A 57,325-nucleotide genomic window follows, 5' to 3' on the forward strand; every position below is an offset into this window, starting at 1 on the left:
CCATTTTCACCTTCTGGTTTTGGCTCGACTGTCGGTTTACCATTTTCGCCTTCTGGTTTTGGTTCTTCTGTTTTACACGTTCCGAACTTATCTAACGTTTCTTTCAATGTTTCCTGGCTTATATTGCTCCAGTCTGAAACAAAACGAAAGACAACAACGTCTCCAGATTTTAATTTATAACTATCTGCTCCGACTTCTGCAGACTGATCATTTACATCATACAGCCAAGCACTTGTAGCCCCGGCCATTAAACCATCGATGCCTTTTACATATGTTCCAAACGACATCGTTTCAGATTCTACCTTGTCCCCCATGACCTTTTGCAGCAAACTTAAAGCTGTTTCTCCATCTTTAATTTGCTCTTCTTTCGGACATAACATAATGCCTTTTTGTGATTCCCCAATAATTGCAAGTTTTGCTGTATTTCCTTCAGCAAACGTAATATGTACTGTATTCGCAAAAGAAACAAATACAAGTGTCACTGCCATTAATGATGTAAGCAGCCATTTTTTCAACATTGCCATCCCAAAATTTCCTCCCTTACTACCATTTACACAAAAAAAGGCCCTTCAAGGGCGTGCGATTGACACTCTCTTTTTGTAAGTGTCGAACAAAAATGTACAACACCTCCTACCCGCATCATTCGCGGCTATATTTGTATAGGAAAAATAATTTTGTTTATGAACGTATCATTGTGATAACATTCACTTTTCTTGGCACAACTTACTCCCATTTAAGTTATCGTAAAACGATAAACCTATACATTCTGTAAATTTTAAATTTCTGTATTATTTTACTATTGACAAAGAATTTTGTCCATGCTTTATCGGATTTATTTTCTAAGAATAATAACTTATTAACTCTTAACTATGTAAACTCTTTTCACTAATAATGACGCCATCTTCATCCGCATAGACATATTCATTTGGATTCCATTCTACTTGTCCAAAGTGCAATGAAATATTTCGTTCTCCTTTTCCTTCTTTCACACTTCTATTTGGCATCGTTCCTAACGCTAAAATACCAATATTAATATTCTTTAGTTCACTAGAATCACGAACATACCCATTCACAATAATTCCTGCTAGCTTTCTTTCTTCCGCAATAGCTGCCAAATTATCACCGAGTAAAGCACAATTCGTAGACGCTCCGCCATCAACAACTAATACTGTTCCTTCTGGTAATGTTTGCAATCCTTCCTTCACTAGTACATTATCATCTTTCACTTTTACAGTTGCAATTTTCCCGTGGAATTGTTCTTTCTTCCCAAAAGACCGAAAAGACTGGCGACATATTTGTAATTCCTTTTCAAATTCATCACATAGATCAGTAGTTTTCCACATCTTGTTCCCTCTTTTCCTTTTTCTTTCTACATAACATATTCTTGGCTTATTATCGTTTCCCTGTCTAATATTGCAATAATTTGTATGTACGGGAAAGGATACAAAAACTATTGCCTTAAGAAGCTACCTTTATTATAATCTATTTCACGGATTAAATTCAGAATATTTAAAATTAACAAAGTGAAGAAGGAGGGATTTTATGCAAATACAAACTGAGGCAAAAAAACAACCTAGTAAACCAAAGTTTAAAATGCCTGATGCGTACGTACTACTATTTTTTATTGCCTTACTTTGCGCCATTGCTACGTACTTCGTTCCTGCTGGAGAATTTAAAAGGGTTACAAACGGGACCGTTACAACGACAATACCAGGTAGCTACCATTCTGTTCCGCAATCACCCGTAGGATTTGTTTCTTTTTTTACCGCTATTGAAAAAGGAATGACACTTGCTGCTCCTATTATCTTTCTAATTTTATTTACAGGTGGAGCCATTGCAATTCTTGAAAAAACAGGTGCTCTTGACGGTTTAATCTATCATGTTATTAACAAATTTCGTAATCAGCAATTACTTTTCATTTGTATAGTTGCTGCGCTTTTTTCTATTCTTGGAACGACTGGTATTATCGTTAACTCAGTTATCGGTTTTATCCCCATCGGCATCATCGTTGCACGCACGTTAAAATGGGACGCTATCGTCGGTGTAGCAATTATTTATTTAGGTACTTATGCTGGTTTTAATGCTACTATTTTATCTCCCTCACCTTTAGGCATTTCACAAAAGATCGCAGAACTTCCGATGTTTTCCGGGATTGGTTTACGCACCGCAATCTATATATCTTTTTTACTTGCCACTATCCTTTATATAAATTGGTATGTAAAACGCTTGAAAAAATCAAATAAAGGAAGCATCCTTGGCGACAACTGGTTTCCCAGTAACGCTCTTTCAAGCGAAAAAGAAACAGAGAAAAAAGAAGTCCCTTGGACGATACGTCATAAATTAATTTTACTCGTTTCAGCTTTATCATTAATTGCATTTTTAATAGGCGCTTTTCGTCTACATTGGACGGACGCAGAAATGACCGCTACTTTTATTTTCATTGCAATTACAGCAGGAATAATAGGTGGCATGAAAGCAAACGATATCGCATCCACTTTTCTAACTGGCTGCCAAAATCTTATCTACGGTGCTTTAATCGTCGGAATGGCTCGCTGTATTTCAGTCATTTTAGAACAAGGCAAATTACTTGATACAATCGTTAACCAACTCGCACAAGCTCTCGAAGGACAAAGCCCTGTATTTGGTGTTATCGGCATGTATGTGAGTAGTGCCGCATTACATTTCCTCATTTCATCCGGGACAGGAGAATCGGTTATTTTCATTCCGATATTAGCTCCATTAGCTGATTTCATGCACATTACACGCCAAGTTACAGTACAAGCTGTTATGCTTGGAGAAGGTGTAGTAAACTGCTTAAATCCGACTTCTGGTGTTTTAATGGGCGTTCTCGCAGCGAGCGGGATTTCTTATGGAAAATGGATTCGTTTCATGGCTCCACTTGCACTCATTTGGTTTATCATTGGACTTGTTTTTCTTATTGTTGGGGTGAATATTGAGTGGGGACCTTACTAAATACTTAACTAGATAAATAAGTACTATCGTTCCATATAAATATCTATTCTATTTCCCTCACTAGTCCTATTAAAATCATTTATTCTAGTAAAAATATAAGAAGGGATTGATCATAATGATCAATCCCTTTTATCAAACTATAATACCTTTAAAAATCTTAGTTCCAAATTTTATTTACCCATTCAGGATGATCAATAAAAGGATTGCGGTTATGTTGATATTTTGTAAAAATCACTTCATTACGCTTTCGCTCTAAATCATCGACCGGGTCTTGTTCATTCCATTTTAATAAAACCGATAGTTTCCCCATGTATGGATCTTTATTGTTATTCACTTTTTCATTTAGTTCTAAATCTATTTCGCCGTTGTCCCCCTCGTAACGAACAGCCATATAAAACAGCATTCTAGCAATATCTCCTTTTACACTATCACGAGGTTCCCAAGAATCACTATCATATTTACATTCTGTCGCTTCAGAATGATTCACACCACCATTATCAAAATCTAAATTCCCTCGTGAACTATTTACAGATACATCCGTCGCTCTTAAATGATGTAGATCTGTTCCAGGTCCTGCAGTCGTTCCAAAGTCACCGTGAGATTTTGCCCAAACATGCTCACGGTTCCAGTTATTTACTCCTGATCCATTCGTAAGCTTCCCTTGCGAACGACCAGTATATAAGAGTATCACATTATTTTTATTATTTGGATCTTCATCAGTATCTCTTAGTGCTTCCCAAACCGCACTGTATGATAACTTTGTATGATTATCAATAATATTATGCAGTTCCTTCTTTAATTCTAAGCCCGTTTTTCCTATTACGTTATTATAATATGTATCGTCATAACTTTTTACAATAATCTCTTGTGCTGATGCAGAAGCTACTTCACCGTGTATAGTATCTGTGAATGATAGAGATGCAGAACCTAAAATAAAAAATGAAGATAGTGTAATCATAGCAATCTTTGTATTTCGAAACTTCATATACCCATTCCCCTTTAAAATATAATTTGAAGCTACTAACTAAAAAATGCTTTCTCCCCCAAAACTTTTAGAAACCCATACCCACCCTTTTCTTTTTATTTAATACAAAACTCTATTGAGTTTATATCATTTCCAAACTTTTTGTTTATCTACTTTCCAAACAATTTTACTTTTCACAAGAAATATCCTTCTCCCGTAAAGATTATTAAAATATTCTTTACAATTAAAAAGTAGTTTAATATTAACTTATAAATTTAAATTAATTTATGCAATAATGCATATTTGATAAATACTTAAAAAAACAGTTTGAATAAAAAGCATTCAAAGAAAACCGTGCCACAAAACAGATACGGTCTAAGACAGAAATAATAAAAATCAAGATGATAGCTCGACTTTTCCTTTTTCCATAACTGTCTTTATTTTTGTGTAAAACCTTTCTTTCTCTGAATAATACGTACAAAAATAGATTGGATACCATGTAGGCACCAATCTATTTTAATTAAAGAAACTGTGTCAATTCTGAGTTCACAATACGTTGTGCAGTAATGATAACACTGTCAGCTGTTAGTCCATAAACACTATATAGTCCACCAGGTTGATTAGGAACAATTTGAACTTCATATTCAAATGCTTGTCCAAGAGCAGGATGAACTAAACTTAGAGTTGCAAAAGTAGAAGCATTAGAATTCACATTGAAGTTTACCTGTTCAATTAATACTAATGAACCGTCAAGTCTAAAAACTCTAGCTACTCCAGTAAGCGGGCCCGCAGTACGGTTAAGGATCTTCACCCTAACTCTATTTGCATTAGCAGGTTGATTTCCTACGTTTTCAATTGGTCCTGTAGTAAGAGCCATATAACATCACCTCCATTATATTATTATGATATTCAACGTTATATATTGATGTTATAGTTTAATTACCCAATTTATTTTAAATAAAAAAGCTTGTTTCTTATATTTTCTATAAGAAACAAGCTTTTCTTTTTCAACTACCATTCCTAAGACAAGTTTATCCGTCTCGAAAACATTTACAGTTACAGTTACTTGACGTTTATGCTGGAACAGAACTACTACTATTTACTTTGCATTGAATCTATATATTTTTTAACTACTTCATATACATATTCTTGATTTGCCGCTGCTGTATTTGGGTTATATTTCCCACCGTTTGTTTTATTATTAGATAATACTCGAATCCCTAAAAACGGGACGTCATAAGCTTTTGCGATTTGAGCTGCAGCAGCTCCTTCCATTTCTTCTACAGATGTACCGTATTTTGTATGGAACCACTTAATTCTATCAACTTCGTTATTCCAAACGTCTGCTGAACCAATCGTACCTTCAACTACTTTACCTTTTGTATATTTATCTTTCACTGCATGAGCCGCTGCAAGTAATTCCTTATCTCCTTCGTAGTATCGGATTTTCTCAGCATTTGGATCTTCTCCTGCACTTCCTTCAGAAGCCATTAAGTCCATAGATATCCATTTTGTCGGCTCAATTCCTTGGTTCTCATCCATATTTGTTGTTTTTAATGAACCTATATTTGCAACTTGTTTTCCTAACACAATATCAAATACATTTAAATTTGGATCATGTCCACCTGATGTTCCTTGGTTAATAATTGCTGTAGGTTTATATTTTTCAATAGCCACCGCTGTAGCAGCTGCTGTATTCTCCATTCCTTTACCTGTTTTCGCAACGATTACAGGATAATTGTCGACAGTTCCTTTATAAAATACAAAAGTTCCAGACTTTTCTTCTTTCACATTTTTTAGCCTTTTCGCAAACTTTTCTGCTTCTATCGGCATTGGCCCTTGAATTAAGATTGGTTTTTGATTGCTTTTTGCCTCAACTTGTTTCGGACTCGCATCACATCCCGCAAGTATCGAGAATGACAATGCAACAGTAGTTACTAGGGTAGCACATTTTTTCAACGTATTCTTCTTCATAAATAATCTCCTCTTTCTCTTGTTGTTTTCTATACTCGATGCTTTTGGTCCAAACAAAAAAGTTCTAGAAATTGTAGAAGATTCTCTACTTTCTAGAACTACGGTAGTCAAAGTTAATTAAGCACATGCAAAATTATAAATCGGTAGCGCACATTACATAGAGCGCCCGAATACTTTAACCCGTAGTCCAGTTCTTTCATTGGGAACTAGGTAGAAACGCTCGGACCATATTACCGAGTATATACGAGTGATGTTATTCAAAATTATTATATGGATAATATAACAAACTACTAGTATATGCGCAAGAAAAAAGTGAACATTTTCGATTGAACAACTTAAAATGTTCGTTTTTAAATGAAAATTAGATAAAAAAACCTATCTCTTAACAGATTTTTTTATTAAAAACTTTTATATACTAAACTAGATTCCCACTCAACAACCAATCTTTTACAAGCAGTTTCTTTCTTTCCCAACTTCCTCACCTAATTTTGATGTAAAAGCTTTACTGCCCGGGATAAAATGTGCTTCCATCCAATTCACAATTATTTCTTCCAACTCTGGATGAAGTGGCTTTCCTGCCCCTTCTTCATAATTCTTTTTAAACTCTAATGCTTTAAGTTCACCTTCAAAACTTTTTAAACTATGATCCATATTTTTTACTACACGTACTTCAGAATCACCCTTCACATACTCACCGATCCGCTTCGCTCTTTCAGGGTCAGCCTGAATATCTTTATCACCAGCAATAGCTAGTACTGGACATGTTACTTGTTGTAAGTCTTTATAGATGTCATGCTGAAAATGCTCTCTAAACCACTTTGCATTCATCGGTTTAAAACCAACTTTAATCGTATCTTTTTCTGTGTTCATCATTTTCTCTTTTATTTTTTCCATCTGTTTTTCTCCGCGTTTCTCTACATTAAGAAGACGCATTAGTTTTCCTTTTATTCCTTTCTGCTCTTTTAGTTCTTTATAAGCAATTTCTCTTTGTCTTTTTGTAGCTTCTTCTAATGATTCTGCAGCTCCTGTAATAAGTATGAGTCCATTAACTGGTGTTCTTGCGTTTACTACAGTGGCTAACATACACCCTTCACTATGACCAGCTAAAATGATATTTTCTGGATCAACAAATGGTTGTTCTTTTAAATACGTTATCATGGCCTCTATATCACTAACTAAATCCCACATTCCAGTCTTCAGAATTTCTCCGTTACTCTTTCCTACTCCGCGCTTATCGAAACGGAGCGTCACTACTCCAAGTTGCGCCATTACATGTGCTAAATCTTTATATATGTTCGACTCAAGCTTTAGCGGTACTATCGTTCCATCACGATCAACTTCTCCAGATCCAGCGATAATTACAACAGCAGCATACTTCCCACCAGCTTTTGGCTTTGTAATCGTACCTTGCAAAGTTAATTCACTTTTTACCGCTACTTCATATTCATCAAAGATCATTATATTAATCCTCCTTCTATTCCGTTATATCTAATTTGAATTTCAAACTCGCTATTATATTTTTGTACTCTCTTACATCTTTCATCGGAACGAAAACCGGGTTCTCTGCAATGCTTTGTAGCATGCTTCGCTTTATAATCTCTTCATTTCTAACTGTTTTAGCACCAAGTGGAAATTCTGCAAACCATCCATCAATCGCATCAAAATAGGAATCGCCGTGTAAATGCAGGCTATTTACTGTGAAGCTATTCGTACAAACCGCTGCATATTTCCGTAGCATTTCTAATGAACCTTCAAAATTCCCTTGCATGCAATATACTTGTGCAGCAGCATAGTATACTTTTAAAGTCATATTGGGATGTAACGTTTCTAATTCATATATATCTATTAATATAAAAGCTCTATTTAAAATTACCTCTACTTTTTCAGCGCTTGAAGCATTTACTACTACATAATTCGGTATTGTCCCAACGAGTTGTATTAAATGTTGATACATACTAATTTGCATCACTTCATTTGCCTTCTCAGCATTTCCAAGCATTTGATACGCCTGTGCGATTAGATCTCCCTCTGGAAAGTTAGGACGTATCGTTTCGCCAAGTAATTGAAGCACCTCATTTGGTCTATTAAGTATAAGATAGCAAGTTGCTTGAAACGATGCCGCCTCTTTCACAAGAGAAACATCGTCACTTTCTTCCTGCACTCTGCTAAAGAGATTCATTGCCTCTTCTAAAATTTCAATTCCTCTATCCGTGTCCTCTGTTAACATGTGATGATTAATAAAAAGTATTCCTATTTGAAGTAATAATGGAAAACAAGAATAATATTTTTTGATTATTCCCCTGCACTCCATTATTACTTCATCAAACGGTTCTTCACTAAAAGCTTCGGCTAGTCGATGATATAAATTTTTAATATCTTCCTGCTCCATTTGTGGTGTATAACTAATTAGTTCATCAATACTTATGTTAAAGTACGATGCTAATAGTGGTAAAAATGTAATATCCGGATAACTCTGCCCCGTCTCCCATTTGGAAACAGATGCCTTCGTAATACCGATATACGCCGCTAACTCTTCCTGCGTAATTCCCTTTTCTTTTCTCTTATTCGCAATGATTTTATGAATATGAATCTCTCTCACTGTATCACCTCATACTTTTATTATATGTTTTATATTTCACACAAAATATGGATTTAAATTCGACTTTCATTTACAAAATCAACTGTTAGGAAACATCTGTCTAAAATCAAAGGCAGGAACATATTTGATATGTTCCTGCCTTTTTAATGTCGGTACCGCTACATAGCCATCTAGCTAAGATTTTGAAGTGCTTCAAAATCAAACATTTCATCTCATCACAGTTTTCTATGGGAATCCAGTGAACAGCTTATTTACATAATTTTCGATATTGGAAGTAAATTTAAGTTGTTTTTAAAGTAGGTATACCTAGTAAAAATTGTTGAATTGTGCCCGTTTGTTAAAGTTTAATTTTCATTATACTTTTTGTACTGAGTCCAGTGCTTTTTTTAATTCATCTGATTTTTGAGTGCCGATTACTACTGTGTTATATTGCAACTTTAACTCTATACCTTTATTTCCATTCATGTTATAGGCTTTTTCATTCTTAAGGTTAAAACGAATTCCCCATCCTCCAAATCGTTTTATTGGACTGTAAGTAATGCATTCATAATGATGTATATCTTTGAAAAGGTACTGCTTATATTGAAAATGAAAAGGAACAAAGCGGACATAAAGACCTTTTTCACGGACCTCAATGATCAGTTTCAATACTCCAAGCATTAATACAGGAAAGGCAATCCCGAACAACCACATAACAATTAAGACACCATTAGAAGCTGGTTTATCTCCAAACGGGATATCAAGAATAATTTGTTGAATAAATCCATACCACATCAGCATGGAGATCCCTAATATGAGTATCCATACCCAAATTGGGGATCGCTGAACCTCACGAAAGATAACTTGTTCTTGTTGTTTCATTAATGATTATAACCTCCTAAAAGGTTTATTTTTTCTCACTCATTTTAAGCCGTTTTGCACTTCCAAAAAATGCGCTCCCAATTATGAATATAACGGAAGAAAGATACATTGTTATCCCTGAGTATTTATTATCAAAAATTGTGAAATTAAGTAAATTAATGAACATCATCAATATAAGTGCTATGTACAATCCATTAATATATTTCATTTATCCCCCCCCTTTACTTTTTTGAAAACCCCTATGTGATAAATAGTGGTTTCTAAAGGTATTATTCAGAATGCCCTTTTCCCTATTTTACCATTTTATAGAGTTGATATGTTGTTTGTTTTCGGTTGAATATTGTATAAACACTCGGTTAACATAACGTCTCATGATCAGTAGCAAGAAAAAAGGATAATCCGTCCTCATAATGGACTAATTATCCTATAAATCTTTATCTAAATTTAATAAAACAAGAACTTCTTTTCCTATGTATCATTACTTCGTTACCTCACCAAACTGCGCTCTCGTCACTTTCGCCAAGTCATCTACTTTAAGCTCAATTTGTATACCGATTTTCCCTCCACTTACAATCATCGTTTCAAGTGATTGGGCACTTTCATCAATACATGTAGAAAATAGCTTTTTCATTCCAACTGGTGAACAACCGCCGCGAATGTATCCTGACACTTTCGTAATATCTTTAACAGGAATCATTTCAATTTTCTTTTCACTTACTACTTTTGCGGCAGCTTTTAAATTTAGTTCCTCATCTACCGGAATAATAAACACATGATAATTTTTACTATTCCCTTGAGCGATTAACGTTTTATATACTTCTCTCACTTCTCGTCCAATTTTCTCGGCTACTGATACGCCATCAATTTTCCCATCGTCTGGATCATATGACATCATCGAATATTCAATTTTTTCTTTATCTAATATTCGCATCGCATTTGTTTTATCTTTTTTCATAACGTTCTCCTTAAAACTTTATTTCATATCATTAAGTTTTCCTTTATTATACACCCTTTTCCATTTCTCCTACATAACTTCACGTATTTTTCAAAACTAAAAATATTGATAATTCAAAAATCATCTGATATAATTTGGAAAAACTTACGTTAAGGAGAGATTTGCAATGCGAAATGTTAATACTTCTTTCCAACTTCATCATCAAACGTAACGCCGTGTATCCGAAGAAAAATTTTTCTTCGTGGGTACAGGGCTTTTCCTGTTGACCCACGAAGCGTTCATAAAGCTATGTGGGTATTTTTATACCTGCATAGCTTTTTTTAATTTGAAAAAGGAGTGATTATGATGGAAATGAGAAATGTAAAAGGAACGAAAGACTATTTACCAGAGGAGCAAGTGCTGCGAAATAAAATTAAAAGGGCTTGTGAAGATACGTTTGAACGATACGGATGCAAACCGTTAGAGACACCGACGTTAAATATGTATGAGCTTATGTCTTACAAGTACGGCGGTGGCGATGAAATTTTAAAAGAAATATATACACTTGAGGATCAGGGAAAACGTGAGCTTGCCTTACGATACGATTTAACTATTCCATTCGCAAAAGTTGTGGCAATGAATCCGAATATTCGCCTCCCTTTTAAACGTTATGAAATTGGGAAAGTATTTCGAGATGGGCCAATTAAACAAGGAAGATTTCGTGAATTTATACAATGCGACGTTGATATAGTCGGTGTAGAATCAGTCATGGCAGAAGCAGAACTCATGAGCATGGCGTTTGAGCTGTTCCAAACATTAAACTTAGAGATAACGATCCAATATAATAACCGAAAATTGTTAAATGGTATTCTTCAGGCCATTAACATCCCTACTGAATTAACAAGTGACGTCATTTTATCATTAGACAAAATCGAAAAGATTGGGATTGATGGTGTACGAAAAGATGTATTAGAGCGCGGCATTTCTGAAGAAATGGCTGATACAATATGTAATACTGTATTATCTTGTCTAAAGCTTACAATTGTTGACTTTAAAGAAGCTTTCAATAACCAACTCGTTGCCGATGGAGTAAACGAATTGCAACAATTACAGCAATATTTAATCGCTCTCGGAATAAATGAAAATACGATATTCAATCCGTTTTTAGCAAGAGGACTCACAATGTATACAGGGACTGTATATGAAATCTTCCTAAAAGATGGCTCAATTACATCTAGCATAGGTAGTGGCGGCCGTTACGATAACATTATCGGAGCATTCCGTGGTGATAATATGAACTATCCAACAGTCGGCATTTCATTCGGTTTAGACGTTATTTATACAGCACTTTCGCAGAAAGAAACATTATCATCTACAGCGGATCTATTTATCATCCCACTCGGAACAGAATTACAATGCTTACAAATTGCCCAGCAATTACGTTCTATCACTTCCTTAAAAGTTGAACTTGAACTAACAGGACGCAAATTAAAACGTGCCCTTAATTATGCCAATAAAGAGAATATCCCTTATGTGCTTATTATTGGTGAAGAAGAACTTAGTACAGAAACCGTTATGCTAAGAAATATGAAAGAAGGTAGTGAAGTGAAGGTCTCCCTTTCTTCTTTAAGTAGTTATTTATAATACGAACCACCCTCGTTTGGGTGGCTTTTCTATTTTATAGATAATCAACAATTAGTTTACATAAAATAATTACAAGCTACCTAAAACTAAAAATATATAATATCCAATTACCTGTTATTTTTAGTAATATATAGATGTATATTGTTTTAGGAGGATTCACTTTGAAAACCTACATACAAGCACTAAAGTGGACTACAGGGATCTATCATCTTTTATTACTTCCTTGTTATTATGTATTTCCAAGTCTTGTTAACCTATATGGGATACCTTTACTTCTATTGATTGTGTTACATATCACTACTATTTTATTAGCTAAAAAAGTAGACATGAATACGTACCCTCATTATATCGGCATTATCGTTACTCTAGTTGCCTTCTTTCCTTATATAGTAATCGTTCTACATATGATAGCAGCCATTTTTCTTTTATTAGATGCTGTTTCTATGAATGCAAAAGAAGTGTATGATTCATAGATGGATAAAATGAAACTTTAATCCATAGAGTTTTGAGATAGGTTGGCAAAAAGGATTTACTTTTTAAGTAAACCTTTTTTTCATTTTTAATTACTTTCCTTACTCAAGACTAATAAAAGAATATTCTGTTTAATTTTTATAAATTTCTAAATATTTATAATATATTCAAATTAACATACATTTTAGTTATGTAAAAAATCTAAGTTTTAAGGAGATGAATCCATGCTGAAAAAGTTGGTAGCAGGTGCATTATTAACTGTTTTGTCGTTAACTGGAGGACTGGGATCAGTATCAGCTAGTACCGAAAAAGATTATACGATTTCCTCTTTCGAATATGTAACTGTAGATGAAAAGACTGTTGATTCGTTTAACAAATTGAGTGCTCCATTAAAGGAAGACGTAAAAATAACGTTAGTTCTACCGAAACAAAATCAAAATGGAGACTGGTTATCTTATGGATTTTCGAGCAAAGAAAGTTTAGAGTCTTTTATTGAAAAAGATAAACAAAGGTTGAATAATTCAATCACTCCCCTTGGTGTTGGAGGAAGCGGACCTGGTAGTACAGACTTCTATAAACTCACAAATCAAGGTAGCGAGTATTTTTCTCTAAGTAGCGGTTATAAAAACTTGTCTGCTGGTTGGCAAAATCAAATTGTTTCTGTACGTACAGCATCCCCTACCGCTAGCTATTCAACAACACTATGGGAACGTACTTCAACTGAAGGATATGGAAAAGGTGTTGTTTTTAAACATGCTGATTGGTATGGTCAAATTGCAAACTTAAATAACTTTCCAACTTCAGCAGTTGAAGTTAAAAAGTAAAAATATAGAAATAAAAGGTGTTTTCACGTATGGAAACACCTTTTATTTCTACAACTATTTCACATATCTCGTCTATACCAATTTCAACTCTTAATTATTATCTTTCGTATTCCTACTCTCCAAAACCTTCTCCATATTATGAGTTGCCCATTCCATCATTAATAGAATCATTGGACGAAGAGATTCACCAAGATCAGTTAATGAATATTCTACTTTTGGCGGCACTTCACGGTATACTTCGCGATGTATGATGCCATCTGCTTCAAGTTCTCTCAGCTGCAGTGTTAACATTCTTTGTGTGATATTTGGTTTTAATCTTTTTAATTCATTAAACCGCTTTGTACCATCTAATAAATGATACAAAATTACCCCTTTCCATTTCCCTCCAATCACCTCAACCATAGCTTCAACTGGACAAGAATATTTATTTAAAAATGGGTAATTTATATTATTTTCGTTTGGACAATCCATAATAAATCCCTTCCCTTAACATTAGTATCTTTTTTGATACTATACCACATAAATGTGCGTACTTGTATCTATGTTACTTTAAAAATATAATTTACTTACAAAAATAAATTCATGAAAAGAGGAACTTTTATGACAAATACAAAAGAAATTACAAAAGAAAAAATTATGGAGGCTTTTCATTTCAGACATGCATGTAAAGAATTCGATCCTATGCACAAAATTTCAGAAGAGGATTTCAAATTCATTTTAGAAACAGGCAGATTATCTCCTTCTTCTTTTGGATATGAGCCTTGGAAATTTATTGTCGTACAAAATAAAGAATTAAGAGAAAAACTACAACCGTATTCATGGGGCGCTGGTGGGCAACTTGCAACAGCTAGTCATTTTGTTATTGTTCTTTCAAGAAACATTAAAGATATGCATTATGATGCAGAGTATATTAAATATATGATGAACGATATTATTGGATTGCCTGAAGACACTCAAAAAATTAGATATGAATTCTTCAAAAAGTTCCAGGAAACAGATTTTAACTTATTACAATCCGATCGTGCTGTATTTGATTGGGCATCCAAGCAATCTTATATCGCTTTAGGTAATATGATGACGAGCGCAGCTCAAATCGGTATTGATTCTTGTCCAATAGAAGGATTTGATAAAGAGGAAGTAGATTCTTTACTTCGTCAAGAAGGCATTATACAAGGCGATAATCTTGAAGTATCAGTTATGGTTGCCTTTGGTTACCGTAAAGAAGAGCCAAAGCGTGATAAAACAAGACAGACTATGGATACAATTGTTGAATGGATTAAGTAATATAGCACAGACAAATAATGCTCCTAATAGCTGTATACTCATACTAAAGAAGAATCAATTGTTTTCTTACGTATGAATTTGGTTTTTCATGGAAAGATATGTTAGTATGTATACAGTTTGAGTGCTCTATTTTTAGAGTCGAACAGGAGGAGAATGAATATGTCTGATATTGAAGTTGGCGAAGTGTTTACTCTTAGTGATGAGAATAACGAAGAGCAAGAAGTAGAAGTACTTGGAGCGATGGATGTCGAAGGCGCAGAGTATATTGCAGTTGCCTTTGTTGAAGATATCCAAACAGAAACTGAGGAAGACATTGATATTTTCTTTTTAAAAGTAGAAGAAGATAATGAGTTTTCATACATTGAAAATGATGAAGAGTTTGATAAAGTATCTGCTGCTTTTGATAAGATTTTAGATGAACAAGAACAAGAGTAAACACGAGGGGGATGCATATCCACCCTCTTTTTTTATTCATCACTCATTCAGTGATTTATGCAGTAACTCCAGTACATCTTTCATCGCAAAAGGTCCATCTTTTTTAACATGCTCCGCAAATTCTGAAACGAGACGTAATGTTCTCACACTTTCGATTGGATGTTCTCCTGATGCACTTTCAGCTGAAAGCATAACTGCATTCGTCCCGTCCAGTACAGCTTGAAACACATCAGTCACCTCTGCTCTTGTTGGAATAGAATGATCTACCATAGATTGAAGCATTTGTGTTGCTGTAATGACATATGTATTCGTTCGATTACATTCCTGAATCATCATTTTCTGTAAAAGCGGAATGCATTGATACGGTAACTCTACTCCTAAATCGCCCCTTGCAATCATAATTCCATCTGCTTCTTTACATATATCTTGAAAATTCTCGATTGCTTCCATCGTTTCTATTTTTGCAATTAAATTAGGTGACGTTTCTTTATACTGTTGTATAAAATCTCGTATTTCTTTTATATGACTAGGTTTTCTTACGAAAGAACATGCGATAAAATCAACATTCTCCTCTAAAAGAAACTGAATATCTTTTTTATCTTTCTCTGTAATAGCTGGTAAACGAACAGCCGCATCTGGTAAATTAACTCCTTTATGAGATGAGATATTGCCACCTGTTTTTACCTTCGTTTCTATTTTGTCCGTACTTATCTTTTCAACAATTAATTCAACTTCTCCATCATTAATTAAAATTCTACTGCCTACTTTCACATCATTCGTAATTCCTTCATAATCAACACTCGCTTCTGTATTACTCCCTGTAACTGGTTGTGTATGTAAAATAAAAGAATCTCCTGCCTGAAGTGTAATTTGCCCTCCTTTCACTTCACCTAATCTTATTTTAGGTCCTTGTACATCACCCAAAAATTTAATAGAGTCATCTAATGATTTCACTAAACGAATGATGTCTTTATGACTTTCATGCGTGCCATGCGATAAATTCAGTCGAACAATTTTCATACCATTCTTTATTAACTGTGCTAATGTTTCTTTATTATTACTTGCGGGTCCAATTGTACAAATTCGATCGATTGTCATTTTTGTCACCATCCTTTTTTTAATAAGTTTCCCATATGAACTTAAAAATAACAGAGATTCTGACATGAATAGATTTAAATTTACATGAATTTCATAAAATTAAACCTGTATCCCTTGCTAGCTAAGCATTAGAAGATATATTCGCTTTTTTGCAAATGAAAACATGTTGAATCGAAAGTAAAAGAAAAGTTAAGTATGGGATAAACCATTGAGAGTTTCGAAATTTTCATATATTGTATGAATTGAGTTCGAACTCAAAAATTTAAAAAGGTGGGAAAATTAGTGAATATGAAAAAATCTTTATCGGTGACAACTTTAGGGTTAGCGGTTTTAGGTTTTGGTTTTACTAATAACGCAAGTGCTTCAGAGGTCGATACTGTAGACAGGCAGCCCGTTTTAGTTGACTTTGATACAATTCAATCAACAAAAACATCTAGTGTTCCTAGTTTGACTGTTGCAGCTGCACCTAAGAATGACTCTAACATTAGCGTATATACTCCCTTTTTTGGTAACCCATATGCAGTTGCTAAATCGAAATCAACTACGACCGAGGACTATGTTTATGCAAAAGCAAGAACTTTCAATGGCGATGGCTCATTAGTAAATACGAAAAGTAATAGTGCATTGTCAGTGCTACAGCGACCAACACAAGCGTTTATTATGGAGATGATTACGCTATCGGTAATCATACCTATAAATTAAGTGGTTATAATGATGTGAATCACGAAACAAAAGCCTTCTGGTAAGAAAGAGAAAAAAGATATGCATCTTGCATATCTTTTTTCTCTAATACTTTACATATATTGAGGTGCTATTTATGAAACAAATATATATTATTATCGGTGTTTTACTCATTTCATTACTTACAATTTATATTTTGTTCAATACTTCAATCATACAACCTCATCCACCTTCTAAAGAAAATAAGAGAGAGCAACAAACCAATACTATTTCTTACGGATTGAAGGATAATCAAGGCCAACATATTAACAACGGTAGCACAATTACTAGTGAGGATAATAAAATTAATGTATCATTATCATTCGTACATACTATTAACGAAAACCGAAAATATGGATTAATTGTTCTAGAAGATTACGAACAAAAACCTTTTAAAATAGAAGATACTACTAATGAAATATCACACTATTTTTTTGATATGAAACCAAACAGCTCAATGACTACGAAAATCTCTTTACACACTTCTCCTAATGCAAGTGAATTAACCTTTTTAATAATTAAAAAACCTGAATACAAATTAAAAGATAATAACTTAAATAAAGCAGCTATTTTAGAAGATATTCTAAGTATGCGATACTCAATGCATCCTCCTCAGAAAGAAAGCGAAAAAATAAAACTCTCCCTTATAGATCCAGATGCTATTTTAAAAGATGGTCTTTACGAACCATTATTTGTTACGAACCGTGAAGAGAACTTACAAACTGTCTTCTTTGAAAAGGAAGGCAAGCAATTAACCCTATCAAACGGTAATGAAACGAATGATGAAATGACTTACGCAATCGTGGCTTTTAAAGATTGGAAACAAGTTGAAATATTTAACAATAGAAAAGTCGTTTATACTAAAGTTGCACCTGAAACGAGGCAAATCTTTAATTTCATATTGCCTTCAGTGGATCAGGAAAGTAATTTTCAACTCGTCGCTTTTCCATTTCCTTTTAAAGTTAGCGAAGAAGATTATGTCAGTCAACAAGCATTCAGTTCTTTTCGCATCGTAATTGAAAATGAAAATAAATAAGTTATACTATGCACAGTATAACAACCAAAAAAGGCCTACTCACACGAGTAGGCTTTTGAAACTACGAAAGTTTCGTCAATAACTGATTTAAATCTTTTTTCGTTTTCGTCGTTAAAGATTTCATTTTATTAATATCGATTTTTTCTTTCTCCGCTCCTACAATTAACGGATACATACTTTGACCGATTGTTTTAGAATCCGTCGGATGTGATGCCTCTAGCTCTTTTTCAATCACATCCCACTTTTCATTAATTTGTTTGCCAAGCTTATTCACTGTTTCCAATTTCGGATTAGCAGCTAACTGCTTGTCCAAGCTATCAATTAATGCTACAACTTCTTTAACATTCGTTTTCACAGCAACACTTTTCTTCGGATCTTTCGTTGTCTTTCCGTTATTGTTTGTACTTGTGCTTGAATCTGTTGTTTTCCCGCTAGTCGTTTGATCATTCGTTTTTCCTGTCGTCTCTTTTTCTTTTGTTTTTACATTCTCGTTTTGAGTTGACGTTTTGCCATTACTTTCTGTTCCTGATGATTCTTTCGTATTTTTTGCATCCTTATCTGTTTTTTCATTTGAAGAAGTATTTGTTTCTTTTTCAGTATCTTTCGTTGTTTTTGACGCTTCATCTGCACTTGTCGTTTTTGCTTCTCCATCATTTTGCGCAGTTACTTGCTCTTTCTTTTCCGTTTCTTTATCTGCTGAAGGACTACAAGCTGCCATAGTAAGCATTGTACCAATTGTTATCGATGCGATAGCGACCTTTTTCATTTTCATATAAATCCCCCTATGTTTTACATAATTTATCCTCCCCTTTACGATTCGATTCCCCCTTAAAAAATCCCTTTTCATACGAATTACCATCTTTCCGACAGTAATCTTCATAATAATACGTACAAAAACTGATAAACTCATTTTAATATTCGAGTTTCTTCTACTTCATTTTTCTACTCGCAAGTAAAAGAAAAAGAGTATATTGTCACATTAAGAATTACTATCTTCATATGACGATATACTCTTCTATCAAATTTTTATGTTTCTTGACATTTTATTTATACAAAAAAATAAAATTTTCTTTCGTTTTTTGTTTCTCAACATTTGTTAACATAATATTTTTATGAATAACCACCATTCGAGTGAATGACTTGCCCAGTAACCCATTTCGCTTCTTCACTTACTAAAAAAGAAATTAAGCGCGCAGCATCCACCGGTTCTCCTACTTTACCTTGTGGGAACTTCCATACTAAATGATGCTTCAGCTCCTCTGTAATCCATCCTGTATTCGTCGGTCCTGGATCTACAGCATTCACTGTAATCCCCTTCTCCATCGCAACTGGTGCTACTGACTTTGTAAATGCTTCAATTGCCCCTTTCGTTGCTGCATATGCTAGTTCATCTGGCATTGGACCTACTGACTGTCCTGAAGTAAGATTAATAATACTCCCGCCCGTTTTAAGTGAATAATGTTTTATAAACAATGAACTTAATAGCATAGTAGCCCGAATATTAACTGTATAATGTTTATCCAACTGCTCTACATCTAATTCCTCAATTCTCGTATGAGTAGAATATACTGCATTATTAACTAGAATAGATGGATCACCTAACCGTTCTGATACCATATAAAACAAACGATTTGGCGAATAAGACTGCGATAAATTGATTTCTGCCATTTCACATCGAACATCGTAACTTTCAATTTCCTTTTTCAGCAAAAAAGGTTCTTGATCACTCATTCCCCATGGCATCGCTTTATCATACTTTGGCCAGTACGTGAAAAAAATGTCTATCCCCTTTTGAGCAAGCACCTTGCATACAGCTGCACCAATTCCATTCAGACGAGTTGCCCCTGTTACAATTGCTATTTTCTTCACCTTTTTCTCCTCCATCTATACACAGATCCCCTGCATGAATACAGAGGATCTATCTTCTTATTGAATATTTGACAGTATACGTTCAGCACCTAATTTTAACATTTTAATAAAGATATAATTTACAATCGTAAACATTACAAATAAAACGATAAACATAACCCACAGTCCGACATGAAGGAAGAAGTATAATACACTTACTCCCCCCACAATAATTAAAGCTATTAAAATATTAGCTAAAAAATTCCACAAAGTTGTATATCGACTTTTAAATAATTTCTGCTCTGTATCCCAATGAATATCTGCAGTTTGCGCGTCCCAGCGTGTTCCGATTAAATTAATTAATAACAACCCGTTCGCACTTAGTAAAAACCACAGTATCATAAAGACTGGAGAAATCCCAGCTACAACTGCCATCGTAATACCGAATACTGCTAAAATGATCACATTAATTAACCAAGCAGTGATTGCTTTCGCAAAAAAGATATCCGAAGCCTTTACTGGTAAATAACGATTCACAAACCAAGAGCTTCCATCTCGCGAAAATGACGTTGTTGCAATGACGTTACTACCCATTAAAAATAACGATGCACAAAGACCAACACCAATTGCAAATCCTGTTGTCTTTGGATTGTTAATATACTCTGTAATAAACTTTAAATTTCCATCTTGCACAAATAAAATAAAGAACAACATAATTGGCATAACGAAAGTTTGTACAATGCAATTTAAGAAAAATTGTGGTGTACGGAATAACGTTTTAAATTCTTTTTTCACATACGCTTTTAAATGCGAACTTTGTACTGTTGATTTCTGTAAACCTTCCGCCGAAATAACTTGTTTCTTTGCTGTACTCGTTGAAAGTCCAATAACCCCTTTTAAATATGTACGCTCTGCTATGTAATAAAACAACACAAAGAAGACAAATGAAATAACTGCAAAGATTATTACATATAAAGGTCCCTTCCAATTTGCATTTTCTACTAATGCCACTGCTCCAAAATATGTAGTTGGAAAATAATTTGTCATTTGTACTAAAAGAGAAGATTGATTATTTACAAGGTATTCCGCAGCCCCATCTCCAGAAAACGCACTTTTATTTCTCCACTGCATAAATACGTTAATTCCTACAATAAATAATATACTTACGATTCCAATAAATATATTTCCTCGATCTTTATTTTTCGCTATATTTGTATACCTCATAATAATTGTCATCAGTAACGAAGCTAATACTAACGGCACGATTGGGAAGAGTAAGTAAATAAAAATCATATATATGTAATATGTAATAAATGCGCCACTTTTTAAACCGTACGTAATGAAGATTGGTAATAAAATAAATGAACTCATTACGTATTGTGTAATTAATACCGTTAAAAATTTTGCCGAAATAATTTGCGCTGGTTTTAATGGTAACGGCAGTAACATTTCAATATCATTGCTGTAGTAAAATACAGTTAAAATGTTCGTTATACTCATTAAAAATACCCATATACTCGCAATCGCAAGTCCCATTGCAATAATCATTCCCGGCCCTTGCCCTAATTGTTTCAGACCTTCATACATTCCGTGCGTCATCGAACCAAATATTAAAAATCCAACAAATAAAATAGCTGCAAATGAAAATAAATACGCCCATCGCTTCTTCTTATCTGCTATAAAATCTGCGTAATTTAACTTTAATAGTACCTTCGTTAACGTCCAAATTTTACTCATTGCCCGTCATCTCCAAGAACATTTTTTCAAGTGATTCATTGGATTTAAAATGATCTCTCATTTCATCTAAATTTCCTTTAAACTGCAAATTCCCCTTATTAATAATAGCAACCCGGTCACATATTTTTTCCGCTACTTCTAATACGTGTGTAGAGAAAAATACAATCTTTCCTTTATCCGCATGTTCTCTCATCATTTCTTTTAAAATATATGCAGATTTCGGATCAAGCCCTGTTAACGGTTCATCTAAAATCCATACATCTGGTTCATGCACGAGCACACCAATAATAACGATTTTTTGTCTCATACCGTGCGAATAACTTTGAATTTGATCAGATAATGCATTATAAAGATCAAACTTCTTCGCTAAAGACTCTATTCGTTCTTGTCTTACTTCTTTCGGCACTTCATACATATCAGCCATAAAGTTTAAATATTCAATTCCTTTTAAACGTAAAAACATATCTGGGCTATCCGGCACATAACCAAACGTCTTCTTTGCTTCCATCGGCTCTTCCATAATATTTTTTCCATTAATCGTAATAGTCCCTTTGTCCACCCCGTGAATGCCAGTAATCATCTTAATTGTCGTGGATTTACCCGCACCATTTGGTCCTAAAAATCCAAAGATTTCGCCGCTAGGTACAGATAAACTTAAATCTTTTACTGCATAAGTAGACCCATTATAACTTTTTGACACATTCGTAATTTCAATCATTCCATCCAATCCTTTCCTTAATTACCAAATAACTATATTGATATTATAGCATACTTCTATTTTAAGATTTTTACATTTTTCAGTTTATTTAACCTTTAAAATAAATATACACCCCTAATCCAACAACTAAAACGACAGCTAGTATAATATAAATCATTGTTAATCGTTTAATATTCCCCTTTGTCGCTTTGCTATAATTTGCATCACCATTCCGCCCAATTAACACCGTCGCAATGACAGTAATCACTACAAGTAATACAACGATCATGATCCAAGTTAGCATTTCTTCCTCCCCCTCCTTACAACCATTTTACAATATTATCCTCTTTATTTCGCAGCATATTTCCTCTTTTTACTATTATTATGAAGCAAACTGGAAAACTATTATTACCATTCCTATCCAATTGTGATATATTTGTAACATAACGTGACTTATTTCTAACAACGTAAGGAGGACCTATCATGAAAACAACTTGGATAAAATATTTAGGATTTCTCGGTTTCTTCGGTTTCCTCGGATTTTTTTATGAAAAAGGATTGTTTACTATGTTCTGTTTCTTCTCCTTTTTCACATCGTATAGAACAGTTCAACACGATGAACTGTTTGAACAAATTGTCAATAAATCGTGTCGCAATGCATTTATCGTTACATTACTAACTACCGCTATCATTATATTTATTGAAATGTTATTTCCAAACCCGGCGCTACAAGAAATTGATATCGCTCTTATTTTCGGCACACTCATTCTTACGTTCGGTTTTTCTATGTTCTTTTATGATAAACCTGTTGATGAAATGGAAGATGCACCATGGCGTTCGTAACGAAGATAAAAGAATACCGCGCAAAATTGAACATGACACAAGAAGATTTAGCGAAGCAAGTTGGTGTACGGCGTGAAACAATTAGCCACCTTGAAAAAGGTAAGTATAATCCTTCATTGCAACTCGCTCACGATATAGCGAAGGCACTTCATAGTACGATTGATGAGATTTTTATTTTTGAGGATAAATAAAAAATACCGTCATTCTTTCCAAGAAGAATGACGGTATTTCTCATAGATTATCCATATAAAACCGCATGAAATACGCCTAATAGTAAGTATTGATCCTCCATGTAATCTCCATCATATGCATTCATCTCGATGTAATACATATCTTCCTCAAGACGAATGTTCCAATCTGCGATTAAATAGCCTTTTCGTAATAATTTTCCCATTCCAAATGAAGTTTTATGAACAACATATTCTTCTGCCTTATATGTAAAGGTAAATATAAAATTTGCATCCAATAACTTTCCGTCACATACAAGTATTTCATGCTCTGCATCATTATTATCGATGTACGTTACTAAAATCTTTCTTTGGCGCTGCCTACTTACATCCTTTGCAATGACGCGAATATTGCCCTTACTATCCTTTATTTCATAAATGATATTACTACCAATTTTCGGAATGAAGTCCAGCACTCTCATCAACGTATTTTTATAATAACCCCGTACTACGCCTACTTGCTCACTTCCATTATAAAACTCTATCGGCGTCGTATCTGCTTTGCTATCACACGGTCGTTTGTAAGAGAGCTGCATCATTCGCTCTCCTCTTAAGTACTGATCAAACGTCACAGGATATTCTATCATGCGCAGTTCTTTATTTAGCTCATACAAATAGTGTTGAACACTCTCTATTAATGTTGTAGTAGATATAAGCTCTTGAAGTTCAAATTCTTGCCAGCTGGAAGAAACATTCCATTGATTATGATCCTCTTCATAGAAGAAACCAAGAATTACCTCTTCACGGTCAGCCGTTTCATATTTCATAGGTACGTTCTGCCCGTGTTGAACTTGTTCCATCCACTGACCTAAATAAATGCCCAGCTCCGCAACCTTCATACATGATTTTTGAAAAAATACGCTGTCACTCGCGCAAATCGTTACATCTCCTTCGATAAAGCCCTTTGAATAAGCATCATACCGTGGCTCATCCTTCTGCGGGAGATTCTTGTCTAACTCAAATAAAAACTTTAACATTCTTTATTCACCTCTAGTTGTTACACTAATCATACATGACATCGCATCACGCTAGGAAACTATTTATATACGCATATTTAATTCACGCATTATAACACGTGAATGACCTTGTATAGTAGCTCTATTTTTTCGTTCTATATCTTAGTATATGAATTTATATGAGCGATTTTTCAAATATATCTATCGCAACTTACAATATATCAACGATTTTTCAAATATATCTATCACAACTTACAATATATCAACGATTTTTTCAATATATCTATCACAACTTACAATATATCAACGATTTTTTCAATATATCGATTTTTCGACAAATATCAGCATGATTAAAATGAAGCTACCTTTTCTTCCGCCACTTCTACAATTTCTAAAATTTGTAGAAGACTCTCCACTTCATAAGTCGGGTTAACATCTGTCCCGTTTTCTTTCAAACTCGGATTATACCAACACGTATCAATGCCGTAATCTTCTCCGCCTTTCATATCAGAAGTTAACGAATCTCCAACCATTAGTACGCTTGATTTATCAGTAATCCCAAACTTCTCAAACGCATAATCAAAAATCTCACGTGCTGGTTTTTGATGACCAACTTCTTCAGAAATAATAATGTAATCAAAGAAATTACATAAAGGCGAATTTCCGATTCTTGATTGTTGCACCTTCGTATATCCATTCGTAATAATACCTAACTTGCAATCTTGTAGATTTTCACATAATTGTACTGCGCCTTCTATAAGATGTACTTCCTTCCCTAAATTTTCAAGGTATACATCACTAAATTGCTGCGCATCTACGTCTATATTATGAATTGCAAATAATTGTCTAAATCGCTCTACGGCTAATTCACTTAGCGTAATCATTTTATTTTCTAAATCTCTCCATAATCCATTACTAATCTCTTTATAACTTGCAAGATAATCATTATACCCTGTAGACATACCAAACTGTACAAACGCATTATGTAATGCGTGTCTTTCCGTTTTTGGGAAATCTAATAATGTATCATCTACGTCGAATAATATAACTTTGTATTTCATGATGTTTTTCTCAACTCCTATATTCTCATAGCTTAATTATAACAACAATAAGAAAGGGAGGCTAATTAAAACCAGCCTCCCTTCTTTTTACTTTTCTTCCAGCAGTAACTCTTTCATTTCCTCTAACGACTCTTTCGTAAAGCCAAGAGCCCTTTCAGCGTATGCTTCAACTGATCCGTATTGCTTTTGAATTTCACCAATCGCAGCTTGTAAATATTCGGCGCGCGCTTCAAACATTGCACCTAATATCGCTCTGCTCTCATCGTTTTGTAATTTCGCACCTAAAAAGGCCATCATTTTTTCATTTAACTTTTCACGGAATCCGTTACTTAATAAGTAATCTTCCATTACCGTTTTTTCCGGTACGCCTAGTAAAAGTAATAATAATGCTGAACCAAATCCAGTACGATCTTTTCCAGCTGTACAGTGGTTTACTAACGGTAAGTTTTCCGGGTTTTGCGCTAAGTTTAAGAAGCTCACGAATGCCTCGTTGCCACTTACGAAATCTTGATTCATTTTCACAAGATACTCACCTGGTTTTCCTAACATAGAAAGGTCACCAACTTGGAAAAACTCATTTATATTTAAGTCTTTCGCTAAGTCTTGCATAACTGGTAAGCACACTTGACGAGCACCTGTAATTTCTGGATTCGGCTTATGCTTCACTTCAAAGTCTGTACGGTAATCACAAATTAACTTTAAGCCAGACTTTTGTAAATACGCAATATCCCATTCTGTTAGTCCTGCTAATTCTTCAGAACGGTATAATTTGCCCCATTTCACTTTACGGCCTTCAGTCGTTTCATATCCACCCATATCACGGAAGTTAAACGCACCTTGTAATGGCAATCTACGCTCAGCTACTGTCACTGCTTGTCCATTACTTCCTACTAGTCTAAAATATGGATGTTCATTTTCACTCGGGTTTTCAATTGTATATGATAATTCTCCATTTACAGTTGCAAGTAGTTCTCCATTTTCTTCAATACGATCTGGTGAAGTACTCCAATAAATACGAACTTCTTCTATATTATTTTCCCATTTTATTTGTAACGTATTATCTTCATTTCTCTCTACAGTTGCTTGTAGCCAATTTCTTTGCTGCTCCATTCTTTCACCAACGCTTTCTCTTATAGTCAAATCTTACTCTATTTTATTATACAAATATCTACTTTGTCGTTCTCATTTTTCTTTTTATCTTACAAACAGGCGAAAAGTTCTTTTACTTGTTCAAAATTTGTACACGGGTTCCCACTAGATGTGTCCCAGGGTATATCTTAAAACTCCCTCACATACCGCTCAGTACAACTCAGCAACTGACATCCATTCTTTTCAAAAACATCCTTCATCCACTCATTTTGTATATTTGTCTCACCAATATAATAAGATGCACCTATTTCCTTTAAGACAAACATCGCACCTGCAAATAGTGCAGCTTCATATCCCTTGTTACGTATATTTGGAGTAACTGCGAAGTACATAAGTTTCCCTTCTTCTAACGTACCTCTTTCAATATGCGGGATTACAATTCCTATTGGCTCTTCATCGACACTCGCTGTTAAGCAATGTTCTTTCCATTGCTCACCAATTTCTTGTAGCATCATATGCACAAATTGATCATGAGCGACTGGTTCTCCCGTCGCTTCATTCCACAGTGAATAAAAAGCCTCTTCCCCTACTTCTTCAATTAACTTAAAATCAACTTCACTTTCTACATCTTCTACTTCGTATATATCTTTAAATACAATCATGTTTTCAGTAATATATTCAAATGAATACGTTTCAAAACATTTTTTATACACATCATAATTTGGACTTTTTGAAGAGATTTCAAAATGTAGTTTTTCTAATCCATCTTTTTCAGCTTCAGCAACGCAATATTGAAACATCTCTTCTAATTGCTCTTCTGTAAAAATCTCTGCATTATTTTCTTTTATCATAATAGAAGAAGCACTTCTTCTTATTTTAAAATGTTTTTCTAACTGTTCTATCGTCGTCATATTCTTCCCTCATCTATATCATACTCGAATTTCTAATCGTTCTCCTTGCATGAGCAGGATTGTCCTTGAATATATAGAATACTAGAAAAGATCGCATCTTTAAAGTGCGGAGGAGGTTCTCCAGTGGATATTACAGCATTGCAACAACAGTTAGAGCTTATACAACAAAATGACTATACGCAACTGCAACATATAGACGTAAATGAGTTAACTTTGAACATGCTTCAGTATATCGGAACGACTGATAGCTACGTTCGTTACCAACTTATATATAAATGTTTTGCGCATTTCATTCATCATGAATTCCTTATGGACGATCAGCTGAAATTACTTCTGCAAACTTGTTTAAGTGATGAGTATTTATATTGTGACATTTACTCCCCACATACAGATGGGGTTTTCACACGTTCTTACACTGTTTCGTTAATTGCGTTAATACTCCAATTCGCTAATTCGCACTACTTTTGTACAGAGGAGGATATCGAAGAAATAAAAAATAAACTCATTACTTACACAAACTTAGAAACAGATTTTCGGGGCTATATCGAAAATAAAGGATGGGCTCATTGTCTTGCTCACGTATCTGATGCCTTTACTGAAATTGTTCATAATACGTATACCACTTTTGAATGGTACGAAGAATTAATTCATTGTTTATTAAATAAAATCTTTATTCCATCTGACCTTTTTCATAATAACGAAGATGAGCGCATCGTTACTCCATTACTAGCAATGCTGTATCATGATTTTCCTCAAAACGAGTTAATTTCTATTATTCAAAAAAAAATAAAAAGGCTTCCTCAAATTAGAAAACGCCTTTCGCTTACTGAGTATTGTATTTTATGTGCCAATATTAAAACCTTTTTACGCACATTATTTTTCAGAACGAAAGATGACCATAACTTAGCCTTTACAGCACGTAAAACAGAAAGAATGTTAAAAGAACTTCCTAACTATTATTAAATACAAGGAGCAATGACATGGGTTATATTGAAGATATGAGAAATCTAGTAGGAAATCATCCACTTATTTTAATAGGATCACACGCCATTATATTAAATGAAAAAGATGAAGTATTGCTGCAGTTCCGTACAGATTTTAACCTCTGGGGCATTATTGGCGGTGCCCTAGAATATAACGAAACGTTAGAAGATGCTTTAAAACGAGAAGTGTTTGAAGAAACTGGACTTATTATTAAAGAGCCAGAATTATTCCGTACATACTCAGGACCAGACTTCTTTCAAATCTATCCAAATGGTGATCAAGTACATGGTGTACTCGTTGTTTATATTTGCCGAGAATTCCACGGTGAGCTTGTATGCGATCAAAGGGAATCGAAAGAATTACGCTTCTTTCCGCTTGATGAGTTACCTAGTAATCTTCATCCAGTCATTGAGAAGATTCTTCGCGATTTTCATCAATCCAATAAAAAATAGAAATCAAACAACCTCATTTCCCGTCATTACAACGTGAAATGAGGTTGTTATCGTTCACCGTAAATCCCTATTTCCCCAAAATGATATTAACGCTCTCTTTTTACAACTTTATATCCCTTTATAAAAAGGATAGTTATATAAGAAACAATAAATGAAAGAATAGTATACATGCCCACCCAAAAGAAAAATGCTGGATCGTGCACTGTAACATTTAACATAAGAAAAATAAGAAATGTTACTATTGGCATCACATAAAATGTACCTACTTTATATGCTCCAGCTATTGAAACAATACAAACAAGCAATGGATATATACAGAAAATAAAAATGATTTCACTCAACGTTATGTCCCCCTTTCTGCAGAAATAATAGGTTTCTCGTTCACATTTGGGGGAACAACAAAATTTTATTTTTTATCAATTATTAGTAAATATAATGTTAGATTGTTATCTCAATCTGATTTCCTTCAGGATCACTTACTACACTTTCATAATAACCATCCCCTGTAGTACGCGGCCCATTTAACACTGAGTATCCTGCTTCTCTTAATGTATTAGTTAATTCGTTCACTTTTTCTTTACTATCTACTGAAAAAGCAATATGCGCATATCCTATTGTTTGTGTTTGTACTTTCTCGTCTATCCCTACCTGCTTCATAAGTTCTAGACGCGCACCGCCTTCAAAAGTTATGAAATAAGATTTAAACTGCTTTTTCGGATTGTGATATAAGCTATTTTCTTCACCACCGAAGTACTGTTTATAGAAATCACGCATTCTTTCTAAATCATTCACCCAAATTGCTACATGCTCAATTTTCATAATCGACACCTTTTCTTTTATGTTATTCAACTGGCAATTGGATGCTTCATTGCCAGTACATTTAATTTTCTTTATTTGTTCTCGTAATCATAAGATCAAGTCCAAGGCTTTTTAACCCATATAAATAATCTTCTTTCCAGTTGCTCACTGTTATTTTCGGAATATGTTCTGCCGGAATGTACTGTGGACAACTTTTTACAATCTGATCTATAACAATTTGGTTCACTTCATCATCACAGAAGATGAATCCATGAGGGTTAATAATAGCTATACATGTAGCTATTAAACGAGTAATAGCATCTATATTATATTCCTCTGGATTATTCGAATCTTCACTTCTCAAAGCTTGCAAGAAATTTTTATTATCGTACTGCGGGACGAAAGATATCTCTCCTGAGAAAAATGTGCTTCCGCGTACGACATCTCCATTTACCATAATCCCCGCACCTGGGCCATTTTGACCTGAATACAAATATACAAGAGAGGAATTTTCATTGTTTCCAGTATTTTTATGATAGCCGAGCACTGCAGCATTCATATCGTTTTCTATTACTACTGGTATAGAAAACAGTTCCTCCAAGTGACTTTTCAAATTAAAATTTTGGAACTTTTCATATCCAGGAATATAGAAAATACGCCCATTATCGACAGCACCAGGAACACCAATTGAGATTGAACTTATCTTTGGAAACGTAGCTATAAGACTTTCTATATGTTCTGTCAATACACTTAGACCCGTATCAATTAATGCACTTGAAGTACTACCTTGTTCTTTTACTTCCCCTAAACAGTTAAAAATTGTATAGTTCGTCTCATTTTTTTCTAAAAATATCGCTAAACCTAACATATATTCTGGATTATATTCATATCGTTTTGCTCTTCTTCCACCACTTGAATCATCTAAACCGGCTAAAGTGACTTCACCGTCTTGTTTCATTTTTTCTATAAATTTACTTATCGTTGGAAAACTGATTTCTAATGTATTACTAAGTTCAACTTTCGTTGCACTACCTCGCTCTAGAAGAGCTGTACGAATGCCGCGAAGGATCGTCTCTTTAATCGATTTTTGAGTAACAAATTGTTCACTCAAATCGCTCACCACCTTAATCAACATACTTATTAAACACTTTTAATAAGTTGCGTTGACAATATATCATACATCATTTTCTAAAGCAATAGAGATGATATATTTCTACTAGCGGCACTCCGTATTTAACTCGATGCATTCTCTCTCATATCAGACGATACAATTCCAGACAAGATAACAAATAATAAAACAGCTAGCAAAGCATTACGTATCCCGAATGCTTCTCCAAGTATTCCTAAAAATGGTGGTCCGACTAAAAACGCTGTAAAACCGATGATAGAAACTGCAGCAACATTAGAAGTCGCATTTTCACTGTCACCTCCAGCAGCAGAAAGCCCAATCGGGAAACCTAACGCGGCACCAATCCCCCACAGTACTACACCAAGTGCTAGAAAATATGAGTTACTCCCAAATATGACGATTGTCATTCCTATAATCGCCATCATAATAGTAGCACGCATAACCGCGACACGACCGAATCGATCAAGAAAATAACTACTGCACATTCGAGCTAATGTCATTGCCAATACAAAAATAGTGTACATAATAGAACCTGTTACTACACTTTGCTGATGTCCATCTACCATCACAATAGGTAGCCAATCATTTGCACTCCCTTCTGCAAATGCCATTCCAAGCACGAAAAGACCAAGTAAAAGCACCCTTCTTTCCATACGTAAGGAAGTATGCTTCGCTCGCTTTTTGTTCCGCGATTTCTCCTTCTTTCCTGTTCCATGCGGAAGAAAACGATACAACATACATACAAGTAATACAAACATGACCGAAATCGCAAGAAATTGATACAGAATTGGGATGTGAAGCGAGATGGCGGCAGAACCACTAAGCGCGCCTACTAAAGTTCCTATACTAAAAAAAACATGGAATTTCGGAAGAAGAGTTGTTCCTAATTTCTGCTCAATGGCAGAACCTTCTACATTCAATGCGACTTCTGCTAATCCATATCCTACTCCAAATACTAGTAAGCTACCAAAAGCCCCCATACTAGAAACAAAATAAATAGTAATACCTAAACAAAGCAATCCAACAATCATAAAAAACATACTGCCTATAATAACGTCTCTAGCTCCCTTACCGTCAATAAAATGACTTGCACTTAGTAAACCAATTATTGAACCGACAGATAATCCGAACAAAATCCAGCCCATTTCTGCATTTGACACTGCTAAAATATCTCGAGTAGCTGCTGTTCTAGAAATCCATGTAGCAAATGCCACACCTGGCAAAGCAAATAAGAGGAATAGAGCATTTCGAGAGACAAGTAGCGTCTTTGTATCATTTTCCGCAAAATCTTTCTTCATATGAAACACCTTTTACTCTTCTATCGTTTTAATAACTTTAGCTGGGTTACCACCAACAACTACATTATTAGGTACATCTTTTGTCACAACTGCCCCTGAAGCAATTACAACATTATCTCCAATTGAAATACCAGGGTTAATAATAGCGCCTCCGCCAACCCAAACATTGTTACCTATCTTTACCGGTTTTCCATATTCTTTGCCAGAGTTTCGTTCCACCGGATGTAATGGATGAGTAGCAGTATAAATGTGAACACCAGGTGCAAACATACAATTATCACCAATTCGAACTTCACAAACGTCCAAAATCACACAATTGAAATTTGCGAAAAAGCTCTTTCCGACATGAATATTGTAGCCGTAATCACAACGAAAATCAGGATTAATTTGTGCTTTCCCATCAGTTGAAGAACCTAAAAGCTGATTTAATAACGTAAAACGCCTCTCATCTCCTGTCTCCATCGCCTCGTTATAAAGGCGTGTTAAACGTTTTGCCTCCACCCTATCAGCCACCAATTCTTCGTCATCCGCAATATACATTTCTCCTGCCACCATCTTTTCTTTCTCCGTTTTCATACATTCATCTCCTTTTTTATTGAATGAGATTCACTTATTAAACACCTTTAATAAGTACCTTTAATTAAACTTATTAAACACGTTTAATAAGTAACCCTATATTATCATACTTTTTCATATATGCAACTAATAAGTTCGGAAAAGAAGTGCGAACTCCTTGCTCTACGTATCAATATGAAGAATAATTTATATCGAAAAACGAGGGAACGCTCAGCGCCTCCTCTCAAATCCAATCCTTTTTTTAATTTCTACTAAATTTACCTTCGCGATTTTTCTTGCTCGCTCAGCACCTTTTTCTAACGCTTCATATAATAAATTCGGCTCATTCATATACATTGCGTACTTTTCACGAGGTCCAGCTAACTCACGATCTACAATGCGAAACAACTCTTTTTTCACATCTCCCCATCCGATTCCAGTCTCATATTTTTCACGTAATGACTGTACTTCGTCTTCTGTCGCAAATTCTTTATAAATTGTAAATAAGGTTTCTAGTTCTTTCGGTTCATTTGGAAGTGAAGAATCTGTTTTGATTTTAAATATTAACTTTCGTAGTTTTGCTTGCTCTGCAAATAATGGGATCACATTTCCGTAACTTTTACTCATCTTCCTTCCGTCAAGACCAGGTAAAATAGCTCCTTCTTCTTGTATGACATACTCTGGAAGTGTAAATGTCGTGCCAAATGTATGATTAAAATAAGTCGCAATATCACGCGCAATTTCAATATGCTGAATTTGGTCTTTTCCAACTGGTACATGAGTAGCTTGAAATAATAATATGTCAGCTGCCATTAAAATCGGGTACGCGTATAACCCCATATTCACTCCCGCATCGACCTCTAACCCTGCTTCTTTATTTTGCTCCACCTTCGCTTTATACGCATGAGCACGGTTCATAAGACCTTTCGGAGTTAGGCAAGCTAAAATCCAAGCTAATTCTAGAATCTCCGGCACTTCTGTTTGCCGATAAAAAATAACATCTTCTCCAAGTCCAAGCGATAACCAAGTAGCTGCTACCTCTTTCGTATAACTGCTGAACTTCTCTGGATCATGAACAGCATTTAATGCATGATAATCAGCTATAAAGTACAATGCTTTTCCTTCATTATTCTTTGACATTTGTAATGCAGGTTTAATCGCACCAATATAATTTCCTAAATGCGGATAACCTGTCGGCTTAATTCCTGTTAACATTATTTTCTCACTCACACTACCTCCTCCTTTCTCAAAATAAAAAGAGCCTCTCATCCTTAAAAAAGGACGAGAGACTCCCGCGGTACCACCTTAATTAGCTATCATTATAGCTCACTTCAACTTCTTAACGTGAAGTAACCGTCTTTACCTACTCATTTCAGTTAGAAGCTCCAGAGCCCATTCCATATTCATCCCTTACTGATTTCCACCACACATCAGCTCTCTAAAAAGTTTCGAATATGTACTCTTCTCTTTCATTGCTTTTTCGTTATTTTTTACAGTTTATCACATTTCACTTCCAAACAAACCCTAATTTTCTATTTTATATAGCAGGAATTTCCACTTCAATTGTCTAATGTTATATAGGTTTGTAGAAATATTCGAAACAACTTTGGAGGTTTTTTCATGGTGAAATATATATCAATTTTAGGTTCAACAGGATCCATCGGCACATCTGCATTAGATGTCGTTTCAGCTCATCCTGAACATTTTAAAATCGTTGGTTTAACCGCAAATTATAATATCGATCTTCTTGAGCAACAAATCAAAACGTTTCAACCTCGTATTGTAAGCGTTGCGACAAAAGACTTAGCAGACAAGCTTCGTACGCGTATTTCAGCAAATACAAAAATTACACACGGGACTGATGGCTTAATTGCAGTAGCTACTCACCCTGATTCAAATCTTGTATTAAGCTCTGTTGTAGGTGTTTCAGGATTACTCCCAACAATTGAAGCATTAAAAGCGAAGAAAGATATCGCTATTGCTAATAAAGAAACTTTGGTTGCAGCTGGACATATCGTAACTGAACTAGCGAAACAAAACGGATGTCGCTTAATTCCAGTAGATAGTGAGCATTCAGCTATTTTCCAATGTTTAAACGGAGAAAATAATAAAGAGATTGAGAAGTTAATTGTAACAGCTTCCGGTGGTGCTTTTCGTGATAAAACACGTGAAGAAATGCAAACATTACAAGCTAAGGACGCTTTAAAACATCCAACCTGGTTAATGGGTGCAAAACTAACGATTGATTCTGCCACATTAATGAATAAAGGCTTTGAAGTAATGGAAGCGAGATGGCTATTTGATATTCCGTATGAAAAAATTGATGTAATGATTCATAAAGAAAGTATCATTCATTCTTTAGTAGAATTTATTGATGGATCAGTTATGGCACAGCTCGGTGCTCCTGATATGAGAATGCCGATTCAATATGCGTTTCACTATCCTGCTCGGCTACCTTCTTCCTATGAAAAATTAAATTTATTAGAAATCGGTAGTTTACATTTTGAAAAACCAGATTTAGAGAAGTTCCCTTGTCTGCAATACGCATATGAATGTGGCAAAATCGGTGGTACTACTCCCGCTGTATTAAATGCAGCAAATGAAATTGCGAATGCACTATACTTAAAAAATGAAATTGCCTTTTTCGATATTGAAAAAATAATTTACAAAACAGTTGAAGCTCATCATAATGTAAAAGATCCTTCACTTGATGCTATATTGGAAGCGGATCAATGGGCGCGCCAATATGCAAATGAATTGTTAATAAAAAAGAGCTAAAACAGTTCCCACTGTTTTAGCTCTTTTTTTCATGTATTCAACTTAACAAATCTATAACCGTGTGTAACTAACACTTTTAATATCGCATATCCTGGAATGGCTAAAATAATGCCCATAATCCCGAATAAGTTTCCGGCAGTTAAAATGATAAATATGATTGTAATTGGGTGAATATCTAACTTCTTACCCATAACTTGCGGAGAAATAAATTTACCTTCTGCTAATTGTACAACCATCATTACAATAATTACCTTTAAAACCATCCCTGGCGAATCAATAAACGCAATAATTAACGCTGGTGTAATGGCGATAATTGGTCCTACGTACGGAACGATATTTACAATCATCGCTAAAATAGCGAGTAGTACTGCATATTTAATACCGATAATAAGGTAACCGATTAATAGCATAATACCGATAAACAAGCTAACTATAATTTGCCCTCTAATGTACGAACTAATCGCATAATGCATATCATCTAGTATTCTCATTGCTGCTGGTTGTCTTTGCTCTGAAATAAACTTTAAAAAGTGATTCGGCAATTGCTCACCATCTTTTAAAAGATAGAACAATATAAATGGAACCATTACAAATGTTAAAACAACCTCTGTAACAGTACTCAAAAATCCAGTTACATTCCCAGTTACTGATGATAATGACTTTGTAAAATCAACTGTGTAGTCTTTTACAATATTCGCAACATTAATATTTAAATTCTCCTGAATTTTACCGAGTAAATTACTTTCCCCGAATCTACGTGCTGCTTGTTCAATCTCATGGCCAAAATACGGTAAGTTATCAATTAATGCATCAATTTGATCTTTAATAATAGGGATAACCGTTACAACTAAAAATACAAATAACCCTAGTACGATTAAATATATGGAAGCTATCGATACGATTCTTGAAACACCTTTCTTTTCTAAAAGCGAAACGAATGGATGCAAAATATAAAATAGCACGCCCGCTAATAGTACTGGGAAGAAAATTGTTTTTAAAAATACGATAAACGGTGTAAAAACAAATGATATTTTTGTTAGCAATAAAATATTAATGAACAATAACGCAAATCCAAGTAATACCGCCAAATAATTTTGTTCTCTAAAAAACTTTCTTAACTTATCTCTTTTTCTTATATTTATTTTCTCCAATGAAACCACCTCTTCGAATGATGAAAAGCCCTTATTCAGGGCTCTTCATCATAATCTATATCTCTATTTCCTTGCAGCTTTCACTACAAATGATACAATAAGAATTAACACGATTGCACCTAATAATGCTGGCACGACATGAATCCCACCAAATGATGGCCCAAAGGATCCAAATAATCTACCACCTAACGAAGCACCTAATAAACCTGCGATAATATTTCCGAACATACCACCTGGGAAATTTTTACCCGTTATAGAACTAGCAATTGCACCTATAATAGCACCAACTATTAATGTGATAATCCATCCCATTTTTAGTCCTCCATTTCTATTATGGTGTATTTCTTTTTCATACTAAATTGTTATGTAACTATTATAATTATTATATCCAATAAAGAAAAATCTTGTCAAATCTATGAAAATACAGCCAACAAGGAGGTTCTTTCTCTATGATTCAAAAATTAATAACAACTTCTCACAAAAACGCTACTTCTATTTTAAGCATTCAAATACCAGCTTATGAAATTGAGGCAAAATATATAAATAGTACAGCTATCCCTCGCCTTTATGATACTGTAGCTGATATTCAATCCTGTGATGAAATTTTCTACGGCTATTTTTATGAAGATACACTTGCTGGGTTTATTTCTTTTAAAGTAGACGAAGAGGAAGTGGATATTCATCGTTTAGTAGTATCCCCTAATCATTTTCATAAAGGGATTGCAACAAAACTACTACTGTATGTATTTGACATGTTTTCCCCTTCCAAAACATATATTGTACAAACAGGGAAAGAAAACACCCCTGCTCTGTCTTTATATAAAAAACATGGCTTTATTGAAGTAAAGGATATCATATTACCCGATGGAGTGGTTTTAACCTCACTTAAAAAATCAGAAAACAATAAATAGTTTGACTCGTCAATTTATTTATGTTATCTTTTACTTTATAAAACCTTTTGCTGAGTCCAAATTTTGGAGCGGGGGAACCATTTTTGTAGCTATGCTACTTGGGGCGAATCTTTTTTAAGTAGGGAAACTCTCACTTCCCGAGTCCGACAGCTAACCTCGTAAGCGTAATGGGAGAGGAAGGTGCTTTTTGCCTATGTTACACATTTTGCCTCCTTAATTATAAATATGGGATCGATATCAAATAGTCACCTATATTTATAGAAAAGGAGAATGTATTATGTTACGTTTATCTGATCACGCAATAAAAATGATGGAGCAAAGACTACGAATTGAAAAACAACGCACATATCAAGCAAATAAAGTTGTAGATAACTTACATCACAAATACTTCTTTCAGCATATTTTTCAACCGAAAAGATAAAGAAAATGTTTATTTAATATTAAAAAACACAAGGTGTGTCTTACAAAGACATTCCTTGTGTTTTTTATATTCTTTATAAAATTCTCACTACATTTAAACTTGCTGTAATCGCACCTGCTATAGTAGTCACATGCCCTACACCTAACGGGCCATTTTGTAATATTAATGTTGAATTGGCACTCGTCACATTCACAAGAAGTGTATTTGAAATAGCTGGTTCGATTACTACAGTTGATGTCGTTACGTTTTGTATAAAACTCCCTGTTAGTTGCGTTCCATTTAATAGTAATCTAACAGATACTGTCTCATTTCCACCATTTGCATCCCCTTGGAAATAGTAGCTTACTAAATATATTCCTGGCGTCGCTACTGTGACTGTCGTAGCACTAGTTAAAGATACACCCGTTCCATATACAGTGGATCCAGAATTAATTGGAATGTTAGTATTTGCTGCAATTGTACTTGTTGATGTAGAGAAGAAATAGCCACCACCTGTAGATATAGCAGATGATCCTGTTGCTCCAGTTAAACCTGTTGGACCCGTGGCACCTGTTGGGCCTGTTACTCCCGTTCCCCCTGTTGCTCCAGTTATTCCTTGTATGCCTTGGATTCCGGTTGGTCCAGTTGCACCAGTCACTCCCGTCTGGCCGGTTGCTCCCGCCTGCCCTGTTATTCCTTGTGGACCTTGGATTCCTTGTGGACCTTGAGGACCCGTTGCTCCCGTCTGGCCGGTTGCTCCAGTTGGACCTGTTGCTCCTTGTGGTCCTTGGATTCCTTGTGGACCTTGAGGACCCGTTGCTCCCGCCTCGCCGGTTGCCCCTGTTGGGCCGGTTACTCCTTGTGGACCTTGGATTCCTTGTGGACCTTGGGGACCCGTTGCTCCAGTCGGACCTGTTACTCCGGTTGGACCGGTTGGGCCCGACTGACCGGTTATTCCTTGTAGACCTTGAGGGCCGGTTGGACCAGTTGGGCCTTGGGAACCTTGCACGCCTTGTATCCCCTGTATTCCTTGGGGACCGGTTGGACCAATTGGACCTTGTATTCCCTGTATTCCTTGAGGACCCGTTGCCCCCGCCTGGCCGGTTGGGCCTTGTGGACCTTGCACACCTTGTATTCCTTGAGGACCGGTTGGGCCTATACTTCCTTGTGGTCCCTGAATACCTTGTATTCCTTGAGGACCAGTTGGACCTGTTATGCCACTCGGACCTTGTACGCCTTGCACTCCTTGAGGACCGGTTGGACCACTCGGACCTTGGATTCCTTGTAGCCCCTGTAAACCAGTTGGACCGGTCGCTCCCCTTACTCCTTGCTCACCTTGTATGCCTTGTATCCCTTGAGGGCCGGTTGGACCGATTGGTCCCTGTGCCCCTTGCACTCCTTGTGGACCTTGAGGACCTATTACACCTGTTATCCCCCTTATTCCACTTATACCTTGAGGTCCTTGTATTCCAGTAGAACCAGGCGGGCCAGTTACACCTTGTATCCCTTGATCACCTTGGTGCCCTTGCTCTCCAGTAATTCCTCGTATTCCTTGTGGACCTTCTTCTCCTTGTATACCTGTAGTTCCGTCCTCCCCTTGTATTCCTTGCGCCCCTTGAGGACCTTGAGGGCCCATTACACCTGATATTCCGGTTACACCTATTTCTCCCTGCATTCCTTGTGCACCCGTTTCTCCTCGCTCACCTATTTCTCCTTGTATTCCTTGGGCGCCCTGTATACCTTGACTACCAGCAGGGCCTGTAATTCCTTGTATTCCTTGCATACCTTGTAATCCAATATCGCCAACAGGACCTTGCTCTCCAATTAATCCTTGAGAACCTTGTAAGCCGACCGGACCAGTAATTCCTTGCTCTCCAGTATCACCAACGGGACCTTGTATCCCTTGTGCTCCTGTTGTCCCTCGGGGACCTTGTATCCCCCTGATACCTTGAGGACCTTGGGGCCCAGTTGCTCCCGTCGGTCCAGTCACCCCTGTAGGACCAACAGGACCTTCATGCCCTCCAGTTGGACCGATTGGACCACTATTACCTGTCGGACCCGTTGCTCCTATAAGCGGAAGAGGCAGTGCCACTCCAAATTTTTTGCACTTTTTATGATGACGCACAACAATCCCCCTTCCCCAAAATAATTACACCTTTTATATGAAATGCATTTTTATAAGAAAAGTACACCTTTGACCTCATTTTTTTAAAATAAAGAAGCCTATCATTTCATCTATTTGAAATGATAGGCTTCTTTTTATAAAACAATTTACTTCCTCGCCTTAATAATAAAAGTAGTTGGCACCATTCTAGCTTTATATAAAGAATAATATTTCGTAGACGGCTCAGCTAGTTCTCCATCAAGCGAGCTCGATGGTTCAGGCTCTTCTATTCTCTCAATTTTAAATCCCGATCTATTTAACTCATTTATGTATGTACTTATTTTTCTCTTATATAATGTCGCTTGTACATTTTCTCCTTTAAATGTTTCAAACGTAATGGGCGTTTCCTCATGATAAGAAGACTTTATAGCAACTTCTTCCGTACCATACTGTAAGTTTGAATATACTGGGTGCTCCCAACTAAAAATAAAACTTCCCCCTGGCTTTACATATGAATAAATCAGTTCCAACGTTTTTCTTAAATCTGAAGTCCAACCTAATGCATAAATGGAATATACAATATCAAAATACCCTTTCGGAATATCTCCTTCTTCTTCCATTGCTCCGCATACTAACTTTGGATTCCAATCCTTTAACGTCTTATTCGCTATTGCAATTTGTGCACTTGAAAGATCAAGTCCCCACAATTCCTTTGCCCCTTGTTCCGCCATATACTGCAACGAATGTCCACTTCCACACCCAATATCAAGTACCTTTTTATCTTTAATTGAATCGAACAAATGGATCTCATCTTCAGATGCCGTATACGGTCCGTATTTCGGTAAACAATCCACTTGAAAGAAATAAGGTGCAACTGTATCCCAACACTTTTTATTTGTAGCTAGCATTTGTGTGCCTTTCATATTATTCATTCCCCCCATCCATTTTTCTTTCTCTAATATTAATTACATATCATAACCAGATCGCCCTTTTCTCTTCGCCCGGTAGTTTTTCACTTTTGCAATCGTACCGCATGCTCTTCCTCCTTCTTCTCCAGCATACATACCGCACCATCTTTTACTTCCATTTCGCGAATAATCATAAAATACCCAGCGACAATCTGGACATGCTTTTAACCTTCCCCACACATTTTCTTGAATTGACATTAACACAATGCTTAACATTTTTGTATACACATTCTCTTCATATACTGGTTCATATGTAATACCTTTCATATCATCCTTTATATGTACATGAAATGGGTATTTCTCTAACCATTTTTGCAATGATCCTTCGCCTTCAATTGTCATCCGAATATCTTCTCGAAAACCTCTTAATTCCTCTATCGTATGAAATGGAAACTCTTCATCAAAATATTCTTTCATAAAGAGCTTTATATCTTCTTTTGTTTGCAGCAAATCAATTGGCTCTCTCGTATCGTTTGGTATTCTCCATGTATTTAAAAATTCCCGAATATATTCTAGTTCATTTGGAGCGTTTTGATTCAATTCGATCCACCTTCTTCTTAAAATTTACTTTTTTCTGACTTTATGTATAATTATAGTATAAAATAGTTAACCATCAAATAATTTTACTGGTTACATAATTAGGGGGATTTCTATGAAAAGTTTCTCAACACCGATACGTTTCATGCTTATTTCTTCATTTTTTATGTCTTTTGGATATTTTGCAGTATACGCATTTTTAGCTATTTATCTATTAACCTTTCTTCATTTTTCTGCTGTCCAAGTAGGAACAGTGTTGACGGTTATGACAATTACATCACGAGTTATCCCATTATTCTCAGGGTTAATTGCTGACAAAATAGGCTATATCATTATGATGATAGCTGGTTTATTTTTGAGAGGAATCGGATTTATCGCTTTAGGAATATGCTCTGATTTCTATACAATTTCTATTTCTTCTGCACTTATTGGCTTCGGAACTGCATTTTACGAACCTGCCGCTCGCGCTATATTTGGCTCACAGCCAGCTCATTTGAGAAAAAATTTATTTACATATTTAAACCTTAGCTTTAATTGCGGTGCAATAATCGGACCAATTGCAGGAGGGTTCTTACTCTTACTCGATCCACTCTACGCTTTCTCTCTAACAGGATCTCTTATGCTGTTATTTGCTTTTATCTTTTACTTACTTAAAAATCACTTCCAAGTCACTACTGAAAACACGTCTATTACATTAGGAATACAGGCCATCTTACAAAACAAGTCTTTCCTTCTGTTTTCCTTTATCATGATTTTCTTCTATATTATGTTTACTCAGCTTACTGTCGCACTTCCACTTCATATGAAAAACATTAGTAATAGCAATCAACTTGCTACACTCGTTATTACGATAAATGCGATAACAGGCGTCATATTTATGGTATTATTCCGAAAATTATTCCACAAATACAACACACTTTCGATTATTAAATACGGTGTTTTATTAATGAGTATTTCCTTTTTACTCATTCCTTTATTTCAACACCCATATTGGCTCTTTATTTGTGTAATTTTATTTACAATCGGTGAAACACTCGTATTACCTAACGCTGATATCGCTATTGCAAATTACAGTAATGAATCATATACAGCCACTTTCTTCGGATTTTATCAACTATCACTCGCATTTGGTTTTATCATTGGTAATTATACCGGTACATCTTTTACATCCAACTTAAGCGGAATGTATACACCATGGCTTATTTTTGGCGGAATAGGACTTATTGGTTTTATTTCACTACATATTTTGAATATAAAAAAAGTGGCCTCTAAAGAGGATATACACCTATGTAATACAAGCGACCTATAACGAAAAAGATTCGACCATCATATGTGACAGTCGAATCTTTTTATTGTTCATATTCAAGATGATTATGCCTTTTACAACCAAACAAATAGCACCCACCTATAAAATCCGTTTCAAATTCTAACCCTGGAACGTATCCAGATTTGATACGTTCTACCATTGTTTTATAACAATTATTCTCTTCTGTATATTCCTCAATTAACTCTTTCTTATCATTTTCTGTCCAGTTTTCTTCTACTTCTTCATTCTGAACATCTTCTATTTCTGCTGTTTTCGCTTCGATAGATTCCCGTATAACTTCATTTATACGGGAGAAATTATTCGTTTTATATAGAGCATACACAAATCTACCAATCCAATTAGGACTTTTCCAGCATTCTTTATATCCCTTTTCGAACCATTCAATTGCTTCTTTATAGCAATTCAACTCAACATATAAATCTGCTACATTAATTTCCCCTAAAAAATTATCAGATTCCCTGTTAAAAGTATCTAACTTCTCTTTTGCTTCTGTCGTTCGTTCTAAATCAATTAAACATTTTACATAGCTATACATGATATAGTCCGAATCCCCTGCAACTCGCAAGAAAAAGTCTGAAGCTTTTTCCAGCTCTCCAAGGTTATAATGCGCTACAGCTACATTATGATATGCTTCATCTGATGGTTGAATCGAAATAGACTTTTGTAATGCTTCTTTCGCTTCTGTCCATTTTTCTTGTTTCATGTAAATGTCCCCTAAGATGTTATAAGGAAAGTATGAAGAAGGATTCAACTTAACAACTTCTCTTATTAATTCAAGAGCTTTATCATCATTCTCTTCCTCATAAAAGTACATCCAAGCCAGATTATTGAGAGATTGTACGTCTCTAGATTCATGTACTGCTTGTTGAAACAGTTCCATTGCTTCCTCATATTTATTTTGTTCAAACATTTCAATTGCCTTCTCATTAATGTTCAAATAACTACCTCCGAAGTAAATGAATTCATCTATTCCCTATCATTATTGTAAAATGTAAAAATTATAATTTCTATAAAAAAATTTCTTTCTCTCGTCTACATTTCGATTGAAATAGAAGCTAAAACATACGAATTTACAAAAATCAGTAAATTTTTCATTCTCCCTTAAATTGGATATACATCCTGTTTCATTTTACATATTATGGTACAATTAAGAGGATACTAACTAAACATTTACACTCCACACTAGTAATCTAGCAATACCAAAATCAAAAATCACATGGAATTGAGGGATGTTATGAAACAGAAATTAGCTGTTCTTCTATTCACTGGAATCATATTATCAGGATGTTCAACTATAGCAGAGAATTCTTTAGAAAGCGGGAAAGGCAGTATGGAATTATTAACACCAACGATTACAGCAAAAGACAATGAATTAGAAATTAAAACTAAAGGCATTGATGAAAATAAAGTAACTTTTATTTATGTTGCTAATAAAAAAGTGTTGGAACAAAAACTAAAAAATAGTGAATCCTACAAACTTAACATTAAAGATATCGAACACGCTCATAGGACGGACTACAAACCAAAAGTTCAACTTTTACAAACGAAAGACGATGATGATGATGGAGAAATAGTAACCTTCAAACAAGTTAGATATACAGTTAAAAACTGATTTTAAAGTTGTTTCATTATAAATGTAACAAAAGAAAATATACTTTTAACAGTAGATAAATGTAGGGGGTGCTAACATGAAAAAACGATGGATTTCTTGGTGGATTGGTAACATATTTTGGATTATCGTTTTTGGAATATGGGCAGCTCTTATTTGGCTACGAGATGTTGATGGGGCCGGTGTTACTCAAACACCCGAAATTAAATCAATATCACTTATCGTTTTATTAATCACGTTTATCATACCAGTATTTTTTCAAATTATATGGCTAATCATTAATTTGAGAATGAGTAAAAAAAATAATTATACGATTTAGCTTTTTGAATTAATAAATGAATATTTTTCATAAAAAAAGAGAGGAATCTACATCAAAATAGATTCCTCCCTTTTACATTTGGACTTATACTGCGCTTTTAATGCATCACTATTCCTCTTTTTTACGATGCATGTTCATCTTTCTTCTTCATTAACGCTCTTTTCTTCATCGCCTTCGTTAAATATCCACCCTTAAACGAGCGAATTTCATACGAAGACATAAACGCTTTCGGTGCAATTTCATTAATGATTTCTAAAAGCTCTTTCTCTCTAGAACGCTTTGCGACGATATCTAAGCGATAACGTATAGAATTAATACCTTCGCCTTCAAATACTGTAACGCCAAATCCAGAGTGACGTAATTCGTCTACTAATTCATTACAACGGTCTAGTAAACTAACTTGATACGTAATATAACCAATTGCTAATTTATTCTCTATATAACCGCCTAATAATAGTCCTGTACTAAAGCCAATGACATAGGCAACGATGTTCATCCAATTTGATAAATCTTGAAACACAATACCTAAACTGACAATGTAAATAGCCCCTTCTAACAATCCAACACCAGCAGCGGATCTTGTTTGATTCTTTACAAGCAAAATCGTACGGATTGTTAAAATGGGAACGTAAATAATTTGAAGCACAAAAATAAGTAACGCTTGTAACATTGGTATCCACCTCTTTCAAAAAGTCTTTTGTCATAATAACATACATAACCTTTAGAAATCGATGGGTTTTTTAAAATTTTTTTATTATTTTTCATACTATTGAAAAACACAAAAAAGAAGCGTATTATATTTGTCGTTAATTTGATTACTTGTATATTATCGCTAAACTAAAAAAGGAACCCGATTAGGTCCCTTTCATCATAGCTCTATGTTTTTCGAAGCATGTTCCCTTTGCTTCTCTTCTTCTTTCACTAACTGCATATTTGCATACGCTAAATTTGCAATCATTAAAAAGTGACCACCTAAAATACCTGTACCAAATGCCCACATTTCCATTTCATGCTCAATTTCATACATGATGATAGCTCCTAAAATAGCAGCTGCAAATCGGTTTAAAACTCCTAATCCAGGAGCCTTTTCCTTCATTACGATACTTTTCCCGAGTTTCTCCACTCTGCGAGCTAATAACCAAAGACAATAGGCGCTTACTGCTAATCCAATACCGAACCCTGTCACTTGTTTTCCAAACGGAGTAATCGTCCACATAAGTAGTAAACCACTAAAGATCACATACAATTGTAATCGATATACACGTAAGGCTTCTTGAATCAAAATATCCGCTCCTAAGTTCTCATTTTTTGTACTTTAGAAGAAAAGCAGCAACTTACACAGTTGCTGCTTTCTCTTCTTCTTGTTCTTGTTCCATCTTACGAATTTCAACACGTTTAATTTGGTAAGCGTCTTTTTCTAACACTTTAAATTCATAACCTTCCGCCTCAACGTGTTGTCCTTCTTCGATTTCATGATTTTGCATCATAATCCATCCACCGATTGTATCCACATCATCTTCTTCGATGTGTAATCCAAATAAATCTTTCACTTCTGAGATAAGCACTTTTCCATCAACAATAATATGTTGCTCGTTCACATGTTGAATTGGTGGTGCTTCATCTTCATCATATTCGTCACGAATTTCGCCGACGATTTCCTCCAAGATATCTTCAAGCGTTACAATTCCAGCTGTTCCTCCGTACTCATCATATAAAACAGCCATCGGAATTCGCTTCTTCTGCATTTGAAGTAATAAATCGTGAATTGGAGTCGTTTCCATCACTTCAATAATCGGACGCATATACGAGCGAATAGATGATAAATCTTTTTGATCCTCGGTCATATATCGAATAAAGAAATCTTTTACGTTGACCATACCGATAATATCATCTTTATCTTCTCCAAAAATCGGATAACGTGTGTATCGCTCATTTTGGATCACTTTCATGTGTTCTTCTACTGAATCTTCCAGGTAGAAACCAACGATTTCTGTTCGCGGTACCATAATCTCTTTTGCAATACGATTATCAAATTCAAAAATGTTATTTACATACTTGTATTCAGCTTGATTAATTTCGCCACTTTCATAGCTATCTGAAAGGATAAGACGTAATTCTTCTTCTGTATGAGCTACTTCATGTTCTGAAGCTGGCTTTAAACCGAATAAACCAGTTATCACACGAGCTGAACCGTTCAATACCCAAATAAATGGATACATTACTTTATAGAACATCATTAATGGACCTGCCAATAATAACGTTACCCTTTCAGCCTTTTGAATTGCCATCGTTTTCGGAGCTAATTCCCCTACTACAACGTGTAAATACGTCATAATCATAAAAGCAAGACCAAATGTTAATACTGATGAAATAGAAGGATTTAAGTTCCATTTCTCAAATAACGGGTGTAATAACTTTTCAATTGTCGGTTCACCTAACCAACCTAATCCCATAGCTGTAACTGTAATACCTAATTGACAAGCAGATAAATATTCATCTAAATTTGTTGTTACCTTTTTCGCTGCTAAAGCACCGCGTTTTCCTTCCGCAACAAGCTGATCGATACGGCTTGAACGTATCTTTACAATCGCAAACTCTGCTGCTACGAAAAATCCAGTAAATGCGATTAAAATCGCAACCATGACTAAATTAAATATTTCCAATGAATCCCCTTAGTTAAAAAACTAAGGTGTCCACCTCCTGTATACTATAATGTTTTCTTATTTGTTTGTTAGAAAACATAGCCCGATACAAAAATTAAAGAGGTCGGATTTCACTTATTCTATAATAATAGAGCAAGTGTCTGTATTAAAGCTGTCGTTTGACCAGATAAAGATTTCGATATTTTTTCACGTTGTGAATCAGTCAATCCATCTAAAAGCGGCTTTAACTCAGTAAGCTCCACTTCTAATTGATGAATATGGTCTGTCACTTCATTCACTTGTTTCGAAACGTGTTCATTGATACCGAGCAGCTTCTTCTTCTCCTCGATTTTCTCTTTAATCTCACAAAGCGGCATATGCATTTCTTTGCACTTCTCAATAAATTGTAATGTCTCAAATGCTGTTTCGTCGTAATAGCGATAATTAGATTGAGATCGCTCCGCTTTTAAGATACCTAGATTCGTATAATAATCAATCGTTCGTTTCGACACGTGAGCCATGAGAGCCAACTGTCCGATTCGATACACCTTCCCAACGATCTTCCCCCCTTGTTTATATTACTTACATCATACAACACATAAACTGTACAGTCAAACGTGACGGTTTATTATTCACAATTTATACAAAATTCCAATCTCCTCCTATGATGATTCAATACGAGTAATCTACACTTATACAATAAAATTACTAAACTACTACCTAATCACTACATTGTCTGCCACTTTTAACCTTTCTTATTTAAAAGCATATCCTACTAATAATGATTGCTTGTATAGGAGGGAATTAATATGAAAAAGACAATCATTTCTCATTTTTATAATGAAGAATACCTACTTCCATGGTGGCTTATGCATCACACGAAAATATTCGATCACGGCATTTTAATTAATAGGGGGTCTACAGATCGTTCCGTAGAGATTTGTAAACTATTAGCACCCCACTGGGAAGTACGAAATTCAAGATTTCTTGAGTTTGATCCAACTAATACTGATATTGAAGTGATGGAAATTGAAAGAGAAGTTTCAGGTTGGAAAATCGTTTTAAATACTACTGAATTCTTTTGTTGTAATAATACTGAAGAATTTTTTTCATCTCTTCATACACTAGGCCAAAACATGTATGCGATTAGAATGATTTTAATGATAGATAATCATAATTATAATTATTCAAAGCCTAGATATTCTATCCCCTTAGTAGAACAGCGATACCACGGTGTCTTCCCTTATAACCCAAATCTCGGATGTGCTTGGAGATTTATTCACAATCATCTAGACGGTGCATATTTACCTGGTAGACATCATTCGCGGCACGGATATATAATTTATGACTATCCTTCATTTATTTTAAAATTCTATTTTAGCCCTTGGAATGAACAATCAAAGGCAAGAAAATTACAAATTACACCTACCCTTTCAAAAAGGGGTATTCAAATGGGGCTTCAAACACATTACGGTCAATCTCCTGAAGTACTGGACATACGTTTTTTAGAGCTTAGTAACCTAACACAAGACCTCCGTCATAACCCTGAATATCAAGAATTATTCCCAAAATTCAAACCGTAATATTTTCTGCATCGTCATCACCTCAAACATTTTCATTCGCTTAATCAAAAACAATCTCATTTGCATAAAACATGAATACTGTATAAATAATAAATTTTTATTTTAGGAGGAAAAAATGAAAGCTGTTATTCTTGCTGGTGGGTACGGTACAAGAATTGGGGAAGAAACACATTTAAAACCGAAACCTATGATTGAAATTGGAACAAAGCCCATTCTATGGCACATTATGAGTTTGTATAGTCATTACGGGATTACTGAGTTTATTATTTGCTTAGGCTATAAAGGATATGCAATTAAAGAGTTCTTTCTAAATTACAACTTACACATGTCTGATTTCACAATACAGTTAAACGATAATACAATTACTAGCCATTCTCATCGTGTAGAACCATGGAAAGTTACACTAATCGATACTGGTGTAAATACCGAAACGGGTGGCCGAGTGAAAAAGATTCAAAATTATGTCGGAGACGAACCTTTCTGCCTCACTTATGGTGATGGATTAAGTAATGTAAATATAAAAGAACTTATTACATTCCATAAAAAACATGGGAAAATGGCTACTGTTACTGCCGTACAACCTCCTGGTAGATTTGGTTCTCTCATATTAGATAAACAGTCTGTAACATCTTTTCAAGAAAAACCATTAGGTGATGGCGGATGGGTTAACGGTGGATTTTTCGTTTTAAATCCTGAAGTTTTCAATTACATTAGTGGAGATAAGTCTGTTTTTGAAACAGACACTTTAGTTCAGTTAGTAAACAAAAATGAATTGGCCGCATATCAACATTCTGGTTTTTGGCATCCGATGGATACATTGCGCGATAAAAATAAATTAGTCGAGCTATGGGAAAGTAATAACGCTCCGTGGAAGGTTTGGTAATATGGCTTCATCATCTTTTTGGAATAAGAAAAAAGTATTTATTACGGGACATACTGGATTTAAAGGCTCCTGGCTCACCCTTTTCTTAAGTTCTTTAGGTGCAGAAGTAGTAGGCTTTTCTTCTCATCCCCCATCCATTCCTAACATTTTTGAACAAGGTAACGTAGCAAAAGAGTGCACGACAATAAAAGGCGATATTACAGATTACCATTCTTTATTTCATGCCATGAAGCAGCATAAACCCGACATAATATTTCATTTAGCAGCTCAGCCAATCGTAACCGCTTCATACAAAAATCCTATCGATACATTCAAAACGAATGTTTTAGGTACTGTCCACGTGCTAGAAGCAGCAAAGTCCTTCGAAAGCGTACGTGCCATTATTAATGTGACAAGCGATAAATGTTATGAGAATGACGGTAGTGGCGACCGAGCGTTCGTGGAAAATGACCGACTAGGAGGTTTCGACCCTTATAGCGCTAGTAAAGCTTGTGCTGAATTAGTTACAACATCTTATCACCAATCTTTTTTTCACACGAATACTACTTCGCTTGCTTCTGTAAGAGCAGGTAACGTTATTGGTGGTGGTGATTGGGCAGAAGATCGATTATTCCCTGATATCATTCGGGCATATTTGCACAATCATACTTTGTGTATTCGAAACAAATATGCCATCCGTCCGTGGCAACATGTTTTAGATCCTCTACATGGCTATATCCTTTTAGCTGAAAAACTTTGGAATGATGCTAAATATGCAGAAGCATGGAATTTCGGACCGATTAATGAATCTAGCAGAACCGTTCATGATGTCATTGAATCTGTAATAAAATTATGGAATAACCCACTAACAATCATTTCCTCCTCTACAAATACTCCTTATGAATCACCTGTTTTAACACTCGATAGTACAAAAGCAGTAAACAAACTCGGCTGGACTCCTAAGTTATCAACAGATGATGCTGTCGCTTGGACTGTTGATTGGTACAAAAAATATGCATCTGGTGAAAAGATAGAATCTTTCACACGACAACAAATCGATGCATTCAAAAATTTATAAGGGGGCTATAAAATGGAACAGAAAAAATGCCGTTTTTGCCACTCATTACTAACCAACACTTTTTTAGATTTGGGCGTTTCCCCTCTTGCTAATTCATTTGTAGCTCCTGAAAGCTCATATAAAATGGAACCTTTTTATCCGCTGCACACATTTGTTTGTAACTCTTGTTTACTCGTACAGCTAGATGAATTTGAATCTCCACAAAATATTTTTCATAACTATTTATACTTCAGCTCTTACTCCTCAAGTTGGCTACTACACGCTAAACAATATGTAGAAATGGCGATTAAGCGTTTCAACTTAACGAAACATTCAAAAGTGATTGAAATCGCAAGTAACGATGGGTACTTATTACAATACTTTAAAAAAGAAAATATCGAGACATTGGGAATTGAACCCGCGAAAAACGTAGCAGAAATTGCTATCAAAAAAGGAATTCCTACTCATGTGAATTTTTTCAGTAATGACTTAGCAAAAAAATTGCCACAAGCTGATTTAATCGTCGCAAATAACGTATTAGCACACGTTCCAAACTTGCATGATTTTGTTGCCGGTTTAAAAACGTTATTAAAACAAGATGGCACGATAACAATTGAATTCCCACACTTATTAAACCTCATATCCTTTAAACAGTTCGATACTATCTACCATGAGCACTTTTCCTACTTCTCACTTATAAGCCTTCAAAAAGTTTTAAGTTATCATCATTTACAAATTGTTGATGTAGAAGAACTTTCAACGCATGGTGGTTCCTTACGGATTTTTGTAAACCATCTAAGTGCCCAATCAACTATCCATTCCAATGTTACAAAATTAATTCAAAAAGAAGTCGACCACGGGTTAGGTACTTTAGATTGCTATCTCCTTTTTTCTAAACGCATCGAACAATTGAAAATAAATATTTTAAAGTTTTTTATTGAAGCGAAAGCTTTAAACAAACAAATTATCGGTTACGGTGCTCCCGCTAAAGGAAACACCCTTTTGAATTATTGCGGGATAGGTAAAGAATTTCTAGCTTATACAGTAGATAAAAATCCTCACAAACAAAATCTCCTTTTACCAGGAACTCGTATTCCAATAAAATCTCCAGCAGAAATTAAACGTACAAAACCAGATTACATTCTTATACTTCCTTGGAATTTGAAAGACGAAATTATGAAAGAATGCTCTTTCATTCGTGAATGGGGCGGTAAATTTTTAGTGACGGTTCCAGAAATTGAGGTGATCGAGCCATGAAGAAAGTTGTTGTAACAGGTGGTAGTGGCTGGATAGGTAAATATGTTGTACATTCACTTATACAAAAGGGATATGAAGTGTACGCCACGTATAATAAAAATAACCCCTCTCACCTCCCTTGCCATTGGCATAAAGTAAACTTGCTTCGCGATGACGAAGTAAAACAATTCATTTACGACGTTCAGCCTAGCCATCTCATTCACCTTGCTTGGGAAGCAGTGCCACCAGCATGCTATGTATCTATTAATAATTACTATTGGCTAAAGTCTAGTATTTCATTGATTCAATACTTCACAACATACGGCGGAAAGCGTGTTGTCGTTGCAGGTACTGGCGCAGAGTACGAATGGTTTAACGGCGTATTATTTGAAGATTCACCGCTCCTTTCCTATAAAACCCCGTATTCTTTATGTAAAAATGCACTGCACTCTTGGCTAGAAACGTATGCACAACAAACAGGCCTCAGCATGTGTTGGGGCCGCATTTTTCATATGTATGGACCTCACGAACAAGGTAATCGGCTCGTTTCTAACATTATCACTTCCTTATTAAAAAACGAGGAAGCACTATGTACACATGGAAAACAATCGAGAGATTTCCTCCATGTGAGTGACGTCGCTGACGCTCTCGTAACAATATTAGAACACAGCGTTACAGGCACCATCAATATCGCTTCTGGTCAATCTGTACAAATTAAAGAGTTAGCTTCTATCATTGCTAAAAAGATAGGAAAAGAAGATTTAATTAAACTAGGTGCAATCCCTTTCTCTAAAGATGAACCTTTATTTGTCGGGGTTAATGTAGAACGTTTAAAAACTGAAGTAAACTGGAAACCAACATACGATCTAAATACAGGAATTGAAGAAACAATTTTATGGTGGAAATCATTTATACAAAAACATAACGATATGCATCATTAAAACGTAAATCCTTCGTTCCTCTCGCTAATTCCTTATACCATCCTTCTAATCTTTCCGGCGTAACAATATGATGCGTCCCCATTCCCCCATGCTTACTAGCTTCAGAAAGAGTCGGACCAATTTGTAACTTTCTCTTTCTCATCGCATCGTTCCACGGACTAAACCCAAACCATAATATACAGGCAAGAGGTGGATAAATCATCGATTCATGCGCAGATAAATGTCTTCCAACCGTATAACTTCCATGCTCATGATTATGAATAAATCTACCTCTTCTCCATAACGGCCAATCTTCTGGTAAATAACCATGAAACCGCTGTTTCATTAAAGGTATTCCAAAGTTAAGGTCCGGATAGTTGTAGTTAGGATCATCAATCATAATAAGCCCGTCCAGCCAATACATCCTCCCCCCCAATTCATTTAGCGATTTCCAAAACTGATTTTTATCTTGCACGCAAAGAAACTCAGTCGTATTTAAAATCATTTTCCATCCTTGTACTTCTTGTTCTATCCTCATCACTTCATGATCTGTCGCATATGCATCAAACTCTGGATTTACAGAATCTCGCACCTCCCAATGCGGTGCGAATTTTTTACAAATCTCAACGGAACGATCTGTTGAACCTTTATTAATTAAAATACCATGATCAAAAAGTTTCGTATGATGCATAAGCCACCATGGCAATAAATACTCTTCATTGTAAAAATGTGAAATAACGGTTGTAGTTATAATAATCTCCTCCTCTTTCTCTATTAATCTACTTTTTATCCTACAACCAATATACTCATAAGCAAAAATATGTTTCCTAATTATTGATCAAATATTATTATTAATATTTTTGTAAGTTTTCCTTTGGTACCCAGCCCTCCTCACCATCTCTTCCTTCGCACCAAACCCATCCATTCAATTCTTCTAATCCGATCAATCTTTTTCCAATACTCACATTTAATTCTTTCGCAGTATATTGTTTTATAATAATTCCTGTTCCATTCATATCTTTTCTTATAATTTGCTCCGGAACCCATCCTTTCCGGTCATATTTCTCTTCGTGACAAAACATCCAGTTTTCCCAATTTTCAGGACCAGCGTAACTCTCTATCATTTTCACTACATTCCCCTCTTCTAAGCGAATTGGATTAGGATAATTGCTAACATGTGATTTTATAACGATATATTTCATAACACCCTCCAATAATCAGAAAATTAAGTTATACTATCACTATAACTTAAAAAGGAGGAATACACATGTACTACAACACTTCATTCGAAAACGATCAACCTGTAGGCCGTCTATAAACTAAGACGGGCTTATAACACATACACTATGCCTCGTCTTAGGGAACTCATATTACCCTAAAAATAGACGGAGGTACTTCAAATGAAACAAACCATTTTAGGAGCTATATGTTTATCACTAGCAGCAAGTATATGGGGCGGTATGTATGTTGTTAGCAAATACGTACTCGATTTTATCCCACCACTAACACTCGTTTGGCTACGCTTTATCATTGCTTTTGTTGTTTTGTATGGCATTTTGAAACTAGCTGAGAAAAAACAAAAGAAAAAAGTAAACATTCGCAAAAAAGATTGGCTCCTCTTCGCTTGGATAGGATTTATTGGATATTTCATTTCAATCACATGCCAATTTATCGGAACAAAATTATCCGACGCTCATACAGGCTCGTTAGTTACATCAGCTACGCCTGCATTTATGGTTATATTTGCAGCGCTCATTTTGAAAGAAAAACTAACCGCTCGTAGACTTTTATCTACTATAATAGCGACAATCGGTGTCATTATCGTAATCGGATGGGATATTGAAATTGGCTCCTATTTTATCGGAACAATCATTTTAGTTGGAGCCGCTATTACGTGGGCCTTACTATCTATTTATGTAAAAATCGCTTCAATCCAATTTTCATCCTTAGTTATTACAACGTATGCCATATTCTTTTCACTCTTTTTTATTACACCTTTTATGATAGGAGAACTACAAACATCCTCTATCGGAACAGTAAATACGTACGTAATATTAGGCGTATTATACTTAGGAATCGTTTCAACAGCAGGTGCCTTTTTCCTTTGGAATAAAGGATTAGACTTAATGGATGCAAGCATCGGTTCCTTATTTTTCTTCTTCCAACCTATCGTTGGATCATTACTTGGTTGGCTCTTATTAAATGAGACATTAAATAGTAACTTTTTCATTGGTGGTATTCTCATTATATGTAGCGTTTTCATTACTACTTTTGAAAAGAAATAAAAAGCAGGCAGAGATTCTTAGTCTCTGCCTGTTCGCATTATTGGATCTTGGTCGTGAAAACCAATACAAATCGGTATATATCATAATACTTCGCTTCTATTTGCTCTACTGCTAACGAAAAGAGATCCTCTTGCATCTCTTCTAAATACTGAAATATATCCACACTAAATACTCCTCACCCTTTACGCACTCCAATGCGATGGACGGGACAATAATTTCGGTAATTTCGTATGCTTATCCCCTTTCGCCGCATTAATTTGAACTTGCGTCAGGAAAATACAATTTGTAAAGTCTGCTCCGCGAATATCTGCATCTCGTAAATCTGCTCCAATGAGATCTGCCCCTCGTAAGTCTGCTCCATTTAAGTTTGCCGCAATTAAATATGCTCCTCTTAAATTTGCTCCTTGTAAATCTTTCTTTTTCAGATTTGCTCCCATAAGGTCTGCTCCGCGGTGAATGATTCGTTTCTTACGCGCAGTATTCATTTCCTTCCATACTAATTCGCTCGTTTCTAAAAGAAGAATGTTCACCTCTGCCCTATGCATTGGAACATTTATTTTCATTAACTCATCTGGATTTAAATTCGAAAGTCGCTCTGTCTCCTCAATTGCGTTCTCCAGCTCTTTATGAATTGGCTGTGTTGCCTTTAAAAGAATCGCCTCATTCAAATACCAAAGCATTTCATGAAGTTGATGCATAACTGGAAAAGCATCGTACATTTTTCTTGCATGCTTTGCATCTTTCCGCCAATCAATCCCTTTAAACGTACCCTGAGAAATCTTCTGTCCAGCACCGAAACACTCAAATACTGTACAACCTTTATAACCTTTTCCTCTAAGATTTTTATGTATACTACATTTAAAATCTGATTGTAAGTTGGAACATGGTTTACCACCATCTTTATTCACTGCAAAATCTACCGATGCTGCGAACGGTAATGCAACGCAACATAGACCGAAGCATGTTTCGCAGTTTGCTTTTAAATGATCGTTATGATTAGTCAAAATCTATACCCCCTGTTGTCTTTTGACTATTTCATAATATTCCAACTGTAATAAATAATCAATTTTAAAATAAACCAGCATCTTTCGTTTCAATTCATAACTTTATCATTCGATTTCCTTTCAATTGAAAAGGACTATTTCTATTTAATGAATTATAATTAAATTATAAATTTTCTAACTAAAAAGGAGACTTATTATGGCACTAGAAATGAAAACAAACTGTCAAATTTGCGATCAATCGCTCGAACAAGATTCTGAAGCATACATTTGTGTATATGAATGTACATTTTGCGCACCATGTACAGAAGAAAGACATAACGTTTGTCCAAACTGCGGCGGCGAATTAGTACGTAGACCGAAAAAGAAATAATAAAAAGCAAAGCGATATCGCTTTGCTTTTGTTTAGGCATCTGAAATTATATATTTAAAAACTTCACACAAACAGGCTCTGGCACAGCAACATCAGATTGTAAAAGTGTTAACTTACCTGTAGATTCATCTCTTGAAAATAACACAAGATTATGTGACTTTTCATTTGTAGCAACAAGGAACTTTTCAGTAGGATCTAATACAAAGTCTCTTGGCCAATTTCCTTCTGTAGATGTGTGTTCAACAAATGTAAGCTGACCTGAATTTTGATCTACGCTATAAACAGCGATACTATTATGACCACGATTACCTGCATATACAAAACGGCCGTCAGAAGAAATATGAATCGCACTTCCTTGATTATTTTCATCAAATTGTTCTGGAACAGTAGAAATATACTGTAATTCTGTAAAGGATCCTTCTGCAGGATTATATGTTAACACAATAACCTCTGAACTAAGCTCCGTCATCACATACGCATACTTTCCATTCGGATGAAAAGTAATATGTCTTGGACCACTTCCTGGATTTACAGATAAACGATTCACTTCTATTAATGTACTATCTTTTACTTCATACGTAATTATTTTATCTATCCCTAAATCAACGCCCACTACATATTTTTCATCAGGAGTGTACCCCGCGTAATGTGCATGTGGTTTTTCTTGTCTTTCTTTATTCGGACCTGAACCTTCATGCGCCATAATAGATGAAGCAGGATTTACAGTTCCATCTTCTTCATTTATTTCAAAAGACTCAATCGTTCCTTTATGGTAATTCGCTGTAACTACTGTATGATTTCCACTATCAACACTAATATGACAAGGAGAAGCACCTTCTACTACTTGTCTATTTCTCGCT

Annotated in this window: 66 protein-coding genes, 1 pseudogene, 2 riboswitches and 1 other annotated feature (1 of these 70 running past the window's edge); of the genes and pseudogenes, 25 read left to right on the forward strand and 42 right to left on the reverse strand. The window is 35.1% G+C overall.

The genetic code is table 11. The annotated features are described in order from the left end of the window. On the reverse strand, positions 1 to 524 hold a 524-nt coding region (locus BUA87_RS31705; RefSeq protein ID WP_256678939.1), incomplete at its 3' end, for a DUF4430 domain-containing protein. Positions 525 to 863: 339 nt separating this feature from the next. Beyond that, positions 864 to 1,343, reverse strand: a complete 480-nt coding sequence (rraA, locus tag BUA87_RS08090; protein ID WP_029442832.1) for a ribonuclease E activity regulator RraA — start codon at positions 1,341 to 1,343, stop codon at positions 864 to 866. Positions 1,344 to 1,542: 199 nt separating this feature from the next. Between rraA and BUA87_RS08095 the strand changes: the two genes are divergently transcribed. Beyond that, on the forward strand, positions 1,543 to 2,973 hold the full coding sequence (locus BUA87_RS08095; RefSeq protein ID WP_023522512.1) for a YfcC family protein: 1,431 nt from the start codon (positions 1,543 to 1,545) through the stop codon (positions 2,971 to 2,973). A 157-nt stretch (positions 2,974 to 3,130) separates the two neighbouring features. Here BUA87_RS08095 and BUA87_RS08100 read toward each other — a convergent pair whose 3' ends face one another. The 8 genes from BUA87_RS08100 to ybaK all read right to left on the reverse strand — a co-directional run bounded on the left by BUA87_RS08100 (position 3,131) and on the right by ybaK (position 10,326). Next, entirely contained in the window at positions 3,131 to 3,958 is an 828-nt protein-coding gene (locus tag BUA87_RS08100) for an endonuclease I family protein (protein ID WP_072939082.1), read from the reverse strand. Positions 3,959 to 4,457: 499 nt separating this feature from the next. After that, positions 4,458 to 4,814, reverse strand: coding sequence for a hypothetical protein (locus BUA87_RS08105; protein WP_001229424.1), 357 nt, complete (start codon positions 4,812 to 4,814; stop codon positions 4,458 to 4,460). 218 nt (positions 4,815 to 5,032) lie between these two features. Beyond that, positions 5,033 to 5,911 (reverse strand): 5'-methylthioadenosine/S-adenosylhomocysteine nucleosidase, encoded by an 879-nt coding sequence (locus BUA87_RS08110; RefSeq protein WP_072939085.1) that lies wholly within the window; start codon positions 5,909 to 5,911, stop codon positions 5,033 to 5,035. Between the two features lie 163 nt (positions 5,912 to 6,074). Beyond that, positions 6,075 to 6,178: riboswitch (purine riboswitch) on the reverse strand. Positions 6,179 to 6,358: 180 nt separating this feature from the next. Further along, positions 6,359 to 7,369, reverse strand: a complete 1,011-nt coding sequence (locus BUA87_RS08115) for an alpha/beta hydrolase (protein WP_072939088.1) — start codon at positions 7,367 to 7,369, stop codon at positions 6,359 to 6,361. Between the two features lie 16 nt (positions 7,370 to 7,385). Next, on the reverse strand, positions 7,386 to 8,510 hold the full coding sequence (locus tag BUA87_RS08120; RefSeq protein ID WP_072939092.1) for a helix-turn-helix domain-containing protein: 1,125 nt from the start codon (positions 8,508 to 8,510) through the stop codon (positions 7,386 to 7,388). Between the two features lie 354 nt (positions 8,511 to 8,864). Next, positions 8,865 to 9,371: a DUF6141 family protein gene (locus BUA87_RS08125; RefSeq protein WP_072939095.1), complete on the reverse strand. Its 507-nt coding sequence runs from the start codon at positions 9,369 to 9,371 to the stop codon at positions 8,865 to 8,867. A gap of 25 nt (positions 9,372 to 9,396) precedes the next feature. After that, on the reverse strand, positions 9,397 to 9,579 hold the full coding sequence (locus tag BUA87_RS08130; RefSeq protein ID WP_000875160.1) for a hypothetical protein: 183 nt from the start codon (positions 9,577 to 9,579) through the stop codon (positions 9,397 to 9,399). Between the two features lie 270 nt (positions 9,580 to 9,849). Continuing rightward, positions 9,850 to 10,326: a Cys-tRNA(Pro) deacylase gene (gene ybaK, locus BUA87_RS08135; RefSeq protein WP_072939098.1), complete on the reverse strand. Its 477-nt coding sequence runs from the start codon at positions 10,324 to 10,326 to the stop codon at positions 9,850 to 9,852. 345 nt (positions 10,327 to 10,671) lie between these two features. Here ybaK and BUA87_RS08140 point away from each other — a divergent pair, with 345 nt between their 5' ends. The 3 genes from BUA87_RS08140 (at position 10,672) to BUA87_RS08150 (ending at position 13,244) form a co-directional block, all read left to right on the forward strand. Further along, the gene (locus BUA87_RS08140; RefSeq protein WP_072939101.1) at positions 10,672 to 11,949 is read left to right on the forward strand and encodes a histidine--tRNA ligase; all 1,278 of its coding nucleotides are present in this window, start codon (positions 10,672 to 10,674) and stop codon (positions 11,947 to 11,949) included. 161 nt (positions 11,950 to 12,110) lie between these two features. Beyond that, the gene (locus BUA87_RS08145; protein WP_072939105.1) at positions 12,111 to 12,422 is read left to right on the forward strand and encodes a hypothetical protein; all 312 of its coding nucleotides are present in this window, start codon (positions 12,111 to 12,113) and stop codon (positions 12,420 to 12,422) included. Between the two features lie 222 nt (positions 12,423 to 12,644). After that, a complete protein-coding gene (locus BUA87_RS08150) occupies positions 12,645 to 13,244 on the forward strand; it encodes a hypothetical protein (protein WP_065229113.1) in 600 nt (199 codons plus the stop codon). Between the two features lie 90 nt (positions 13,245 to 13,334). Here BUA87_RS08150 and BUA87_RS08155 read toward each other — a convergent pair whose 3' ends face one another. Beyond that, the gene (locus BUA87_RS08155) at positions 13,335 to 13,715 is read right to left on the reverse strand and encodes a winged helix-turn-helix transcriptional regulator (protein ID WP_000340576.1); all 381 of its coding nucleotides are present in this window, start codon (positions 13,713 to 13,715) and stop codon (positions 13,335 to 13,337) included. A gap of 129 nt (positions 13,716 to 13,844) precedes the next feature. Between BUA87_RS08155 and BUA87_RS08160 the strand changes: the two genes are divergently transcribed. Together BUA87_RS08160 and BUA87_RS08165 are read left to right on the forward strand one after the other, a co-directional pair. Beyond that, on the forward strand, positions 13,845 to 14,528 hold the full coding sequence (locus tag BUA87_RS08160; protein ID WP_000185605.1) for an NAD(P)H-dependent oxidoreductase: 684 nt from the start codon (positions 13,845 to 13,847) through the stop codon (positions 14,526 to 14,528). A 153-nt stretch (positions 14,529 to 14,681) separates the two neighbouring features. Beyond that, positions 14,682 to 14,963, forward strand: a complete 282-nt coding sequence (locus BUA87_RS08165) for a DUF1292 domain-containing protein (RefSeq protein WP_025118598.1) — start codon at positions 14,682 to 14,684, stop codon at positions 14,961 to 14,963. A 39-nt stretch (positions 14,964 to 15,002) separates the two neighbouring features. Here BUA87_RS08165 and BUA87_RS08170 read toward each other — a convergent pair whose 3' ends face one another. Continuing rightward, the gene (locus BUA87_RS08170; RefSeq protein ID WP_071714311.1) at positions 15,003 to 16,061 is read right to left on the reverse strand and encodes a pyruvate kinase; all 1,059 of its coding nucleotides are present in this window, start codon (positions 16,059 to 16,061) and stop codon (positions 15,003 to 15,005) included. 282 nt (positions 16,062 to 16,343) lie between these two features. Between BUA87_RS08170 and BUA87_RS08175 the strand changes: the two are divergent. Together BUA87_RS08175 and BUA87_RS08180 are read left to right on the forward strand one after the other, a co-directional pair. Next, positions 16,344 to 16,807 (forward strand): annotated as a pseudogene (locus tag BUA87_RS08175) (XoxI protein). A 71-nt stretch (positions 16,808 to 16,878) separates the two neighbouring features. Further along, positions 16,879 to 17,817 (forward strand): hypothetical protein, encoded by a 939-nt coding sequence (locus BUA87_RS08180; protein ID WP_000810149.1) that lies wholly within the window; start codon positions 16,879 to 16,881, stop codon positions 17,815 to 17,817. A 61-nt stretch (positions 17,818 to 17,878) separates the two neighbouring features. On the opposite strand, the gene BUA87_RS08185 is transcribed toward BUA87_RS08180, so the two are convergent. From BUA87_RS08185 to BUA87_RS08205, 5 genes are all read right to left on the reverse strand, one after another. Further along, positions 17,879 to 18,589 carry a hypothetical protein gene (locus tag BUA87_RS08185; protein WP_000782546.1) on the reverse strand — a complete coding sequence of 237 codons (711 nt, stop codon included), beginning with the start codon at positions 18,587 to 18,589 and terminating at the stop codon, positions 17,879 to 17,881. Positions 18,590 to 18,927: 338 nt separating this feature from the next. Continuing rightward, on the reverse strand, positions 18,928 to 19,686 hold the full coding sequence (locus tag BUA87_RS08190) for an SDR family oxidoreductase (protein ID WP_002094093.1): 759 nt from the start codon (positions 19,684 to 19,686) through the stop codon (positions 18,928 to 18,930). A 57-nt stretch (positions 19,687 to 19,743) separates the two neighbouring features. Beyond that, positions 19,744 to 21,402 carry a putative ABC transporter permease subunit gene (locus BUA87_RS08195; protein ID WP_000036853.1) on the reverse strand — a complete coding sequence of 553 codons (1,659 nt, stop codon included), beginning with the start codon at positions 21,400 to 21,402 and terminating at the stop codon, positions 19,744 to 19,746. Beyond that, on the reverse strand, positions 21,395 to 22,120 hold the full coding sequence (locus BUA87_RS08200) for an ABC transporter ATP-binding protein (protein WP_000570204.1): 726 nt from the start codon (positions 22,118 to 22,120) through the stop codon (positions 21,395 to 21,397). The genes BUA87_RS08195 and BUA87_RS08200 overlap by 8 nt, the downstream gene beginning before the upstream one ends. A gap of 88 nt (positions 22,121 to 22,208) precedes the next feature. After that, positions 22,209 to 22,403: a hypothetical protein gene (locus BUA87_RS08205; RefSeq protein ID WP_000958863.1), complete on the reverse strand. Its 195-nt coding sequence runs from the start codon at positions 22,401 to 22,403 to the stop codon at positions 22,209 to 22,211. A 179-nt stretch (positions 22,404 to 22,582) separates the two neighbouring features. On the opposite strand from BUA87_RS08205, the gene BUA87_RS08210 reads away from it, so the two are divergent. Both BUA87_RS08210 and BUA87_RS08215 read left to right on the forward strand, forming a co-directional pair. Beyond that, positions 22,583 to 22,942 (forward strand): DUF3796 domain-containing protein, encoded by a 360-nt coding sequence (locus tag BUA87_RS08210; RefSeq protein ID WP_000859208.1) that lies wholly within the window; start codon positions 22,583 to 22,585, stop codon positions 22,940 to 22,942. Then, on the forward strand, positions 22,930 to 23,133 hold the full coding sequence (locus BUA87_RS08215) for a helix-turn-helix transcriptional regulator (protein ID WP_000896294.1): 204 nt from the start codon (positions 22,930 to 22,932) through the stop codon (positions 23,131 to 23,133). The genes BUA87_RS08210 and BUA87_RS08215 overlap by 13 nt, the downstream gene beginning before the upstream one ends. Positions 23,134 to 23,180: 47 nt before the next feature. On the opposite strand, the gene BUA87_RS08220 is transcribed toward BUA87_RS08215, so the two are convergent. The 4 genes from BUA87_RS08220 to BUA87_RS08240 form a co-directional block, all read right to left on the reverse strand. Next, complete coding sequence (locus BUA87_RS08220; protein ID WP_072939108.1) at positions 23,181 to 24,146, reverse strand: tubby C-terminal domain-like protein; 966 nt, start codon at positions 24,144 to 24,146, stop codon at positions 23,181 to 23,183. 329 nt (positions 24,147 to 24,475) lie between these two features. After that, positions 24,476 to 25,186 (reverse strand): YjjG family noncanonical pyrimidine nucleotidase, encoded by a 711-nt coding sequence (locus tag BUA87_RS08230; RefSeq protein WP_072939111.1) that lies wholly within the window; start codon positions 25,184 to 25,186, stop codon positions 24,476 to 24,478. 87 nt (positions 25,187 to 25,273) lie between these two features. Next, complete coding sequence (locus BUA87_RS08235; protein ID WP_072939115.1) at positions 25,274 to 26,296, reverse strand: tyrosine-protein phosphatase; 1,023 nt, start codon at positions 26,294 to 26,296, stop codon at positions 25,274 to 25,276. Positions 26,297 to 26,463: 167 nt separating this feature from the next. After that, on the reverse strand, positions 26,464 to 27,186 hold the full coding sequence (locus BUA87_RS08240; protein ID WP_072939120.1) for a GNAT family N-acetyltransferase: 723 nt from the start codon (positions 27,184 to 27,186) through the stop codon (positions 26,464 to 26,466). A gap of 123 nt (positions 27,187 to 27,309) precedes the next feature. Between BUA87_RS08240 and BUA87_RS08245 the strand changes: the two genes are divergently transcribed. Both BUA87_RS08245 and BUA87_RS08250 read left to right on the forward strand, forming a co-directional pair. Then, positions 27,310 to 28,149, forward strand: coding sequence for a DUF2785 domain-containing protein (locus BUA87_RS08245; protein WP_000355455.1), 840 nt, complete (start codon positions 27,310 to 27,312; stop codon positions 28,147 to 28,149). 17 nt (positions 28,150 to 28,166) lie between these two features. Continuing rightward, positions 28,167 to 28,622, forward strand: coding sequence for an NUDIX hydrolase (locus BUA87_RS08250; RefSeq protein ID WP_000540454.1), 456 nt, complete (start codon positions 28,167 to 28,169; stop codon positions 28,620 to 28,622). 86 nt (positions 28,623 to 28,708) lie between these two features. Here the strand turns inward: BUA87_RS08250 and BUA87_RS08255 are convergent, their stop codons facing one another. From BUA87_RS08255 to BUA87_RS08280, 6 genes are all read right to left on the reverse strand, one after another. Further along, entirely contained in the window at positions 28,709 to 28,963 is a 255-nt protein-coding gene (locus BUA87_RS08255; protein WP_001289515.1) for a YbeF family protein, read from the reverse strand. Between the two features lie 97 nt (positions 28,964 to 29,060). Further along, positions 29,061 to 29,441 carry a VOC family protein gene (locus tag BUA87_RS08260; protein ID WP_000687575.1) on the reverse strand — a complete coding sequence of 127 codons (381 nt, stop codon included), beginning with the start codon at positions 29,439 to 29,441 and terminating at the stop codon, positions 29,061 to 29,063. 61 nt (positions 29,442 to 29,502) lie between these two features. Next, positions 29,503 to 30,531 (reverse strand): ROK family transcriptional regulator, encoded by a 1,029-nt coding sequence (locus BUA87_RS08265; RefSeq protein WP_000003038.1) that lies wholly within the window; start codon positions 30,529 to 30,531, stop codon positions 29,503 to 29,505. 122 nt (positions 30,532 to 30,653) lie between these two features. After that, entirely contained in the window at positions 30,654 to 31,847 is a 1,194-nt protein-coding gene (locus BUA87_RS08270) for an MFS transporter (protein WP_072939123.1), read from the reverse strand. A 12-nt stretch (positions 31,848 to 31,859) separates the two neighbouring features. Next, positions 31,860 to 32,423 carry a maltose O-acetyltransferase gene (locus BUA87_RS08275; RefSeq protein ID WP_000845631.1) on the reverse strand — a complete coding sequence of 188 codons (564 nt, stop codon included), beginning with the start codon at positions 32,421 to 32,423 and terminating at the stop codon, positions 31,860 to 31,862. A 210-nt stretch (positions 32,424 to 32,633) separates the two neighbouring features. Then, positions 32,634 to 33,632, reverse strand: a complete 999-nt coding sequence (locus BUA87_RS08280; RefSeq protein WP_072939126.1) for a tryptophan--tRNA ligase — start codon at positions 33,630 to 33,632, stop codon at positions 32,634 to 32,636. A gap of 44 nt (positions 33,633 to 33,676) precedes the next feature. Beyond that, positions 33,677 to 33,884: a binding site (T-box leader), on the reverse strand. Positions 33,885 to 34,022: 138 nt separating this feature from the next. On the opposite strand from BUA87_RS08280, the gene BUA87_RS08285 reads away from it, so the two are divergent. Further along, complete coding sequence (locus BUA87_RS08285) at positions 34,023 to 35,180, forward strand: 1-deoxy-D-xylulose-5-phosphate reductoisomerase (RefSeq protein WP_072939129.1); 1,158 nt, start codon at positions 34,023 to 34,025, stop codon at positions 35,178 to 35,180. Between the two features lie 29 nt (positions 35,181 to 35,209). Here BUA87_RS08285 and BUA87_RS08290 read toward each other — a convergent pair whose 3' ends face one another. Further along, positions 35,210 to 36,331, reverse strand: coding sequence for an AI-2E family transporter (locus BUA87_RS08290; RefSeq protein ID WP_072939132.1), 1,122 nt, complete (start codon positions 36,329 to 36,331; stop codon positions 35,210 to 35,212). A gap of 63 nt (positions 36,332 to 36,394) precedes the next feature. Further along, on the reverse strand, positions 36,395 to 36,643 hold the full coding sequence (locus tag BUA87_RS08295; protein ID WP_000539733.1) for a GlsB/YeaQ/YmgE family stress response membrane protein: 249 nt from the start codon (positions 36,641 to 36,643) through the stop codon (positions 36,395 to 36,397). Between the two features lie 137 nt (positions 36,644 to 36,780). Between BUA87_RS08295 and BUA87_RS08300 the strand changes: the two genes are divergently transcribed. Beyond that, positions 36,781 to 37,242, forward strand: coding sequence for a GNAT family N-acetyltransferase (locus tag BUA87_RS08300; RefSeq protein ID WP_072939134.1), 462 nt, complete (start codon positions 36,781 to 36,783; stop codon positions 37,240 to 37,242). Between the two features lie 38 nt (positions 37,243 to 37,280). After that, a riboswitch (cyclic di-AMP (ydaO/yuaA leader) is annotated at positions 37,281 to 37,423 on the forward strand. Positions 37,424 to 37,519: 96 nt separating this feature from the next. Beyond that, positions 37,520 to 37,663, forward strand: a complete 144-nt coding sequence (locus tag BUA87_RS31245; RefSeq protein ID WP_000945243.1) for a hypothetical protein — start codon at positions 37,520 to 37,522, stop codon at positions 37,661 to 37,663. Between the two features lie 73 nt (positions 37,664 to 37,736). Here the strand turns inward: BUA87_RS31245 and BUA87_RS08305 are convergent, their stop codons facing one another. From BUA87_RS08305 to BUA87_RS08315, 3 genes are all read right to left on the reverse strand, one after another. Continuing rightward, positions 37,737 to 39,767 carry a collagen-like protein gene (locus BUA87_RS08305; RefSeq protein WP_072939137.1) on the reverse strand — a complete coding sequence of 677 codons (2,031 nt, stop codon included), beginning with the start codon at positions 39,765 to 39,767 and terminating at the stop codon, positions 37,737 to 37,739. Positions 39,768 to 39,913: 146 nt separating this feature from the next. Further along, the gene (locus tag BUA87_RS08310) at positions 39,914 to 40,669 is read right to left on the reverse strand and encodes a class I SAM-dependent methyltransferase (RefSeq protein WP_000679201.1); all 756 of its coding nucleotides are present in this window, start codon (positions 40,667 to 40,669) and stop codon (positions 39,914 to 39,916) included. 42 nt (positions 40,670 to 40,711) lie between these two features. After that, positions 40,712 to 41,254: a CGNR zinc finger domain-containing protein gene (locus tag BUA87_RS08315; RefSeq protein ID WP_001072944.1), complete on the reverse strand. Its 543-nt coding sequence runs from the start codon at positions 41,252 to 41,254 to the stop codon at positions 40,712 to 40,714. A gap of 112 nt (positions 41,255 to 41,366) precedes the next feature. Between BUA87_RS08315 and BUA87_RS08320 the strand changes: the two genes are divergently transcribed. Then, complete coding sequence (locus BUA87_RS08320) at positions 41,367 to 42,560, forward strand: MDR family MFS transporter (protein ID WP_016512534.1); 1,194 nt, start codon at positions 41,367 to 41,369, stop codon at positions 42,558 to 42,560. 40 nt (positions 42,561 to 42,600) lie between these two features. On the opposite strand, the gene BUA87_RS08325 is transcribed toward BUA87_RS08320, so the two are convergent. Continuing rightward, positions 42,601 to 43,515 (reverse strand): tetratricopeptide repeat protein, encoded by a 915-nt coding sequence (locus tag BUA87_RS08325; RefSeq protein ID WP_053563948.1) that lies wholly within the window; start codon positions 43,513 to 43,515, stop codon positions 42,601 to 42,603. 279 nt (positions 43,516 to 43,794) lie between these two features. On the opposite strand from BUA87_RS08325, the gene BUA87_RS08330 reads away from it, so the two are divergent. Next, positions 43,795 to 44,190 (forward strand): hypothetical protein, encoded by a 396-nt coding sequence (locus BUA87_RS08330; RefSeq protein ID WP_074047503.1) that lies wholly within the window; start codon positions 43,795 to 43,797, stop codon positions 44,188 to 44,190. A gap of 76 nt (positions 44,191 to 44,266) precedes the next feature. Then, positions 44,267 to 44,506 (forward strand): DUF3923 family protein, encoded by a 240-nt coding sequence (locus tag BUA87_RS08335; protein ID WP_016512531.1) that lies wholly within the window; start codon positions 44,267 to 44,269, stop codon positions 44,504 to 44,506. Between the two features lie 121 nt (positions 44,507 to 44,627). Here BUA87_RS08335 and BUA87_RS08340 read toward each other — a convergent pair whose 3' ends face one another. The 4 genes from BUA87_RS08340 to BUA87_RS08355 all read right to left on the reverse strand — a co-directional run bounded on the left by BUA87_RS08340 (position 44,628) and on the right by BUA87_RS08355 (position 47,696). Beyond that, on the reverse strand, positions 44,628 to 45,176 hold the full coding sequence (locus BUA87_RS08340; protein WP_000938441.1) for a DUF2179 domain-containing protein: 549 nt from the start codon (positions 45,174 to 45,176) through the stop codon (positions 44,628 to 44,630). Between the two features lie 198 nt (positions 45,177 to 45,374). Beyond that, positions 45,375 to 45,788, reverse strand: coding sequence for an ATP synthase subunit I (locus tag BUA87_RS08345; protein WP_000613876.1), 414 nt, complete (start codon positions 45,786 to 45,788; stop codon positions 45,375 to 45,377). A gap of 52 nt (positions 45,789 to 45,840) precedes the next feature. Then, on the reverse strand, positions 45,841 to 47,169 hold the full coding sequence (locus BUA87_RS08350) for a hemolysin family protein (protein ID WP_000402258.1): 1,329 nt from the start codon (positions 47,167 to 47,169) through the stop codon (positions 45,841 to 45,843). 119 nt (positions 47,170 to 47,288) lie between these two features. Further along, positions 47,289 to 47,696, reverse strand: coding sequence for a MerR family transcriptional regulator (locus tag BUA87_RS08355; protein ID WP_000285635.1), 408 nt, complete (start codon positions 47,694 to 47,696; stop codon positions 47,289 to 47,291). A 261-nt stretch (positions 47,697 to 47,957) separates the two neighbouring features. Between BUA87_RS08355 and BUA87_RS08360 the strand changes: the two genes are divergently transcribed. The 5 genes from BUA87_RS08360 to BUA87_RS08380 all read left to right on the forward strand — a co-directional run bounded on the left by BUA87_RS08360 (position 47,958) and on the right by BUA87_RS08380 (position 52,827). Further along, positions 47,958 to 48,731, forward strand: a complete 774-nt coding sequence (locus BUA87_RS08360; protein ID WP_000750972.1) for a glycosyltransferase family 2 protein — start codon at positions 47,958 to 47,960, stop codon at positions 48,729 to 48,731. Between the two features lie 115 nt (positions 48,732 to 48,846). Then, the gene (gene rfbF, locus BUA87_RS08365; protein WP_000648807.1) at positions 48,847 to 49,614 is read left to right on the forward strand and encodes a glucose-1-phosphate cytidylyltransferase; all 768 of its coding nucleotides are present in this window, start codon (positions 48,847 to 48,849) and stop codon (positions 49,612 to 49,614) included. Between the two features lies 1 nt (position 49,615). Continuing rightward, on the forward strand, positions 49,616 to 50,671 hold the full coding sequence (gene rfbG, locus BUA87_RS08370) for a CDP-glucose 4,6-dehydratase (RefSeq protein ID WP_071714588.1): 1,056 nt from the start codon (positions 49,616 to 49,618) through the stop codon (positions 50,669 to 50,671). Positions 50,672 to 50,683: 12 nt separating this feature from the next. Further along, positions 50,684 to 51,907 carry a class I SAM-dependent methyltransferase gene (locus BUA87_RS08375; protein WP_016512529.1) on the forward strand — a complete coding sequence of 408 codons (1,224 nt, stop codon included), beginning with the start codon at positions 50,684 to 50,686 and terminating at the stop codon, positions 51,905 to 51,907. After that, positions 51,904 to 52,827, forward strand: a complete 924-nt coding sequence (locus BUA87_RS08380; protein ID WP_072939144.1) for an NAD-dependent epimerase/dehydratase family protein — start codon at positions 51,904 to 51,906, stop codon at positions 52,825 to 52,827. Before BUA87_RS08375 ends, BUA87_RS08380 begins: the two co-directional genes overlap by 4 nt. Here the strand turns inward: BUA87_RS08380 and BUA87_RS08385 are convergent. Continuing rightward, positions 52,796 to 53,596 (reverse strand): glycosyltransferase family 2 protein, encoded by an 801-nt coding sequence (locus BUA87_RS08385; protein ID WP_071714590.1) that lies wholly within the window; start codon positions 53,594 to 53,596, stop codon positions 52,796 to 52,798. The genes BUA87_RS08380 and BUA87_RS08385 overlap by 32 nt on opposite strands. Positions 53,597 to 53,657: 61 nt before the next feature. Next, positions 53,658 to 54,008 carry an SH3 domain-containing protein gene (locus BUA87_RS08390; RefSeq protein WP_071714591.1) on the reverse strand — a complete coding sequence of 117 codons (351 nt, stop codon included), beginning with the start codon at positions 54,006 to 54,008 and terminating at the stop codon, positions 53,658 to 53,660. Between the two features lie 198 nt (positions 54,009 to 54,206). On the opposite strand from BUA87_RS08390, the gene BUA87_RS08395 reads away from it, so the two are divergent. Next, entirely contained in the window at positions 54,207 to 55,091 is an 885-nt protein-coding gene (locus tag BUA87_RS08395) for a DMT family transporter (protein WP_071714592.1), read from the forward strand. A 37-nt stretch (positions 55,092 to 55,128) separates the two neighbouring features. Here BUA87_RS08395 and BUA87_RS31710 read toward each other — a convergent pair whose 3' ends face one another. Together BUA87_RS31710 and BUA87_RS08400 are read right to left on the reverse strand one after the other, a co-directional pair. Next, positions 55,129 to 55,254 carry a hypothetical protein gene (locus tag BUA87_RS31710; protein WP_254905753.1) on the reverse strand — a complete coding sequence of 42 codons (126 nt, stop codon included), beginning with the start codon at positions 55,252 to 55,254 and terminating at the stop codon, positions 55,129 to 55,131. Between the two features lie 19 nt (positions 55,255 to 55,273). Next, on the reverse strand, positions 55,274 to 56,095 hold the full coding sequence (locus tag BUA87_RS08400; protein WP_071714593.1) for a pentapeptide repeat-containing protein: 822 nt from the start codon (positions 56,093 to 56,095) through the stop codon (positions 55,274 to 55,276). Between the two features lie 196 nt (positions 56,096 to 56,291). Between BUA87_RS08400 and BUA87_RS08405 the strand changes: the two genes are divergently transcribed. Then, positions 56,292 to 56,465, forward strand: coding sequence for a DUF1272 domain-containing protein (locus BUA87_RS08405; protein WP_001162788.1), 174 nt, complete (start codon positions 56,292 to 56,294; stop codon positions 56,463 to 56,465). A gap of 46 nt (positions 56,466 to 56,511) precedes the next feature. Here the strand turns inward: BUA87_RS08405 and BUA87_RS08410 are convergent, their stop codons facing one another. Next, positions 56,512 to 57,325, reverse strand: partial view of a lactonase family protein gene (locus BUA87_RS08410; protein WP_072939147.1) — the 3' portion only. 254 nt of this gene lie beyond the right edge of the window; only the last 814 of its 1,068 coding nucleotides appear in the window; its start codon lies beyond the right edge, outside the window; the stop codon is at positions 56,512 to 56,514.

It is taken from the genome of Bacillus sp. bc15 (genome assembly GCF_900142585.1).
Classification (GTDB): Bacteria; Bacillota; Bacilli; order Bacillales; family Bacillaceae_G; genus Bacillus_A; species Bacillus_A cereus.

What these genes read in the sequence shown, in the direction of transcription:
- BUA87_RS08285 (WP_072939129.1), top strand. Translation starts at nt 34,023, where the DNA reads ATGGTGAAATATATATCAATTTTAGGTTCAACAGGATCCATCGGCACA.
- BUA87_RS08240 (WP_072939120.1), bottom strand. Translation starts at nt 27,186, where the DNA reads ATGACGACGATAGAACAGTTAGAAAAACATTTTAAAATAAGAAGAAGT.
- BUA87_RS08340 (WP_000938441.1), bottom strand. Translation starts at nt 45,176, where the DNA reads ATGTTACAAGCGTTACTTATTTTTGTGCTTCAAATTATTTACGTTCCC.
- BUA87_RS08330 (WP_074047503.1), top strand. Translation starts at nt 43,795, where the DNA reads ATGGAATTGAGGGATGTTATGAAACAGAAATTAGCTGTTCTTCTATTC.
- BUA87_RS08170 (WP_071714311.1), bottom strand. Translation starts at nt 16,061, where the DNA reads ATGACAATCGATCGAATTTGTACAATTGGACCCGCAAGTAATAATAAA.
- BUA87_RS08185 (WP_000782546.1), bottom strand. Translation starts at nt 18,589, where the DNA reads ATGAAAATGAAAAAGGTCGCTATCGCATCGATAACAATTGGTACAATG.
- BUA87_RS08235 (WP_072939115.1), bottom strand. Translation starts at nt 26,296, where the DNA reads ATGGAGCAGCAAAGAAATTGGCTACAAGCAACTGTAGAGAGAAATGAA.
- BUA87_RS08155 (WP_000340576.1), bottom strand. Translation starts at nt 13,715, where the DNA reads ATGGATTGTCCAAACGAAAATAATATAAATTACCCATTTTTAAATAAA.
- BUA87_RS08205 (WP_000958863.1), bottom strand. Translation starts at nt 22,403, where the DNA reads ATGCTAACTTGGATCATGATCGTTGTATTACTTGTAGTGATTACTGTC.
- BUA87_RS08395 (WP_071714592.1), top strand. Translation starts at nt 54,207, where the DNA reads ATGAAACAAACCATTTTAGGAGCTATATGTTTATCACTAGCAGCAAGT.
- BUA87_RS08275 (WP_000845631.1), bottom strand. Translation starts at nt 32,423, where the DNA reads ATGAAAACGGAGAAAGAAAAGATGGTGGCAGGAGAAATGTATATTGCG.
- BUA87_RS08320 (WP_016512534.1), top strand. Translation starts at nt 41,367, where the DNA reads ATGAAAAGTTTCTCAACACCGATACGTTTCATGCTTATTTCTTCATTT.
- BUA87_RS08160 (WP_000185605.1), top strand. Translation starts at nt 13,845, where the DNA reads ATGACAAATACAAAAGAAATTACAAAAGAAAAAATTATGGAGGCTTTT.
- BUA87_RS08250 (WP_000540454.1), top strand. Translation starts at nt 28,167, where the DNA reads ATGGGTTATATTGAAGATATGAGAAATCTAGTAGGAAATCATCCACTT.
- rraA (WP_029442832.1), bottom strand. Translation starts at nt 1,343, where the DNA reads ATGTGGAAAACTACTGATCTATGTGATGAATTTGAAAAGGAATTACAA.
- ybaK (WP_072939098.1), bottom strand. Translation starts at nt 10,326, where the DNA reads ATGAAAAAAGATAAAACAAATGCGATGCGAATATTAGATAAAGAAAAA.
- BUA87_RS08260 (WP_000687575.1), bottom strand. Translation starts at nt 29,441, where the DNA reads ATGAAAATTGAGCATGTAGCAATTTGGGTGAATGATTTAGAAAGAATG.
- BUA87_RS08295 (WP_000539733.1), bottom strand. Translation starts at nt 36,643, where the DNA reads ATGGGATGGATTATCACATTAATAGTTGGTGCTATTATAGGTGCAATT.
- BUA87_RS08180 (WP_000810149.1), top strand. Translation starts at nt 16,879, where the DNA reads ATGAAACAAATATATATTATTATCGGTGTTTTACTCATTTCATTACTT.
- BUA87_RS08195 (WP_000036853.1), bottom strand. Translation starts at nt 21,402, where the DNA reads ATGAGTAAAATTTGGACGTTAACGAAGGTACTATTAAAGTTAAATTAC.
- BUA87_RS08100 (WP_072939082.1), bottom strand. Translation starts at nt 3,958, where the DNA reads ATGAAGTTTCGAAATACAAAGATTGCTATGATTACACTATCTTCATTT.
- BUA87_RS08165 (WP_025118598.1), top strand. Translation starts at nt 14,682, where the DNA reads ATGAATATGTCTGATATTGAAGTTGGCGAAGTGTTTACTCTTAGTGAT.
- BUA87_RS08360 (WP_000750972.1), top strand. Translation starts at nt 47,958, where the DNA reads ATGAAAAAGACAATCATTTCTCATTTTTATAATGAAGAATACCTACTT.
- rfbF (WP_000648807.1), top strand. Translation starts at nt 48,847, where the DNA reads ATGAAAGCTGTTATTCTTGCTGGTGGGTACGGTACAAGAATTGGGGAA.
- BUA87_RS08150 (WP_065229113.1), top strand. Translation starts at nt 12,645, where the DNA reads ATGCTGAAAAAGTTGGTAGCAGGTGCATTATTAACTGTTTTGTCGTTA.
- BUA87_RS08380 (WP_072939144.1), top strand. Translation starts at nt 51,904, where the DNA reads ATGAAGAAAGTTGTTGTAACAGGTGGTAGTGGCTGGATAGGTAAATAT.
- BUA87_RS08230 (WP_072939111.1), bottom strand. Translation starts at nt 25,186, where the DNA reads ATGAAATACAAAGTTATATTATTCGACGTAGATGATACATTATTAGAT.
- rfbG (WP_071714588.1), top strand. Translation starts at nt 49,616, where the DNA reads ATGGCTTCATCATCTTTTTGGAATAAGAAAAAAGTATTTATTACGGGA.
- BUA87_RS08110 (WP_072939085.1), bottom strand. Translation starts at nt 5,911, where the DNA reads ATGAAGAAGAATACGTTGAAAAAATGTGCTACCCTAGTAACTACTGTT.
- BUA87_RS08405 (WP_001162788.1), top strand. Translation starts at nt 56,292, where the DNA reads ATGGCACTAGAAATGAAAACAAACTGTCAAATTTGCGATCAATCGCTC.
- BUA87_RS08270 (WP_072939123.1), bottom strand. Translation starts at nt 31,847, where the DNA reads ATGAAGAAAGATTTTGCGGAAAATGATACAAAGACGCTACTTGTCTCT.
- BUA87_RS08095 (WP_023522512.1), top strand. Translation starts at nt 1,543, where the DNA reads ATGCAAATACAAACTGAGGCAAAAAAACAACCTAGTAAACCAAAGTTT.
- BUA87_RS31245 (WP_000945243.1), top strand. Translation starts at nt 37,520, where the DNA reads ATGTTACGTTTATCTGATCACGCAATAAAAATGATGGAGCAAAGACTA.
- BUA87_RS08105 (WP_001229424.1), bottom strand. Translation starts at nt 4,814, where the DNA reads ATGGCTCTTACTACAGGACCAATTGAAAACGTAGGAAATCAACCTGCT.
- BUA87_RS08375 (WP_016512529.1), top strand. Translation starts at nt 50,684, where the DNA reads ATGGAACAGAAAAAATGCCGTTTTTGCCACTCATTACTAACCAACACT.
- BUA87_RS08130 (WP_000875160.1), bottom strand. Translation starts at nt 9,579, where the DNA reads ATGAAATATATTAATGGATTGTACATAGCACTTATATTGATGATGTTC.
- BUA87_RS08300 (WP_072939134.1), top strand. Translation starts at nt 36,781, where the DNA reads ATGATTCAAAAATTAATAACAACTTCTCACAAAAACGCTACTTCTATT.
- BUA87_RS08125 (WP_072939095.1), bottom strand. Translation starts at nt 9,371, where the DNA reads ATGAAACAACAAGAACAAGTTATCTTTCGTGAGGTTCAGCGATCCCCA.
- BUA87_RS08200 (WP_000570204.1), bottom strand. Translation starts at nt 22,120, where the DNA reads ATGATTGAAATTACGAATGTGTCAAAAAGTTATAATGGGTCTACTTAT.
- BUA87_RS08140 (WP_072939101.1), top strand. Translation starts at nt 10,672, where the DNA reads ATGGAAATGAGAAATGTAAAAGGAACGAAAGACTATTTACCAGAGGAG.
- BUA87_RS08210 (WP_000859208.1), top strand. Translation starts at nt 22,583, where the DNA reads ATGAAAACAACTTGGATAAAATATTTAGGATTTCTCGGTTTCTTCGGT.
- BUA87_RS08215 (WP_000896294.1), top strand. Translation starts at nt 22,930, where the DNA reads ATGGCGTTCGTAACGAAGATAAAAGAATACCGCGCAAAATTGAACATG.
- BUA87_RS08335 (WP_016512531.1), top strand. Translation starts at nt 44,267, where the DNA reads ATGAAAAAACGATGGATTTCTTGGTGGATTGGTAACATATTTTGGATT.
- BUA87_RS08390 (WP_071714591.1), bottom strand. Translation starts at nt 54,008, where the DNA reads ATGAAATATATCGTTATAAAATCACATGTTAGCAATTATCCTAATCCA.
- BUA87_RS08310 (WP_000679201.1), bottom strand. Translation starts at nt 40,669, where the DNA reads ATGAAAGGCACACAAATGCTAGCTACAAATAAAAAGTGTTGGGATACA.
- BUA87_RS08115 (WP_072939088.1), bottom strand. Translation starts at nt 7,369, where the DNA reads ATGATCTTTGATGAATATGAAGTAGCGGTAAAAAGTGAATTAACTTTG.
- BUA87_RS08220 (WP_072939108.1), bottom strand. Translation starts at nt 24,146, where the DNA reads ATGTTAAAGTTTTTATTTGAGTTAGACAAGAATCTCCCGCAGAAGGAT.